Origin of the sequence: Mastigocoleus testarum BC008 (genome assembly GCF_001456025.1) — a bacterium.
Lineage (GTDB): Bacteria > Cyanobacteriota > Cyanobacteriia > Cyanobacteriales > Nostocaceae > Mastigocoleus > Mastigocoleus testarum.
The window spans coordinates 1-57,671 of the sequence record NZ_LMTZ01000157.1 but is presented as its reverse complement, the minus strand read 5'-3'; the positions used below and the strand labels follow the sequence as shown (position 1 = coordinate 57,671).

The following is a 57,671-nucleotide window of genomic DNA, read 5'->3' as shown; positions in this document are numbered from 1 at the left end:
GAGTTTTCAGATTTATCTAACTGTATTTTTTATTGCTTTCTAAGCCGAGCTTAAAATCTTATCATTGATTACCTGTAGGGGCACACCAATGTGCACCCTCACAAGTAGCATATGATTTATTAGTCGCCCACCTCACACCAGACAGGCGACGACATCAAACACAGGTAACACAGATAATGGGTATATTCTCTTATTTAAGTACTTATTTGTAATTTTGACGTCTTACATAAGTTATAGATATTTTAACTTTTGAAAACCTGAAGCAATTGTTACGGCAAATAAACTTCTAGAGTGCATTTCCCAATTACTTATTTACGCTATTAGCTGAATTTTATTCATCTGCAGAGTTCCTAATTCCTAATAACTAAACGTCTCCATGTCTCCATAAATTATAATTATGGGACTTACGTACTTGTTCCCTTAGCATAGCAAGTCTTGAAGGGATTGATCCCCAATGGTTTGGAACTGCTATTTCAGAGCCGGAAACGCTTTGCTAACCTATTATCACAATAACCCTGTTTGCGTTGTCCGTACGTAAGTCCTGAATGAATATGCTAGCCGCTAGTGCGCGGTCTGTTTGTCCTATGGACACGCGCTTAGCCTGCGGTATTGTTGGAGCCTCTAGCTGCGCTACCTAAGGATCTGCTAATTACTTGCACTAGCTCTATACGTGCAAGCCAAAATCCTTCCAGAAGTAATCCTCCCATAATTGTCTACCACCTCGGTCGGTTAGTTTTTCTGAGAATGAGTTAGGGAGTGCCATAATTCTTTAAGAATTCTCTTTAATTCCTTCTCTTTACGTGCTACCGCTGCTCCAGCTTCGCTCATTTTATTTTCAAACTCTGTTTGCTTTGTCTCCAGCAGAGTAGAACCTTTTTTTTCTGATTCTTCTTTGGTATTTTCATACCAGGTTTTAGCATTATCGAGATGTTGCTTAACCTCTTCGTAGGGTTCTCCGTAACGAGCGGCTAGATTGGCTTGTAAAACTGATAATTCAGCCTGCAATTGAGCGTAACGTTTTTTCATTAATGTAACTTCTTCGCTATTTTTGAGATTATTCACGACCGTTTTAACTGTGGAGCGAACATCAGAAGAAGTTTCTTGACTAGCAACTTCAATTTGGGTCAAAGCTCCATCCACATCTGATTGTAGTTGCTTCTCATCTTCGTCCAGTTTTGCTTGGAGTTTTTGGATTTCTGATTGAGTTTGTGCGATCGTTTGTCTGCGGGATTGACTAATCCCTTCAATTAGACCCTCAACAGAAGCTGTAACCTCTTCTTTTGTGGTTTGTCCTTTCTCTTTTAAATTTTCTAATAATGTGGTGAAGGTATCTCTGACAATAGAACTTAACTCTCCAGAACCTTCTTTGAACTCGCTCACAGCTTGGGAAATAGCAGAACTAAAAATTTCTTTGATTCTTTCCGAGCGAAATTTACCTTCTTCTTTGACTTTTTCTAAGTCTGTTTTTATTTTGTCTTTTACAGAATCAGACATATATTACTCCATATAATTACAATTGGTTTGAAAATATCTCTGTCCTTTTGCCTTTCGCTATATTTTCTATATTCCTACTCTATGCAATATGGAAAATTTTATTGTCGGTAAATTATCATGATAAGAATTTTTGATGCGAATGATATTACAATTATAGCTAAATAAAATTTATAAAAAATAGTAGTAATAGCAAGTAAGTAAAATGACAAGTAACTTTATTTGTCTGTTTCAAATAGAAAAAATTAAGATATAAATGCAAATACCCGGAAGATAAATCCCGGGTAGATTTACAGAGAATGATTCTGCACTGAGTTAATTTTCTCTAGTAAACCTATTATTTTCTGGTTTATTTGAATTAAATCTTATTTAACTAAATAATACCTACTCCTTTACCACGATTATCATCTTCCATTGTAAGTTTTCCATCTTCTTCGTTGCTGTTTATTTCAGCCAATTCCTTAGCTCTCTGAGCGGCTTGTGCTTCTTCCTTCGCTTTTAGATCTCCGCGTTCTTCGTAGTACATTTCTGGTTCAACAGCATAATTATTTGCTAAACCTTCATTATCTACAGTGAAACCACTTGTTGTGTCTAATTCTCCTTCTGTTTTTTCTGGTTGTTGCTTGAAAATTTCCCCTTCGCGCTCTATACGGGCAGCAGTTTCAGCAGGTATGATATTGGGGTCGTATCCATCTTTTTCTGTTCTTTGTTTATTATCAGCCATAAACATTTATCCTCAATCTGCTTTATATTTATTATCTGAGTAATGTAGTAAATAATTCTTCCATCTTGCGAATAAAATTAAGTAAAAATACTCTATCTAAAGAGCTAAATCTTATAACCAAAAATAAATCAAATATGAAAAAATACCCCCTGAGACTAAGCAAGTAATCATTAAATTTACATAGGGGTAAAATTCAATTAATTCTGAAGAGGGTATAGGAACTAATTTTACGTTAAAACTACCCTCTGTCATCTAAAATAGATGTTATGAAGTATCACAGATTAAAGCTTTGTTGGAGTGTCGGGAGCTATTTCGACTCCTGGTGTTTCTGTAATAACTTGTTCAAAAGAAATTAAGTCTGCAAAACTATTTACGTCTATACCCATCGCATTACAAGATGCTTTTAACTCACTCTCAAAACTATTAATATTATCGCCGTAACCACAACTTTCAGCGGCTACTTTTATACCTTGTTTCATGTTGGCACGGGCACAATCTATTAGTTCCGATCCTTGGAGTGGTGTAGATGAACTCATAAATATAATTCCAATTAAAGACAACGTGGATTAAATCAAAATATAGCAATTATACTCAAATTGCAATTTTATTTTATAAAAAGGGTCAACTTAGCGTGATATCAATCCCCAATAAAAACTTATAAATTTCTAAGATCGCAAATATAATAGTGTTCACAAAAATTATAAGCGAACACCATTATTTATCTTTATCTTAATTGATATTATCTTCTAATATTTATAGACCAGGGTTTTCTTGTTTTTTAACTTTTGGCACGATATCGGGACGCTCTTGATTTTCCCAACCAGGAGGTCTTTTGGAGTTGTACCAAGCAATCGAACCAATACTGACAGTGGCAATAAATCCGATAACAATGATACCTATCAAAGAAAAAGAATAAGTAGAATTAACCTCTGGATTAGAAGCAAATTCTGCCAAAGTATAATTGAATAGCGAATTCATAAAAATATTCCCCGTGCAAAAAGCCAATTATTTATTGATACTTGAATAAAACTCCTCACTAATCCTAAAATAAGTATGGATATAAATTTTTCCCATACTTATTTCAGATAACTAAAAATTAGTCAATAGCTTTTTTGACTGCATCCTTAGCATTTTCTACTCCGTGGCGAACTTCTGCTTCTGCTTGCTTCGCTTTACCTTCTGCCTGGTCTTCTGGATCTCCGGTAACATTGCCCATAGCTTCCTGAGCCTTACCTTCAATATTTTTAGCGGTTGCTTTAATTTTATCTTCTGTACTCATAATTAATTTATCTCCTTAGTTAATAATTAGCAAATCGACATTCAAAACTCTACATATACTTTGATTGATGAAGTAATAATTCATCATTAAAAAATAGTTTTTTATCGATTTGTTACTATAAATTTATCTTTTAATATTGAGTTCTGCTTCCACCAGAAGAATATACTCAATAAAAGTAGTGTTCTTCCATTTGTATACTTTCGTGATTTTGAAAACTACTCTCAAGGTAGAGTTCGTTTAATGTGACTGATTTTAAGTATAAATTTTTTTAGCAATCTGAAAACTTGTAAAGACCTAGCAATGCTAAGTCTTCCAAAAAATTGATATATTTATTTATGCATGAACTTCCTAGACCATAATGCACAGAAGTGATCTGTGTACTTTCCCAAGTCTCAGTGTTGCAGAAATGAGGAATAAATTAAAAAAAATTATAATCAGAGTACAGCCCCCTGAACCCTGGAATGCTGGAGGATTTTAAAATTTTTGTTTTCCTCTAATTCGGGTTATTCAGAGGGCGAAATCATCCCCTAATTAAGCGCCCAGCTTTCTCAAAATTTAGTATATACCACTAAGACCAGGGTTGACGGAAGTCAGGATATAAAGTCAAGCCACCATCAACAAATATGGTTTGTCCGGTGATATAAGCTGCTTCATCAGAAGCAAGAAAAGCTACTACTGCAGCCATTTCTTCCGGCGTACCAGCTCGACGCATAGGGATGTGAGTTTCGACTTCAGATTTTTCATTTGGGTTGCTAGCCCAGTCGTTAATTGGTGTAGCTGTTGCACCAGGTCCAATAGCGTTAACCCGAATTCCTCGGTCTGCATATTCTAAAGCGAGAGTACGGGTAAGATTTTCCATTCCACCTTTACTGACGGAATAACCAACGTACTCAGGTCTAGGAATGATTTCGTGAACGCTGGAATTATTGATGATAACTCCTGCTTTTTTACGTTCTAAAAAATGTTTTAGAGCCTCACGAGAACATAAATATGCACCGCGAAGATTAACTGCAACCATACGGTCAAACTTATCAATTTCTAATTCATGGGAAGCTGCAGCACTTTGAATACCGGCGTTATTGATAAGAATATCGATTCCGCCAAGCTTCTCAATTGTTGTGGCAAACATATCAATTACATCTTGTTCTTGGGAGACATCTCCTTGAACTAATAGATGTTTAACACCACAGCCTTGAATTTGAGTACAAGCTTGCTCCATTAGCATTTTTTCTTCGGTTTCTTCTGCCTTTTCAGAAGACTTATAAAAGTTAATTGCTACATTTGCACCTTCTTGAGCGAAACGAATTGCAATTGCTCTACCAATCCCTGTCGCTGCTCCAGTTACCAAAATATTCTTTGTTTTTAGACCTTTCATAATTTCTAATTTAGGAAGTTGGTTCAAATGTCAAGTTACTGTTATATCAAAAATTATTAAATTTTTTAGTTCAATTAGCTAAGCTCAAATGATATAAAAAACTTAAATTCGAAAAGTATGATAATTAAAAAATATTAAAATACTAGAAATTTAGAATTCCCCAGAATTTAATGAGATATATCTATTCCAAATAATTTATGAATATAAAATTTAATAACATTAACTCCTTAGAGAATTCTACAAATACAGTAATACATTATCGCACTGTTATAAATTCCCCGTATAAGTCCTAAGCTTACAGATTAAGCCTATAAATTAAATTTGGTATATAAATTTTACGAGCTGAGTCTAAATTTTCTATGAATAAATAAATTTCTCACAAATCAAACTTACACATTAAGCTCAAAAATTAACATATTATAAATTATCTACAGCTAACATAGTATTCCAAATATAACTTTAACCCCTCCAGCTATGTAGTCTTCATTAATTAATTTACTACAACTATTTCCATTTGCTACTAACTGTAGAGATAAAAGCATTTGTGATGCAAGCAACTATTATCATCCTCAAGGTAGACTACAACTCGTCAAAAAAGTTCTATCTATAGTCTAATTATCTTTTAAACTTTCGACAGGTACCTAATAATGGTTACTATTGATAGATTAAAAGAATAATATGAAACAGTACAATCCCTGTCCCCTGTTTCCAACTTTCTGTTCCCTACCTCGATAAATAATTTTGACTGACTGCGTCACGCTACGCGTCCATTTTTGATGCGGCTAACATAAATCAAACCGGACTCCTTCGCTTGACGGATCTGGAAACTTATTCGAGAGTGAAAACATCGTTGCGTATAGTTAGTTTAGTTAATTTCCCATACCAGTCAACCTACACATTAATTAATTTATGGCTTTAGTGGAAACAATCAAATCTAGCATTAAGGAATTGATTAGTAATGCAATATTGATTTTTCCTGCACTACTAACTGCCTTAATTATTATTTTACTGACTCGCTTTGTTGCTCAATTGGTTGCGGGAATAGCCACTAAGTTGGGCGAGAAAGCAATTCGTAGTAAATCTTTACAAATATTACTATCTAAAACAGTTTACGTCGCTACTTGGACTGTTGGCATTCTTCTAGCTGCAGTAATAGCATTCCCAGGTTTAAGGTTAGGAGATATTATTGCCACTTTGGGGCTTAGTTCCGTAGCAATTGGTTTTGCTTTTCAAGATATTTTCAAAAATTTTCTTGCTGGAATACTTTTACTATTACAAGAACCTTTTAGAATTGGCGATCAAATAATCATAGGGGATTATGAAGGCACAGTCGAACAGGTTGATATTCGCACAACTAAAATTCGTACATACACAGGAGAAAGGGTTTTATTACCAAACTCCAAAGTATTTACCAGTGCAGTTCAGGTGAGGACTGCATTTAATAGCAGACGGACAGATTTAGCAGTAGGTGTAGATTACAATACACCTTTATCCAAAGCATCTGAAATCTTGAAACGATCAGTCTCACAAGTAGATGGTGTTTTACAAGATCCTGCACCAGAAATAGATTTAATTGGCTTTGGTGATAGTTCTATTGATTTTGCGGTTCGTTACTGGACGCTTCCTCAACAAACAGAAGTACGTCGTGTAAAGACTCGGGCAATCATCAGTATTAAACGAGTATTTGATAATGCAGATATTAATATTCCTTACCCAATTCGTACATTATACTTTTACAATCAACAAAAATTTAACGATCATCTGATGCCATCGGAAGAAAATAGCGTTGTTCAGAATTCCAGTTTTGACGGTAGTCACAGATAGATTTAGCGAAGACCTGTCCCCAAGACTTTCACATATCTATACTGAGGATAAGGTTTCCCACGACTATAAGCCGTGGGATTTTTGAGATAATCATTGCTCTTTGGGGTCGTCCTCACCCAGAAATAGTGAAGAACGACAATTTATAACTCTTAACTCCTGACAACTAGCAAGCAAAGTTTTGGGAAATTAAGGTTTTGAACAATTAAGGTTTTGAACAATTAAGATTCCGAACAATTAAAATTCAGAATAATTAAGATTCAGAGACAGGTTCTGGTTCGATTTCGGGAAGTAGCTTCAAGAATCTATCGATATCTGCATAAACAGCCGAATAGCTATTTAAAGCTTCAAAGCGATCATTAGATTCAGCAGCTTTGTCAATTTTGACCAAATAACTCAGCATATCCTTGGAAATTTTACGAGCTTCCTTTTGTTCTTGAGGAAGCAAATTAGAAGCAGTATAGTTGATAGCCAGTCTTGCTTCTGTCATTGGACCATGAATAAAATTACCAACCCTTCTCCAATCTTGTTTCTCAATTAAATCTTCCAATTCTGAACCGCGATCGCGAACTGCAATAACCTCAGTAGAATATTCTTGGATTTTTTGCAGTTGATTGGGTGTGTATGTTGGTGGTGCTTTTGCGACTGTAGGACCACTACAGCCAAACAAAAATGTTGCCACAAATACTAAAATCAAAGAAAAAATACTACGTTGACGCCCCATAAGTAGATTCTATTGGTTGGATGAATAACATTCATATTCGATTTTCCGCGTAAATGAGCATTCTTGTCCAGAAGTCAGCACAAATCAGTAAGAAATAAGAAGTAAGAAATAATGTATCTGTAGTACCCAATATCCAGTTCCAAACACCCAATCCCCAACTTAATATATGTCAAAAAAGTATGATTTTGAATTGCGATCAACTGATAGACCTTGATAATCTGAAACAAATTACCACCAACTGAGCCTTCTGGCAATTTTAACTTAGTGTTTTAACTGAGTGACACCTAAGTAGCCCACGCAACTAAGGAGGAGCATTGTCCGTGAATGCAGCACTGATGGCAACAAACCTTGAAATTGCTAGTAAAATTGCGACAATAGTAAATTTATTCAAGTTCGAATTTCCCGATGCAAAATCGGATTTGAAACCTTGGACAAATGACCCAGAAACCATGGAATTAGTAGATCCGGACTCTATTGATATTGGTTTTCATTTCCCTGGTGTCAGTAAATCTTGGCAAAGTCGTAGTCTTTTAATCCAAATCAGATTTTATCAAGATCCAATGAATGATATGCGGCGTGCGATCGGTGTGGAAATTGCTGGTTTCAGTCATAATGGCGAACAATGGCGACTCTCAACTGTCGATAATTGGAATTGTGTTGGTATATCTCAACCATCTTCAGAAAAAAGTGAAAAACTAAAAAAGTTTTGCAGACAGATTTTAGAAGTTTTTAACAGTTGAAAATAAGGAGTAAAAAGTAAGGAGTAAGGGGTAATATTACGTCCGGCTAAACAGTTATCACATCTGTGGGGGCGAAGTGATGTTAGCGGATCCATAGGTAGCGCAGCTAGAGGCTATAACTACGTTACCTGCGGATCTTCTAGCTATAGCGGGGCGCGTGGGGCGTAAGCACAGACAATGAGCGTGTCTACAGCGCACAGTAATAAGTAATAAGTAATAAGTAATGAGTAATGAGTAATGAGTAATGAGTAATGAGTAATGAGTAAAAGGGTTATTAGGTAATAACTGCCGTCTTTTCAATAGGGTTATATAGTAAATAATTAAGCAGACTTGATATAAGAAGTAAATTATATTTTGTTACCTGTTGAGTTACAACTGACTAAGTTGGCTGAATTTTTACTCATGAATAATAATTAGCATTCAAGAACAAACTGAATCATTTGCGATTAGAGTAGTTAAAGCTTATGCTGAATTAAATAAAATATATTTCAATAACGAGAGTAAACTATTATCTAAACAATTTCTTAGAGCCGGAACAAGTATAGGTCCTATTATCTTCAATTAAATAAATATATTCAACAACAACAACTTAAGGAACAACAAGTATATTTACTTATTATTTATTACTCATTACTTACTACTTTTTACTTTAATATTATGTTGGAAATAGTAGCTCTTTATTCTTCATTACTAATTTCTCAGACCCAGAAACCACCTCAACAATTTATCAATTTGAAGAATCAATTAGAACAGTATGGGTTTGAAGTTAGAGTTGAGCTACCACCGAAGCGTGGTGCTTACGGTTTATTGAAGAACAAAAAAATATGGATTAATCCTGTAGTCTTTGATTTACAAATCGCCACTCCAACGATAGTTCATGAATCAGTTCATGCAGCGCAATTATGTGCGGGAAACGGTAAATTACGACTCTTGGGCTTGGAAATTCAACCCATCAAGACTGCTCGACGACTTTTTTTACGGTACACTGATAGCCGCATACGAAATTTAGAAAGAGAAGCTTATGCGGTACAAACTCAACCCAACAGTTTTGAAATCGCCACAAATCTTTTAAACAAACACTGTAAAAAATAACCTTTCTTTGGTAAGTAATCTTTAGAAAATTGCTATATAGCAATCTATTATAAAATTATATTTTGCGTTGTAGGGAATAGGAAATAAAAGTTTTCTTGTTCTTACATTTGTGGCGATAAGCCCGCAGGGTATTACCGGAGGTGTCGCCATATCCTAAAAGATAAACAACTGCGATAGATGTTTGCACGCTAATAATTAAATATTCTCAATTGTACAAACCTGTTCAGCATTACAAAATAATTGTTTCATGAAAATGAAGTATCTGAAATCTTGAGCAAATAAAATTTTTGGTATAAATACTTGAAATCTGGAACTGTTCGTACATAGTTTGTAGTCTGTAATGTACATAACTAAATCTGGTTTTTAGCATCATGTTAGGATTATGGGCTTCGTCACCACAACAGTTACTACTATTATTATCTTCAATGATATTTATTTACTTATCCAAGGTTTATTCAACATAAAAATCTGGATAAAAGGTATTTGCTGAAAGTCATTAAAAAATTCAAGCAAAACTCCTTACGAAGCGAGCGAAACTATATTCTTGAGCAATCTGAAGTAAATAATAATGCAGATTTTGGTAAGCCTGAAGTTTGGCGATGGTAACTTCCAAACGGGATTTAGTCAAAATATAAACATAATAGATATAGTAAATACTGAGGGTCAATCCACAAAAATAGAAATTCAACTTGGATCGGCTCCAGAGATTCCAGTTTTATATCAGAAATGGCAAAATAAATATACTAGTTTACTTAACCCTGTGAGAATGGGGTTCAAAAGAAAACAAACAACTAATTTTTCTTGGTCTGAGTCCTATGAAGAATGTGAGGAATCTGCGAAAAATTTACAGATTCAATTGAATGCTTGGCTTGAAAGTGTTAAATCAAAATTAGAATTAGAATTAGCGACTGTATCAGATAATAAGCCAGAAACTATAACAGAAATTATATTTATAATTGATACTCAACAGGTCAAATCTCAATCAGATAAAGATATTTTACATCGCTTACCTTGGCGGGAATGGAATTATTTCCCTGGTAATTCTAGTTTAGAAGTAGCATTATGTTTGCATGAGTCTCAAGTTAAAATACAACCAATTGAAAATCAAGTATTTAGACGAGTTAGAATTACCAGCATATTCGGTGATAATGCAAATATAGATATTGAAATAGATCGAGAGTTAATTGAAAAATTAAAGCAACGGGGAGCAGAACTCACTGTTCTTTCACAACCCAAACGTTCAGACTTTATCAAATTATGGAATGAGCCCTGTGATATCTTATTTTACAGCGGTCACAGTCAAACAGATCCTAATAGTCAGGTTGGTTCATTTCAAATCAATGAGTCAGATAGTTTAAACCCTGGGGAGATTAAAAATACTTTCCAAGAAGCAATCGCTAAAGGTTTAAAATTAGCAATCTTCAATTCTTGTGACGGTTTGGGTTTAGCTCAACAATTCGCAAATCTAGGTTTACTTTATATCATTGTTTGGCGAGAAGTGGTACCAGATAAAATCGCCCAAGATTTCCTCAAATATTTTCTCGATTCCTTTGTTCGAGGAAAATCTTTATTTGCTTCTGTGCGAGATGCAAGGGTGAAACTCCAAGAACTTAGCAATAAGGAAGATGTTGAACAGCAAATACCAGGAGTCAACTGGTTACCAATTATTTGTCAAAATACCCCAGAATGCGCTCCCAATTGGGAAGATTTAGGAGGATTAACAGGTAAACTTCCCGACTCTCCTTATAAGGGATTATCTGCATTTAAGGAAGAAGATGCACCGATATTTTTTGGTAGGGATAAATTTATTACAGATTTAGTCGATATTGCCAAAAATAAACCATTAGTCCCTGTAGTTGGCGCTTCTGGAAGTGGAAAATCTTCTTTAGTATTTGCTGGTTTAGTTCCTCAGTTAAGGGCGAATGGTAACGTGCAAATAGTATCTTTACGTCCGGGGAAAAATCCTTTTGATGCTTTGACGATTGCTTTAAATTCCCATCTTCAATCTTTAAATTTGTCAAATGGAGAATCAATAAAAGAAAATAACCAGCAATTGAAGGAATTAGAATTAGAAGTAGAATTGCTCAATAATGAGCAAGCTTTGTGTAAGTTAGTCGGAAATCTTGTCACTCCCAGTAAAGTTTCTCCAGAATTGGATAAAGATATTCGACAACCTAGAATTTCAAAATTCGATCTATCTAGCGATGAGTCTCAAATAAAAAATAATACTCAAATAAGAAATAATAATATTTGCGGGGTACCTAACGGAAAAAATCTCCACCAGAATTTTGTCTTAATTGTCGATCAGTTTGAAGAGCTTTACACTCTAGTTACAGAACAACAACGCCAACTTTTTTTAGATGCATTGCTGTATGCAGTAAAATTTGCTCCAAGTTTTACCCTCGTCCTAACACTCAGGGCTGACTTTATGGGAAAAGCCTTGGATTATCAACCAATGGGTGAAGCTTTACAGAAATATTCACCGGTCTTACTCACTTCAATGAATCCCGAGGAATTAGCTCAAACGATAGAAAAACCCGCCGAAAAAATGAAGGTGGAATTAGAAGAAGGTTTAACAGCAAAACTAATTGATGACCTAGGGAAGCAACCAGGACGTTTACCTTTATTAGAGTTTACCCTGACCCAACTGTGGCAAAAACCAAATAAATGGTATCTTACTCATCAAGCTTACAGAGAAATTGGTGGTTTAGAAAAAGCTTTAGCAAAATATGCAGATTCAGTGTTGGATCTGTTATCTGTTTCAGAAAAACAACAAGCCGAACGGATATTTATCCAGTTGGTGCGTCCTGGAGAAGCTACAGAAGATACTAAGCGTAAAGCTACCCGTGGGGAAATAGGGGAAGATAATTGGGATTTAGTAGAATTTTTGGCAAATAAGCGTTTAGTATTTACTGACTGGGATGAAACCACTCAACAGCAAACGGTGGAAATTATTCATGAAGCATTAATCCGGGAATGGGGAATCTTACAAAAGTGGATCGAAGTTAACCGTCGGTTTCGAATTTGGCAAGAAAGATTACAATTTATAGTAGTTAAATGGGAACAGGAAAAGCACGCTTGCGATTACTTATTAAGTGGTGGTGTTTTAGGTGAAGCAGTTATATGGTTTGCGGATGAAAGATATAGTAAGTATTTGAGCGATTCTCAGAGAGAATTTATTGAGGAAAGTTTACAAGCGCAAGATAGGGAAGAGCAGAAAAAATTTCGTCAACAACAGGAAAAAGTAAAGTTACAAAAACGTGCGATCATCTGGCTTTCTGGTGGTTTGCTCGCAGCTTCCTTAGCTACTGGATTCGCTGGTTGGAATTGGGGAAAAGCAGAAATAAGTGCGACACAAGAAAAGCTGAATCGTTCAGTTGCAATTTTCGAACACTCTTTCAATTTACAAAATTATGGAGATGCATTGCTAGAAGCGATGAAAGCAAAGCAATTGTTAGAACGTAATTGGTGGGGGAAATTCGTTAAAACCGACATCAAGCAGAAAGTGAATATGGCAATATATAAGCCAATTAATCATTATTGGATAGATGAAAAATACACTTTATCAGGGCATAAATCTAAAATTAACAGTGTGGTTTTTAGTGATGACAATAAAACGATTGCTTCTGCATCAAAAGATAGAAAAATAAAATTATGGTCTGCTGAAAATGGTAAATTACTCCGTACTTTATTAGGACATAACTCTGAAGTTAATAATGTCGTATTTAGTGGTAATGGAAACATTATTGCTTCTGCATCGAAAGATGGAACAGTAAAAATATGGTCTGTTGAAAATGGTAAATTAATTTATACTTTATCTGGACATAAATCTGAGGTTAATAATGCCGTATTTAGCAGTAATGAAAACATTATTGCTTCTGCATCGAAAGATGGAACAGTAAAAATATGGTCTGTTGAAAATGGTAAATTAATTTATACTTTATCTGGACATAAATCCGAGGTTAATAACGCGGTATTTAGCCAGGATGGGACAACTATTGCTTCTGTATCAAAAGATGGAACAGTAAAAATATGGAGTGCAATCAGCGGTCAATTAATCCAAACTTTATCGGGACATAAGTCTGAAGTTAATAACGCAGTATTTAGCCCAGATGGTAAAACTATTGTTTCTGTATCAGAAGATGGGACAGTAAAATTTTGGTCTGCTCAAGATGGTAAACTACTCCAGACTTTATCAAGACATCAATCTGGAGTTAATAACGTTAGATTCAGCCCAGACGGAAAAACTATTGCTTCCGCATCAAAGGATGGAACAGTAAAAATATGGTCTGCTTCGGATTATAATTTACTGCATTCTTTATCAGGACATGAAGACTCAGTCATTCGCGTAGAATTCAGTCCTAATGGAAAAACTATTGTTTCTGTATCAAAGGATGGGACAGTAAAACTTTGGTCTGTACTAGATGGTAAATCACTATACTCCTTTTCAGGACTTAACGTTGTATTTAGCAGCGATTCTAAAACTATTGCTTCCACCTCAAAGGATAGTAAAATCCAAACTTGGTATGTTGAAGATAGTAAATTATTCCAATCTTTAGAGGGACATAAAGATTGGGTAAGAAGTGCGATATTCAGTCCAGATGGAAAAACTATTGCTTCCGCATCAAAAGATGGAACAGTAAAAATATGGTCTGCATCAAATGGTAAATTACTCTACACTTTGTTAGGACATAAAGGTGAAGTATATAACGCAGTATTTAGCCCTAACGGTAAAATTGTTGCTTCCACATCACAAGATGGAACAGTAAAACTTTGGTCTACTGAAAATGGTAAATTACTCCATACTTTATCAGGACATAAAAAAGCAGTTTTGAGTGTGCAGTTTAGTCCAAATGGAAAAACTATTGCCTCTACTTCACGAGATCGAACAGTAAAATTATGGTCTGCGGATAGTGGTCAGTTACTCCAAACTTTATCAGGACATACATCTGATGTTAATAGCATAACATTTAGTCCAGATGGTAAGACTATTGCTTCTGCTTCTGATGATGAAACAATAAAATTATGGAATTGGGATTTAGATAATTTACTCACACAAGGTTGCAAGAAACTGGAATATTATTTCATTAACTATCCAGAAAAACTTGAACAACTTGAAATTTGTCAAAATCGGAGAATTTTAATCGCAGCTGCTTTTACCCTTGTAAAACAAGGTGAACAATTAGCTAAAGATGGAAATTATCAGAGTGCTGTAAATAAATTTCGTCAAGCAAAAACTTGGAATCCGAAATTAGATATCGATCCAAAGATAAAAGTAAGAGCAATAACTTTAATTACTCAAGGTAAAAAATTAGCTAAAGAAGGTGATATAAAAAATTCTATTGCAACATATAACAAAGCAATAAAAATTTACCCTAAGTTGCAAGTTTCAGCAGCAGATTGGAATACTTTATGTTGGTATGGTAGCTTGCATGGTTACCCCAAAGAGGTAATGTTTGCTTGCGAACAAGCAGTAAATTTGCTACCGGGAGATGAAGATATCATAGATAGCCGTGGACTTGCTAGAGCCCTAACAGGAGACTATAAAGGCGCAATTGAAGATTTTGAGATATTTGTGAAATCAGATGATACTGAGTCTAAATTGCAACAGCGTCAAGCTTGGATTGAGGATTTACGAAATGAGAAGAATCCTTTGACACCAAAAGTTATAGAAAACTTGCTAAATCCAGAACCAGAATATAAATAAAATATATCGATATAGTTAGATTTTTGTATATGTAAGTCAAAGAAAATTCTCGCCTAGTGTATAGGTAAATTTTTCCACAACTATAACTATTATCAGCATCAGAAAAGCTGTATATTTTTCACTTTAATGCTCAATTTTTATTCAAAACCTCAGTATTATGATGAGAAAACACAAAAACAAACTAGCCAAAATCGTAACAAGTGCAATCTTTCTTTTAACAATAAAAATAAATGGTTTACCAAGTTATGCATTGAATGAATATTCGGTCGCAGAGGGTCCAAAAGAATTAGAAACACAAACAAATGAAATTACAATCAAAAAGAGAAACAGAAACAATTTGAATAATAGAAGAAGAGGTCGGAAAATACGATCCAATAGGGCAAAAAAAACACGAACGACTAAAGTCTCAAATCCCCAGGAAAGGGCTGATGACTACGAAGTATCCTGTGGACGGTGGGTTTGGCATAGAATACAAAAAAAATGGGTTTATATAAAGGCTCCATGTCGATAAATTGATAGAGGAGCAAAACATTTTAAAAGCTTAATTCATAAAAAGTATAGCGATTAGTAGCAACAAAAATAAGTCTGATTATGTCAGGAATACCTATCAGTAAAAAGCATTAGTCAGTATTCTAATTTGTAAAGGGTGTATCTACATCTAACAGAAGATTCCTTATTTGGAATATAGTGCTACGTTTTTTATTTCTCTTTTCCTAGTCCCTCAATAAAACATTAAGAACCATTACCTTTGAGTGCCTGATAATTCTCATGCATGTAGATTAATTCTAAACTCCTAGAATGACCTACACCAAGTCATCGATCCATGAAAGTTCTCCATGGTACCTGGATTCCAAATGCCGAGTCCGATTTTGTCCAATCGGGTTCCTTCTGTCTGTGGGTAGAAGTCCCTCTACTTAAGGGACAAAGAAGCAAAGAGAAAATTCACCCCGGACATCTCAGAAGTGATGATTTAGTTACTTTCTTGACTCAAGAATTGGGTTTGAAAGAGAATGCTGTACAACTAAAAGAGCGCATATCTCCCAAATACTTTGCTCTCCCCACAGCAAATGATAAACCTCTCCCTTCACCGGAGCTAACTAAATATTTGGAAGTGGAAATTCCGGACGAATATGAGGATTTTCAATATTGGAAAGTTGATTGTTATCAAACGGTAGTTTCTAGCAAAACAGATTATTCCCGCGTTCCAACTGCTGTTAATGCGATTAAATTTCTTAACGATATTCACTTTTTAGCACTATACAATTTGGGTGAATTTCAACTGGGTTCGGATTTATTGTTTTGGTATCACTACACCCAAGCTTTTAAACCGATAATTTTCAAAGACCAGTATATTCCAGCACTCAAATATCGGCAGTTAGAAACTAAAAAAACCAAGACAAAAGGCACACAAAAGTCTAAAAATAGCAATAAAAACCACAAAAATGTGAATTTTGAAATCTACCCGACTTGGGGAATTATTTCCGAACAATACGAAGAAAATATCAAAAAATATATTGAATATATACCACCAATTTGTCTTGCTGGTTCATCTATTCTCAGCGATACGGTAGAATTTTTTGACCCAGAAACCTTATTGCGTCACTTTTCGGAATATTTACTTTGCAATTTGGTGACTCACACCCAATCAACAGCAGCTTTTGATAAAAAGATTGCAGATTCCCTAGTTCATCATTGCTTTCATTCCCGCAAACATACTCCTCTGAAAACAAATGCTGCTTTGGAAGAATACAAACAATGGTTGGAATGGAAAAATAAAATTACCCGTACCCAAACTGATTCTTCCTTCCATCTATGTTTTCAACTGGATTCTGCCACTCCTGATAATATAGATAATTGGCAAATGCATTTTCTAGTAGCCAGTAAACAAGATCCTTCCCTAAAACTGGCATTAGCTGACTACTGGACTATGGGTAACAAAACTAGAACAGGGGTACATAAGGATTTTGGTAAGGACTTTGAAACCAATTTATTGCTAAATTTAGGTTATGCAGCCCGGATGTATCCCAACTTGTGGAAAGGTTTAGAAACCGATCGCCCCACGGGATTAAAATTAACTTTAGATCAAGCCTTTGATTTTCTCAAGGAAAGTGCTTGGGTATTAGAAGATTCCGGTTTCAAGGTAATTGTACCCGCATGGTATACCCCCGCAGGTCGCCGTCGTGCCAAAATTCGCCTCAAAGCTTCTTCCCGTAAGGATTCTCCAAGCAAGAGTAAGACAAAAAGTTATTTCGATCTAGATTCCCTAGTGCAGTATCAGTATGAATTAGCCATTGGAGAACAAGTTGTCACTCCCGAAGAATGGGAGCAATTGGTGAATGCAAAGTCTCCCCTAGTAAATTTTCGCGGTCAATGGATGGAACTCGATCGCGATAAAATGCAACAATTACTAGAATTTTGGCAATCTCACGGTGACGAACAACCACAGATGACATTGCTGGAATTCTTACAAAAGAGTGCAGAAGTTGGGGATGAATGGGAAATTGAACATGATGAAGCTTTGTCAACCATGATGGCAAAGTTGCAAGATAAAAGTCAATTGGAACCAATTACAGAATTAGTAAATCTGCAAGGAACTTTACGGGAATATCAAAAACGGGGTGTATCTTGGCTCGATTACTTGGAAAGATTGGGATTAAATGGCTGTTTAGCTGATGATATGGGTTTAGGAAAGTCCGTACAGGTGATTGCGCGACTAATACAGGAACGAGAGAAAAATAATAAGAAAAAACCTTTATTACCGACCCTTTTAATTGCACCTACTTCCGTTGTGGGAAACTGGCAAAAAGAAATAGCAAAATTTGCACCCCACCTGAAAACGATGGTACATCACGGTGGCGACCGCCTACAAGCAACCCCAGAATTTAAAGCTGCTTGTCAGGAATATGATGTGGTTATTAGTTCCTTCACCCTAGCCCGTAAGGACGAAAAGCTATTTAATAATGTTGAATGGCAACGTATAGTTTTAGATGAAGCTCAAAATATCAAGAATCCCAAAGCTGCACAAACAAAGGCGATTCTTAAACTCAAGGCAAAACATAAATTGGCTTTAACTGGAACTCCTGTAGAAAACCGCTTGTTGGATTTATGGTCAATTTTTAACTTTCTCAATCCCGGTTATTTGGGTAAACAAACCCAATTTCGTAAATCCTTTGAAGTACCGATTCAAAAAAATAACGACAAAATCAAATCAACTACCCTAAAAAAGTTGGTTGAACCCTTGATTCTCCGACGGGTAAAAACTGATAAATCTATTATTAGCGATTTACCCGATAAAGTTGAGCAAAAACTATATACAAATCTGACCAAGGAGCAAGCATCACTATATGAAGTAGTCGTCAAAGACGTGGAGAAAAAACTCCAAGAAGCAGAAGGAATTGAGCGTAAAGGCTTGATGCTTTCCACCCTAATGAAATTAAAGCAGATTTGTAATCATCCCGCCCAATTTCTCCAAGATAATAGCGAATTTTCCCCTGAGCGATCGCACAAACTAAGTCGTCTCGCAGAAATGGTAGAAGAAGCCATTTTAGAAGGGGAAAGTTTACTTATCTTCAGCCAATTCACCGAAGTATGTCAAAGTGTTGAGAAATATCTCAAACATAATTTACATTGCAATACCTACTATTTGCACGGTGGAACTAACCGCAAACGTCGAGAAAATATGATTGCGGAATTTCAAGATCCAGAAACGGAAGCATCAGTCTTTATTCTTTCCCTTAAAGCCGGTGGTGTTGGTATTACCCTCACAAAAGCTAACCATGTATTCCATTTTGACCGTTGGTGGAATCCCGCAGTGGAAAATCAAGCTACAGACAGAGCTTTTCGGATTGGTCAAAAAAAGAATGTATTCGTGCATAAATTTGTTTCGATTGGAACTTTAGAAGAAAGAATTGACCAAATGATTGAAGATAAGAAAAAGCTTTCTTCTGCTGTGGTTGGTAGTGATGAATCTTGGTTAACAGAGCTAGACAATGATGCGTTTAAACAACTAATCGCATTGAATAAGAGTGCAGTATTGGAGTAGAAATTATAATATTGGGGTAGAACTATGGCGAAATTTAGTCGAACTTGGTGGGGCGATCGCTTTATTCAAGCATTAGAAGAATTTACCGATGAAAATAGATTAAAACGGGGACGTTCCTATGCTCGTGGTGGTAAAGTTTTAAATTTTGAAATCGACAAAAACGAAATAGTTGCTCAAGTCCAAGGTTCAATAAATCCTTATTTTGGCGTTTATACAGTTCCACTTTACTGTATTGAAATAAAACTTACACCAATTCCAAAAACTAAATGGAAAGAAGCAATTAGCAAACTATCATCCAAAGCTAGCATTGTTTCTCGGTTACTATTAAATGAAGTTCCTGAAAATATTGAAGACACATTTTCAGAATTAGGATTAAATTTACTACCCCATAGCAAGAAAGATTTTAAAACCAGTTGTTCCTGTCCGGATTATGCTAATCCATGTAAACATATTGCAGGGGTATATTACTTAGTTGCATCCCAACTAGATCGAGATCCATTTTTATTATTTGAACTGCGCGGATTATCTAAAACAGAACTACAAGACAAATTAGCAGCATCACCATTAGGTAAAGCCCTATCTTCTCAATTTAATGCAGAAGAAATTCCTATTGAAACTAGCACATCTCTATATCCCAAGCTAGAAAAGAAAATAATTACCCAAAAACCAACCTCCAAAGAATTTTGGTTAGGGAAAAAACGACTACCCCAAACTATTGAAGTTACAAATCAAAGTGGAGTATCAGCAATCTTAGTGAAAAAACAAGGAGATTACCCACCTTTTTGGAACAAAGATAATTCTTTTATTGAAGCTATGGAAGAATTATATGACAGAGTGAAGGGAAAAAATCAAAATTCAATCTGAATTAGGAAAAGTAGAATAAGAAATCAAAAACTTAAATTCGAACAAACTTATCCAAGCGTAAATATTGAATTTCAATATTAAACATCGTTAGAAGTTTTGACCTCAATCGGAACCTGAATGATAAATTTAGTCCCTTTGTTAACAGTAGACTTACAGTCGATTTTCCCACCATGTTTTTCAACAACAATATGATAGCTAATAGGCATACCCATTCCAGTTCCTTGACCAACAGGCTTAGTTGTAAAAAAAGGTGTGAATATTTTTCTGCGAGTCTTTTCAGACATCCCCAAACCATTATCTTCAATGGTAATTTGTATTGACTCAGCAAAATCAATTACTGACGTATTAATTTTTATTTCTCCAGTAATATCTTCCATTTCCGGATTATCTTGTCTTAACTTAATCGCTTCTTCAATGGCATCAATAGCATTACTCAGGATATTCATGAAAGCCTGATTTAGTGGTCCAGCATAACATTTTACTAATGGTAAATCGCCATATTCTTTAATTATTTGAATTTCAGGACGTTCGTGTTTTGTCTTGATGCGATGTTGTAAAATCAATAATGTGCTGTCAATACCTTCATGAATATCCACTGCCTTAAAATCAGCTTCATCAGTACGTGAAAAATTACGCAGCGAAAGTACAATTTTTCTGATCCGATCAGTACCCATCTGCATCGAATTTAAGACCTTGGGTAAATCCTCCTCAATAAAATCTAACTCAAGAGCCTCAACCTCATCCTCAATCTCAGATCCTGGCTCGGGGTAATGCTTTTGATATAACTTGATGAAACTTAACAAATTATGTGTATATTCCTCCACATGCTGAAGATTACCATGGATGAAGTTAACTGGGTTATTGATTTCATGAGCAATACCAGCGACTAAATGTCCCAAGCTGGACATTTTTTCGTTTTGGATCATTTGTAATTGAGTCTGCTGGAGTTCCTCCAAGGTATTTCCTAAAACTTTTGCTTTATATCGTAGAGCCATTTCCGAATCTTTTAATTTAGCATTGCTCTGTTCTTGCTCGAGTTTAGCCGCTCGCAACTCTCTTTCAATATTCCTTCGGTAATTAATGTATTGATTTACCAACATCAAAACCATTAACCAAGCTAAAATTAAGATTCCCAGACTAATAAAACTGAAAAAACTATACCTAGATAAGCCCAAACTATAGGAATTCAAACTTGACTGAATTCTTTCTTCCAATGCATCAGTTGTTTGCTTCATTCCTTCTGCATAAATCTGTTTCTGAGTTTGGTAAGTTGGGCTGAACAGTAATGATAATGCTTCCTCTGACTTACCTTTGCGAATCAGATCGAAGGCTTGATTTTCTATTTCTACCAATTTAGTATTAGCAGCATTTGTCTGAAATGCATGACTATCATATGTTTCGGGTGCCAGACTAATTGCTTTCTTAATGCTAGCATCTAATTTGGGTTCAAACTGCCGATACCGATCTTCCCATTTCAAATCACCTGTAGTTGCAGCCATACGCGCGGACATAGTTAGTACTTCATCAAGATGAATTACTTCACCACTCAAACGTTGTAACTCAAACTCCGTAGTTATTACATAATTAAAATTCTGTTTAATTTCCCAAATATTCCAGCTTCCCAGAGCAACGAATACCAAGCTTAAGATTACAGCCATGGTCAGAACACGCATAAGGAATTTATTGGTGTAATGCTTTAATCTATTAATTAAAAAATTCATAGGAACTGTTTGCTGACTGAGAATAAATTAGCTTAATGCTAAGCTAGTTTCATACAGAATTATATGCAGTCATACACCACTATTTTAAGGGGAGACATAGCCAGAAACAGAATAATTTTTACACCACTTTCTTACTTTTTAGCTCTACCTCACTTACTTGCAATCCGCTATTAAGGATGGAATATGAGAATTTCTATCAAATTATTAACATTGTGATATTTAATCTGACTTTATGGCAGGTATTAAATAAATTTTTTACTAATCAAGTATTAGATTATTAAGTATCTTTTATACCCTGCTAGCTAAATTCGTTAACTGTTTAAAGTTTACTAACTTCAACGCTTGATTGACTTCATCAATCGCAATCCAATTTTTCTCTGCTAATTTTTCCATAATTTTAGTGGTTTCTTCCAAGCTAATTTCTGTAGCATCTGCTAAATCTTGGAAAGGAATATTAAAAATTTCCTTGTCATTCTCTTGACCGTAATTTTCACCCAGAGTTATTAAAGTATGGGCTAATTTAACAGCTGGTGGCGCAAGGCGCATCTCCAAACGGAGATTTGTTTGTCGTAACCGACGCACCATTAACTGTAACATTCGGTGGTGTAACTGGGAATCTTTAAATAAGATTTGGATAAAGCGATCTCGAGATATACTAAACAGCTTAACTCTAGAAAGAGCAATAACATCGGTCGAACGGGGAGATTCGTCCAATATTGCCATTTCTCCAAAAAAGTCGCCTTTCCCTAAAATAGCTACAGCACGGGAATTTTCGTTTGCAGTACGACGGACTTTCACCCAGCCATCGACAATAAAATAAACTGCGTTACCCCAGGAGTCTTCCATCAAGACGGCTCTACCTGCAGGATATTCGTGCTCTGTCGCTACATTCAACAACCACTCCAGGGTTTGTGGATTGGCTGTACTCATTAAGGGGAATATTTCGCTAAAAAATATTGCTTGCATGGAATGTCTGCAACTAACTAACTAACTAAGTATGCAATTTAAAATTATTTTTATAACTAAAAAACTTATGTAATAGTTCCAGTTAATAGAAAAAATTTTACAAAATCCAAGTCCTGAAATAGAATTTTTGATCATCCGGTTCCACGTACATAAATCCTGAAACCATCATCCTAAAACGGTCGTATGAATTTAATTTTTACTTACTTGATACCAGTAACCTTAATATTACCTAGATTTACCTTTATGTGTTAATAAAAGAACTAGACTTGTGATTCATATATCTTAACGATAATGCTTTAGTTACAGTTAAAAAGTAATTAGATTATTTTCATATCGTCTACTTATAGAAGTATATAAAGTACAGACTTAGATAATCAAACTTATTTCAGCCGGAACTTAAAAAAATTATATTCTAGGATTACATTACAACATAATAAATAACTAAACGAAATCAGCGTTTATACTGACATCAGTTCAATTTGCTATCTACTTAAGTTTTACTGATGATTTAAATTTATTTGTCCTGGGAAACTTACAAATAGTAATTTTAATAGGTCATAGACTTAATCTGTCTATCCAAATTTTTTAATAACCTGTTGAGTGACTTGAGAGATTCGATTCTTTCTGGATCTTTACTAGAACTACGTAATAATTTTGTTTGAAGTTCATGTAGTTTATAACTAAGTTTTTGAGAAATACTTAATACATCTTCGCTTAGACGCGATACCTGTTGATTTTGATAAAACTTTAATGCAGCTCCACGTAATACCTGCAATGTCGCCTCTTCTCCGTACATTCCCGGCATTATTTGCAAACGCAGTAGCACTCGTTGTTTTTGGTAGATATATTCTTTTTCTACTTGTCGAGCTTCTACTATTGTGGCAATTGATAGATCGGTAAATCGCTTTAACTCATTCAATACTCCCTGAAAAATAGATAATTGCAACTCTTCCAGGATGGATTGGATCGCACCATTTTCGCTCCAAAGTATTCGACCGTGGTAAGGTCTTCTTTCCAAATACAATCGACCGATCCCACGAGTTACAACTCTTGCTAACAATTCTTCCAAGATTTTTCTCGGTGGGAGAACTAAAATTTGGTCTGCAGAAACTAATGAGTCTCTTTGAGGTAACTTTAAAACTGGTAAGTAATTTACAGGTTTAGATTCTATAGATAATTGGTTTAAGCGACCCAGTTGTATATTTTCTCGACCTGGAAATGAATTTTGGGAAGAACCAATGTTATCAACAGATAATTTATCGGGTGGAGTTGAGGAAATTTCAGCTTCAAAGCTACCTGTGTTAGTACTTTCTACTTTATCATTCACAGCTTTGCTCAAGTCTAACACTTTTCCTGAATCTGCTTCTGTGGATGTATTTTTATGATTCAGGTAAGCTGAAAGCATCTCCTTGTGGGTTTCAGGTCTAATTATCTCAGTTGCGATCGCACAATTTATGCAAACTAATATGCTATTGACATAATCTAGTGCTTCCCGATCTTCTGGATTAACGATACCCAGTAGCAAATTATCGTTATCTAATTTTAAAGGTAATATTTGGTGATATAAACAAGCTTCAAAGGAAATCACTCTATCAATCAGCGAAAATAGTCGCTTTTGATTTTCCTTATCTAACGACTCAGCTATATTCTTAGATGAGCTTTGCTGGTTAGCTTCTGACGTATTTTTCGATACTTCCCTTGAAGACGACATAAGTTCGACTGCTTATTATTTGGACTTATACTGAATTGTGTTTCCATCTTAATCACAGTACAGAACCATACGCCTTAATTAAAACAATAGTTAAATAAATTACTTTTATACTTAGTGATATTCAGCGAAAAGTAAAAATAGGTGGATGAGGGAAAAGTCCCAAATCCAAGGATACTGCACTTTTGGTGCATAATTATTGTTGTGTCCTCAAGGTTTGAGCTGCTAGATAAATTTTAGTCCATTCACCCATTACTTGATGTGTTCTCATTTTTAACTGTTGAGCAATCGCATCCAATGCTACCCCATCTTTAAGCAGTGCAAGAATTTTTGATTGTTTCTGAGTTAGTTTGTCTTGCAATTTTTCCCATTTGTGAGGTGTCAAACCTAAATTATGCTCTTCGATGGATACACCCAACCAGTTATCTACCAATTCCGGTTTATTTTTCAGAGCAAAGACTCTTACTGCATGATAGCTAATCTTTTCTCGTAGGCGGTACACTTCTTTAATAGGCTTGTTTAGACTTTTAGCAATTTCATCTTGTGACTTACCTTGTAAATATAACTTCAACCAAGTAACTGCATTCTCTCCAAGATTTTCATTTTCTCGCAAATACTCTTCAAATTTTTCTTTGACTTCATAACGCAACAATTGTTGCTCTTCTCGATTTTGTTCTTCCTGGTATTCAGCAACCGCTTGTGAATCTAATAAATTAACTCGATTTTCGTTATCATCCGTAAGCATTTCATCAGATACCATGCGAATCATATCATTGCTTGGAACCTGAGTTAAACCACCACGTTGGGAACGACGCAGGTAATTTACAAAACGGTAAGCTAACAAAGGTTGATTTCGTACCGGGCGCAAGCAATATTCTTCTATACTGGCAAACAAAAGGGCATCATTTAGACGAGGATTGTTTGTTATCGTGGAGATAAAAGCCATTTGCTGGCGCATATAGTTATCATTTTGGAGTAATTCTTGAATTACTTCTTGTAACACATCTAAGACTTTGCGCTGGCGATCGCGCGATAGTGCGATCCAAGTCTGAATCTTACTCCTCAATGTTGCCAGACTTCCCAACCTAACGATGAGATTACGATACGCACGTTCTCTTCCTATTCCTAAATAGCGTTGTTGTAGAATTCGGTATTTGTACTCCATCGCTTGCTTAGCGATTTGTAATTCCCTTCCGTGTAAATCGTTCAAACGTTGAGTATTATTACCTATAAGCCAGCAGATAATATGTTCTCTATTTTCTAAGCTCTGTTTGGGACATTCTGCAGCCAACCTTGTTCTCCAAGTTTTTGCAAACTCTTGCTCGATTTTCATTTCAAGATTGCGCTCCTTCAAACCCTGCCTTAAAGTATTCATAACAACCCCCACTTAACATTTCTGATAATATAATTAGTATTCGGTTCAGATCGCTTATTATTTCGGTTGACATTTAATTGGTCTCACTTTAATTACGTTTCAATTCCCTGGACTTATGCATTTTGCCATATGTCTTAACCATAAATTCTGATTCTAATCGTGGAAATCACCCTTGACTGTATGCTTTCATAATTTTTCTACCTTTTAACTTTTGTAAATGGCAATATTGGGTCTCTGTTTAAAATATCTTCTCAGATCCTGTAAGGTATAGGTCAAATCATGAAGGATTTGAGGGAATTTCGTGCAACATACTCAAGTAAGTGAAGAAATGATTTCCACTTATGCGACATTATGACGATACAGCAAGTAGATTTTTTGACCGGCATGTCTACTGAAATACATTTAATCCTGACATATTCTTACTTCAAAATGTTCTCTCCTTTAAATACTGAGTACAAAATGCTACTTAATTACAGGTAAGTAAATAAATACATCAGGGGGTAAATAAATTTTGGTTGTTAAGTTTTTAATTATTGAAGTTGATTATTTTATTAAATTTATTTTTGGATATATTAAATTTTACGTTTAATTATCTGCGTATATGAAATTATGTCCTAGAGAATTAACTCTTGGCAACTGTTTATTTATAACAATTTTTATTGTTTAATAAAGCTTCAAATTTACTAAGCTATTTTAGCCAATATAATTTCGACTAATATACAGACTAATTTATAATTTCCTATTAATTTTCTATTAATTTTCTATTGATTTAGTTTTTGTAAAAATAAGCAGACGAAATACAAAAAATGCTGTTAATAATATTAAAACTAGGTTTATATTTCTAGGGGCAATGAAAATAGGGAAATGATAGTATTTGCAGTGTTATATGTGCTATGAAATATAATTAATACCACTATCGATTATATATTTTCATCTTTTACTATTTTTTGTATTTACTATCGTAAATTTTGTCCTTAGCTGTATATTACTAAGGACAGAAAATTCAGAACAAATACTAATTAATTAAAGATAATTAACGACCATTCGATCTACGAACTATCGGATTTTCCACTGCCAAACGATACTCTTCAACAGCTTCAGTATAAGCAATTGGTAAAACAGCTTCAACATTTTCATGAGGACGGGGAATAATCACCCAAGATTCTAATGTTCCACCATGGCATTTTTCAGAGGCTTCTATTCCAGCATCCATTGCAGCTTTTACTTCTTGTACGTCACCACGAATGTTTATTGTAAAGCGGGCACTACCAACCCTAATATAACCGACAAGAGTTACTCGACCAGCTTTTACCATTGCATCAGCTGCAGCTAATACAGCAGGAAAGCCTTTTGTTTCTAACGATCCAACTGCCTGTAGTGGCATTGGTTATCTCCTAATATTAATGGACAAATGGGGGATAGAAGTTTATTTTACGAATCTTTCTATACAATTTGCATAATAGTTTTTTAATCGTTGCGTTCGAATTACTTATACGAAATACAAGAAAAAATATTTTAAAGGAAAGGAAGTTCTGTGCATTCACTAAAAATTGAAGTTACATTTCTATTAAATCATCAATAATATTTTATTTGAAGTTAGATCTTTTTCAAAGCAGCAAGTAGAATCCTAAATGTTATTGACTGGCTAATTTAAAATAAACGGAATGGTTCTGATTCTGGAGTATGGTGAATTGGCAGAATACTTTCTACATTTTCTGGAGGATTAGGAACAATATAATAGGTTATTACTTTACCTCCATATGCATTATTACCTGCTTCAATTCCAGCTTCAACAGATCTTTCTACCTCAGCGACTTGTCCTCTCACAGCAACAAAAAAACGAGCACTTTCTGATTTGTCAGATTGAACAATAGTGACCTCAGCAGCTTTTACCATTGCATCTGCTGCTGCAAGTACTGCCGGAAAACCTTGAGTTTCAACAACCCCAACTGCCATTGGCATGGCTTTAATCTCCAGATGTACGTATAAGTATCCTTTATTATACGTTTTTTTGATCCTTAAATAAACATTACATAAGTTTGGGCATAACTTCCCAAAAAAATAGAATTTTTCTACCTAGAGCAAGGGGAGCTCATCCACCTTTTCAACTTCTTGAAGGTGAATTTTGTCAATATCAGAACAAGAAAATGATATGGGGAAAGAGTAGTATTATTTTCTGTAAGATGCTTGCAGTCTGATTCTTAATTGTACTTGAGAACTAAAGTTACTTATAGGGAATACCATACAGCTAATAAGATATTTCCTCGAGGGTACATCATAAGTAATTAAGTGGACACTGTATAAATAATTCATTGAATTTGATCCAAAATAATTAGATCGGTTGAAAAGTCCTATGATTTGTCTACCGATCTATTTACCTTTGGATGCAATATTATTCCCATTAAAATAACTGTCATTGGGAACGAAGGTTTCACTCGTAATGATTATGTAGTTATTTGTCAGATATCATATAATCTATGTAACGATTTCATGCTTATCAGAACAAGTTGTGAGTAGTATAAATTGATATATTTTTTATTTTCTTCAGAGCTTTCATTGCATCTGCTTTCACAGTTTTGCGGTTAATTTGGCAACTTGTGTTGAAATATTTCTGAGCCCCGAAGAAAGAAAACTTATATTCTTCATTACCCCTAAGAAAATCATATATTTGAAAATTATTATCTATAGCTTTTTTAATGCTATAAGCCATCATGACTCTACCAGGCGATAACTTAGAATACTCAGAGTTATATCCAGTCATATAACCATAGGCTCTTTTTTTGTGAAGATCGACAAACATACCTGTTGCTGCAATAGGTTTCTTTCGATCCCAAAGCACGCTCAACCATAAATTATTATTTTCAGCACAACGTTGAAATATATCGCGATACATATTCAATAAACTCTTCGGTTGAGAGCCTCTTTGCATCTGCATCAATTTTAACAATGCATCTAGTTGAGCCTTAAAATTATCACTGCAGGTTTCTTCTAAGTGAATATCACTTTGTTTTTCTACTCGTCTGAGTGCATGACGTACATTTTTGCGAGCTTTAGGACCCAAAAAATTTTTGAGATACTCTTCCCAACTACCAGGTAAAAGAATATAAGAATATGAATGTTGTTCAATTGGCTCAATACTGAACTTATCTTTTCGAAAGTATTTAAGGAAAGTACTCAGTTGAGAACCCGATATGTTTCGTATTTGAAAGCGATCCCATTCCAAATTTTCTTGAATGTAAGTTGCAAAATTTTGAATTGCTTGTTCTTCAAATTCCGGCAAACAAACAAATCCTCTATGATCTGCAAGGGGATCTCCAGCGGTATGAAGCGCTCGATATAGTTTTACTCCATTCCATTCCCAAGAATGTATAACTATTGGGAAGAAAGCAATATAGGCAGAATCTTCATCAGATCGGAGAGCTAGAATTAACCATTCGTCCGAGTTCACTTCTAACCAACCACGTAACCATGACCAAGATAAGAATACCTGTGCATGTTTATCGGAATAATAGACTTGGTTCCAAGCAGTTTTTAGTTGCTCAAATTCATCGATATTATCAACAACGCTAGTAAACATATTTTATTTAAAAACAAAAACCCATGAGAGAATATTAAGTCTCTGCTAGCACCAAGTTCAATAAAATGCATTAAAGTTTCAGTAAATTTTATTTAAATTTAGCCAATGGCTAGCGTTAAGTTAATTTAAAACAATGAAGAAGCGTAGTATTCTCACTCAAGGCTGGAAGCCTCCGGCTTTAGTCGGGGGTTGTTGACTTGTTATTCTGATTTGGCTATTAAATCCATAACAATATCATTGAAAGCCATTAAACTAAATTTACTATCTTTGATATGTTTGCACTGCAAATGTGCAATCTATGCATATTAATCTTCATATCTTCCTTAACATTTAAGCAGCATTTAAATATTATTTTTTTGTTAAAAAACTAACCTAATATCCAAATAACTCAAGTAAATACCCAAATATTTTAAATAATTCAGGACTTACGCAGCGAAAGTGGATCCGTAGGTAGCGCAGCTATAGTTATAGCATGTCCGCAGCTGTCGCTGACCCGCAGCGTAGTCATACGTAATGACGTAGTTGCATTCATTTCGCGTAACCTCTGACAATTAAATATATCTTTTAAATATATCTTTACTTTGTCAATCAAAAAGCTGTAACTTAACTACTGGTTGGAATAAATCATAATCAATCAAATCAAGTATAAGTTATAAAAATAGATCGCTATTAATCTGGTACTTCCTGATAGTTGAGTGTGAGTTTTTTTATGTCTCGTTCCCGAGTTTTAGTAATTGTGCTATTGATGGTTTTCCTTGTTACGATTGCAGCTTGCGATCGCAAAGCATGGAAGACAGGAAATCAAACATCTGGGTTGGTTTTGGTTTCTCCCAACGATCCAGCCACATTCAACTATGCGATGAACAACTCTCCCTATAGCGTTTTTCCTTTCATTTTTCAGGGATTGGTCAAACAAAACGGCATAACTACTGAATTGGAACCCGCACTAGCTGAATCTTGGTCAGTTTCGGACGATGGACAACGAATTACCTTTACTCTCAGGGATGAACTTAAATGGTCGGATGGTAAACCCTTGACTGTAGATGATGTCATATTTACTTATAATGATATTTATTTCAATCAAAAGATTCCCACTGTATTTAAAGATTTTGTGCAAATTGGCAAACAGAATTTATTTCCCTTGTTGCGCAAGATAGATCGGCGAAGGGTAGAATTTACTTTACCTGAGCCTTTTACGCCTTTCCTAAGATATTCTGCCAGTTTGGCGATTTTACCAGCTCATGCCCTACGGGGTTCCGTGTTATCTAACGATGCTAATGGTAATCCTAAATTTCTCTCGACCTGGGGAACGAATACAGCACCGGAAAAAATTATTACTAATGGTCCTTACCAAATAGAAAGTTATAGCCCTTCCGAGCGAGTTATTTTTCGACGTAATCCTTATTACTGGCGTAAAGATGCTCGAGGTCAGCAAATGCCTTATATTGAACGTATTGTCTGGCAAATTATCCCATCAAGTGACACCCATTTGCTGAGATTCCGTTCTGGGGATTTGGATACTTTAAATGTGAATCCGGAAAATTTTGCTTTGCTTAAGCAAGAAGAAAAGCGGGGTAAGTTTACTATTCACAATGGTGGACTGACAACAGGTATTAATTTTATTACTTTTAATCTTAATCAAGCTAGTGATTTTCAAGGTAAACCTTTTGTCGATCCAGTCAAGTCCCATTGGTTTAATAATTTAGCATTTAGGCAGGCGATCGCCCATGCTATTGATCGTGAAAGAATTAGACTTAATATCTATCAGGGATTAGGTGAGTTACAGCATTCACCCATGGCTGTACAAAGTCCTTATTACCTATCTCCTGAAGAAGGATTAAAGGTGTATAGTTACGACCCCAAAAGAGCAAAGGAATTACTAATTCAAGCGGGGTTTAAGTATAATTTTCAACAGCAACTGTTTGATAAAGATAACAATCGAGTAAAATTTAAGATTTTAGTTAAATCAGAAGATCGGTCTCGGATAGATGCTGCGGTACAAATTCAAGAGGATCTCAAACAGATTGGTATCGAAACAAGTTTACAGAGCTTGAATTTTATTACTGTATTACAAAAGCTACTTTCAAAACGGGATTGGGAGTGTTATGTTGGTGCTTTTTCATCAGCAGTGGTTGAACCTAACCTTGTTGCTTTATTTTGGAATAGCAATGGCTCTTTTCACATATTTAATCAAGGTTCTCAATCCAAAAAACGTCCTATTTTAGGATGGAGGACTACTAGTTGGGAACAAAAAATTGACAGGCTTTTCTTCGAGGGTTCGCGAACAGCAGACGAAAGCAAACGTAAAGAGATTTATGGCGAATTTCAGAAAATAGTTGCCGAACAATTACCAGTATTTTTCCTAGTAAATCCCATGTCATTTCAAGCAGTGCGCGATCGTGTGGAGAATGTAAAATTTTCAACTATTGGGGGAATATTATGGAATATTGATGAATTACGCTTGAGTAAAAACAATTAATCTGTATTTGATTGACTCGAAGATTTTCTCCTTCATCCAATAATATTACTTGATTGTACTCTTTTAAACGTACAAAGTTTCTAAATTTTAAGCGCTAATCAGAACCAAGAAAATGCCAATATTAGTAAATAGTATGTTGGTAAATAAAAAATCAACAAGGTGAAGTTAATAAAGTGAAGCTGACAACACTAAAGGGAAACCCACCAAGCATTCTAGGATTAGGAGCATCTTTGAAAACTGATGCAAAAATAGTAAATACAGCATTCAACTCAGGAATTAATTATTTTTTCTTCTACAACTTTAATTATCAGAGTTTTTTGGACGGATTAAAACCAATCCTTGCAACACAAAGGGAAAAAGTATTAGTTACAAGTGGGAGCACACAGCGAGATATTAGTACTTTGCGTCAATACCTCGAACAAATACGTCAGCGTCTTAATATTGATGTAGTAGATGTGTTTTTTACCGAATATGTATCTCCTCAAGATGATATGGAACGGGTACAAACAATACTTGATGAATTCAGGTCCTGGAAAGAAAAAGGGCTAATACGTTATGTCGGAGCTACTACCCACAATCGCCTGATCGCTTTAGAACTAATACAAAGTAAAGCCTGTGATGTGTTAATGCACCGCTATAATATGGCACACCGCAAAGCAGAAGAGAATGTTTTACCTGCTGCTTTCCAAGCAGAGATTCCTGTGGTTGCGTTTACCTGTACCCGTTGGGGATCCTTGTTAAAGGGACACCCTGAGTGGAACAGTCAAGCACCTACAGCGGCTGATTGTTACCGTTATGCTCTACATAACCAAGCTGTAAGTCTAGCTCTCACTGCTCCAAAATCCCGACAGGAATTAGCAGAAAATCTCTCTGTTTTAGGTGCACCTCATGTTTCTCCCGATGAAATTTATCAATGGTGTAAATATGGAGATTTGATTTATGGAACAGGAGAAGATTCCTTTGAGACTCAATGGCTCTAATACATTTAAAATGTTAATTACTCCCTTTCGAACCTAAGATTACCTATAAAAACTTCTCCTTTTCTTCCCACACTCCCCACACTTTCTCCTCTCACTCAATTAGGTATTTTCCACCGGGATAGAAGTAACCCTCCTCAGTTAAGGAGGGTTTGGAAGAAACAAAAATCTTGAAGTTTTATTGGTTGTTAGATTATTTGTTATGAAACGATTTTTTGTTAGAGTAAATTACTCAAAAATTTTCGTAATTCTATAACCTTTAGTGTATAAAGGAACTGGAGCATGAGAATTCTTGATGGCACTTGCTTGCGCCATTGTCTCATCAAATACAATCAGATGCTCTTTACCGACTTTGAGCCATTCTTCATAAGGAACACTCATATCTTCTTCTAAACCACCAAATTGTTGGGGAATCATAGCTCTATAGTCTTCATTAAATTTTCTCCGGAACCGAAAATCTACTGATATTCTCAGCCCTTCTCTTTTTCTTCTCACGGTTTGATGCAAACCACGAGCATCATTAAAATACATAGTTCCATGCTGTAATTTTGCTTCTTTGTAAGAAACAACCATAGGAATATCTTTTCCTTCATCGAAACTGGACATTACTCGCATCGCTTGTAATTCCATCTCACGGGGCATTTCACCAGCTTCAATTGTAATATGTTCTATGTCGCCAAACAGTGGTAATACAATTACAGTTGCATCTGCAGGAACACCAGCCCAAACGTCACTATGACGTTTAGAACTTGTAAAAGGTAAGGCAGCATTTTTAGATTTAGTTTTACCATATACCATCCGTAGATTGACAGGTAAATCTACAGCATCAATTAAATCATTAGCTCCTAGTTGATAAAAGGCATCAGCTACAGTTTTTTGAAATAAATTGAATGCTAGAACTTGCTCCTGTTTTGGCATTAATAGCCCAGTACCAGTATAGTTTGGTAAATCTTCTCTCGCTTCAAGCAATCGTTGCAGCATCTCTGCTTCCGAAAGAATAATCGGACTATTTAAACAAGTGGAAATATAGGTAGCAGCAGCTATTCGAATTTGCTCAAACAGCTCGGGTTTTAAAGTGTGTTCAAATAGCAGCCTATATTGTTTCTTTGTGGCAATTCTTTGCGCTAATTCTTCAAAAAGCCTATCACCAAGATAGGAAAATTCTACAGATTTCTCTTTCTCGTGACTAGTTTGGGGAAATATACTTTTTTTGGAAATAGATTGAGTATTTGAGTTATCTCCATCAATACTACCAGAAAGTTGCTCTAATAAATCTTTCACTTAGATATCTCCTAAAGATCATTTGTTAAAGTGAATGTTGTTAATTATCTGGTAGAGCAAACCTGAGCATATTTTAGATACACTTGCTTGACAAATAGTAAAATGCTATAGATTCATAACTCATTTATTTTATTTATGATTTGAGTATCAATCTAATAAAAATCTTCAGTTTCATCTTTTTTCTGATAATACTAATAAGCTAAAACACTTTTTATTATTTGGCATCCTGAAATACACTAGTCAATGATTTATTATTTAAAACATGATGTTCAAGTAATAATACTTAAATATTAGTTTTAGATTAATAATTAATAAGCATAATGATTTTAATATATTTTTTTGAAATGTGTTTATAAATAAAAAAGTAAAATGAATATAGCTTATTTCAGAGCAATTAGTTTATTTTATTCTCAATAATAATTTGAATAGTTATAACGCAGTATTTAACATAAGCAGATTACGGGAAATTTTGCATCATCTTAATAAGACAATTATCATTTTTCATAAATTCAATTACTTCATAATTAATTTATAAATATCTTTATCAAATTTTAAATGTAGTATAATTAACCTTATACACATTAATATTTAAATAAGAAATACCGACCTATATATTTTCAATAAAAACTTCCTTTTATTATAAAGATATAGCAAATTTATTTATCTAATATTTGTCAGTATATTTAACATTTACAAACCCAGATTTTGACTGATATAACGGAAAAAAAATGTACAAATAATATTTTTCTGGTTATTTATCAACAAGTAGAGAGATTTTTTCTAGGATGCATAACTTTTTTTGTCGAAGTTCGACACTGGCTTTATTTAGAACTATTAATTAAGGAGCATGGATGAAGTAAAGTAAAAAAATTAAGGTGTAGTTAGTGTGTGATAGTTAAAAGCATAACGCATCCTTATAAATATCATTAGAATTAAAGATGATTCAATTTTTGTTCCTTAGATTATTTATACTTCCATACTAATTGTTAAGCAGATAGTTTTTTTAAAGCTTATTCATCAGGTGTTTATGCATAATTTAAATAACTTGGAATCCACCAAAAAATTATACGATTTAACTGCATCTAGTTGGGTTAGAGAGAAGCCTAGTTCCTTGTCTGACTTTACAGCACGTCCTTTTATTCTGGACATGTGTGAACCTCTCAAGGGACGAAAAGTACTCGATTTAGGATGCGGGGAAGGTTATTGTACGCGTGAATTAAGTAAACGTGGTGCTGCGCAAGTCTATGGTATTGACATTTCTGAGAATATGATTCGTGCTGCAAAACAGCAAGAAGAAAAGAAACCTTTAAATATTTCTTATGAAAACGCTTGTGCAACAAATCTCAAACAGTTTGGCGATAATAGTTTTGACCTTGTTGTAGCTGTTTTTTTATTCAATTATTTGAATAACACTCAGATGAAACAGTGTATGTCTGAGGTCGCACGTATTCTTCGTCCTGCTGGTCAGTTTATATTTAGCATTCCTCATCCTTGTTTCCCATATATGAGAGATGCAGAATATCCTTTCTACTTCGAAGTTAACGATAAAGGTTATTTTAGCCAAAGAGATCGACAATTTACCGGAAAAATTTGGAAAATAGATGGTGTTTCTCTGGACGTACAACTAATACATAAAACTTTTGAAGATTATTTTGACGCTTTAAGAGATACTGGGTTCGAGAAAATGCCCATTCTTAAAGAGTTACGGGTGACTCCAGAAATGATTGCTCTCGATCCATCTTTTTTTAGCCCCATTGCTGATTTTCCGCTACACGCTGTTATAAAAATATCCAAATGAATTCAAAATTTATTATCCAAAGTTCTTTTCGAGAAATTGCTAAAAGTCATCCTATATGGGAACACAGTTTCTTACATAAGTGCAGATATCAAGAACTGACTCTTGAAGAAGTCAAATTACTAGCAGTTCAAATGTACAAATTCTGCAAAGAGTTCAATCGAATATTAGCTAGCATCTTATCTTGTTGTGAAGATGAGAATGCACAAATGGTTATTCTCGAAAATCTATATGACGAAATGGGACAGGGAAAAGCTGAAAAATGTCATCCAGAACTGTTTCGTAAATTTACTCGCGCACTTGGTATAGATGATAGAACTTTAGCATCTTTCTCAAAAACTCCAGAAACCAATAATTTAATTAATACTTACATGGGTATTGCGCCAGAATATGGTTACTTAGCGGCTTTGGGAGCTATCTGTTACGCTTCAGAAGGCATTGTAAATACCCTATACACCCAACTTTATAAAGGTATTGTAGGTAGTGGAAGTTTCACGAAAGAGTCTTTGATGTTTTTCGAAGTCCATATAGATTTAGATACCGATCACGCCAAAAAACTTGCAGAATTAATAGAGCCGAAAATTACCTGTCATCAGCAAGAGATAAAAGTCAGACAAGCTATTCTAAAAGCAATGGATGCTCGCGTTATATTCTTTGATGGAATTGAGCGCCAAATTTTTAATGGTAATTTTGCTGTAAATCCGCTTCTCTTTAAGTCTTAAAGAATTAGAGAGTAAAAATACTGAGGCAAAAAACTAATTTTTGAGATATTAAAAATAATAAATACTTCACATTGCAAATGTAGAAAATACTAAGCGATGTTTTAGTTCTCAGTATTCTCAAAATTAGTTTTGAATTGAAAATAATTAGGATATTTCAGGAGATACATCTATGTACGGGTTAGTCAATAAAGCAATTAAAGACATGGTCTGCACTCGTTTTGGTGAAGATATATGGCAACAAATCAGACATAAAGCAGAAATAGAACTAGATGTCTTCACCAGCATGGAAAGCTATCCCGATGATTTAACTCACAAACTAGTCAAAGCTGCAAGTATTGTTTTAGATTTGTCACCTTCAGATATTATGCAAGCCTTTGGAGAGTATTGGATACAATACACAGCACAAGAAGGTTACGGTGAAATGATTGATATGAGTGGTGAAGATTTACCTGAATTCTTAGAAAACTTAGATAATCTGCACGCTCGTGTTGGGGTTAGTTTTCCCAAACTTAACCCTCCTTCATTTGAATGTACGGATATGGAAGAAGAATCCCTTACCTTGCATTACCGCTCTACTAGAGAAGGTCTCTCACCAATGGTATTTGGTTTAGTGAAAGGTTTAGGAGAACGCTTTGATACAGAAGTAGAAATTACCCAAACCCAATCAAGAGATTCAGGTGCGGATCACGATGAATTCTTACTACGATATAAATCGGAATAAAATTTTACCGATTGACTATTTTAAAGATAACTATCCCATAACTAGATTACGAAAATTAAATATAAAATTTCATCTTAATCAGTTGTACTTTCATCAACTTGAATAAAAAATACGGGCTTAATAGATAATTAAATTAGAACAGAAATTAATTATGAATTATGAGCAATTAAGTCTTTCACCAGAGTTGTTTACAAAGGCTTTTCCTTTTCATATAATATTAAATCGTAATATAGAAATTATACAAGTTGGTCAAGTTTTACAGCGTATTGCTCCAGAACCATTAGTTAATAGTAAATTTGATAAACACTTCCAAATAAATCGTCCATCAATTAATCTTGATTTCGATATTATTAAAAAAAAGATTCGTTCCCTATTCATTTTGCAGTTTATCCATAAAGACATGCAATTGAAAGGTCAATTTATGTATCAGGAAGAAGGAGAAATTCTTTTCTTCTTGGGTTCCCCATGGGTGACTGATGTAGCTAGTCTTTCTCCCTTAGGTATAAAAATGAAAGATTTTGCTATTCACGATCCAATTGCTGATTTTTTATTTTTGCTACAAGCCAAAAATACTGCTTTGAATGATGCAGATAAATTAACTTCAGAGTTAAAGCAAACATTAAAAATTAAAGAAGATTTAACTCAAGTTGCGCTACGACAAAGAAGTAAATTAGAAAAATCTCTACAATATCTCCAGAAAACCCAAACTCAATTAATACATGCAGAAAAAATGTCCAGTCTGGGGTTATTGGTTGCTGGAGTCGCTCATGAAATAAATAATCCTATAACTTTTATTTCAAGTAATTTAAATCATGTTGCAGAGTATATGCATGACTTGATAGAACTTATAAAGTTATATCAAAAATGTTATGAAGATCCAAGCCCATTGATCAAATTTTATGTAGATAAAATAGATTTAGATTTTTTACTTTCAGATATCCCAAAAATGATTAGCTCATTAAAAAATGGTGCTGGACGTATTAGTCAGATTGTTTTATCTCTACGTAATTTTTCCCGATTGGATGAATCAGAACTGAAATCTGTAGATATTCATGAAGGTATTGATAGTACTCTATTAATTTTAGGAAGTAAACTAAAGGAAAACTCTAAATACGGCATCACAGAAATAATCAAAAATTACGGAGAAATCCCCTTATTAGAGTGTTACCCCGGACAATTAAATCAGGTGTTCATGAATATTATTAGTAATGCGATTGATGCTGTATATGCTAATAAGTCAGAGTGCACTGCTGGAGATTCGCAAGAGTGTCACCGTAAAATAATCATCTCAACAGAAAGTTTAGACAATAATTATGTTTTAGTTCGGATAGCAGATAATGGACCGGGGATACCTGAATCTGTAAAAAATCGGGTTTTTGACCCATTTTTCACCACAAAACCAGTTGGACAAGGAACGGGACTTGGTTTATCCATTAGTCATCAAATTATTGTTGAAAAACATCACGGAAATATTAGTTGTACATCAGAGATTGATGAAGGTACAGAATTTATTATTGAAATCCCAATTTCTTTAGATAAGAAAGAAACTGATGATTTTCCCAAAAATCCTAAATTTACTTATCAAAAGGAGCATTCAAGTTTTTCTCTAGCTAGCCATGTGAACGATTAAAATTAGTCCCAGTCCTAATCATTTATTCACATATTTTTTACACTGTTTTTTCTAAATAAGCTATCAACTCTTTTCCTGCTGAATTTATATGTCGCTTCAATAATTTTACAGCAGTAGAAGTATTTTTATTTCGACAAGCATCTAAAAGTAAGTAGTGCTCTTTTTGTGAACGTTCTAAGTAGTTCATCCTTGTCATTTGCAAACGTACATATCTTTCTGTACTAATATGTAAATTATTAATCATATTTAATAATCTACTTCGTTTTCCTGGAGCGTATAAAGTAGAGTGAAATTCCCAATTTAATTTTCCTAGCATTGCAATATTAGTTTCTCTTACCGTTGCATCCAAAATTGATTGAGCTTTTTCTATATCGACCTCTTCTAAGTTAGGTATTGCAAATTTAATCGCCATACTTTCCAAGACAATACGAATTTCGCAAATTTCTTGAGCTTCACTTGGAGATAAACCAGAAACTACAGCACCTCTGTTGTTATAAAACTTCACTAAACCTTCTGCTTCTAATTGACGTAGTGCTTCTCTAACAGGAATGCGACTAACTCCAAATTGTTTTGCTATTTCATCTTGCCTTAGGGATTGTTCTTCTGCAAATATGCCTTGAATAATCGCTTCTCGTAATGCATCAGCAATCAGATCGGGGGTACTGCGTTGCTTTTGTAGTAAATTTGCTGCAAGTTCGCCTAAATTCATTTCAAGATTTTGTATACTATTTTTCGTATATTGTATACAATATACAATAATTGATTGGCAATTGCTTGTTTATTTTGGGTGTTGAATTTTTGTTTGGAAAGATCTAAAAATTATGAACGCTAAACCAGAACAAGACCGAGTAATTATTTTTGATACCACTTTGCGGGATGGCGAACAATCTCCCGGTGCAACTCTCAATCCAGAAGAAAAACTAATTATTGCTCGTCAACTCGGAGTATTAGGTGTAGATGTAATTGAAGCTGGATTTGCTGTTTCTAGTCGTGGTGACTTCGAGGCGGTACAAAAGATTGCTCGAGAAGTGGGTGTTCTTAACGGTCCGATAATTTGTAGCTTAGCAAGGGCGGTTCGTAAAGATATTGAAGCCGCAGCAGAAGCACTAAAACCAGCAGCACGGGGTAGGATTCATACTTTTATTTCTACTTCTGATATTCATCTCACATATCAGTTGAAAAAAACTCGCAGTGAGGTTCTAGCGATCGCTGAAGAAATGGTTGCTTGTGCAAAATCTTTTATGGAAGATGTGGAGTTTTCCCCAATGGATGCGACTCGTTCCGAGCCAGAATTCCTCTACCAAGTTTTGGAACGCGCGATCGCAGCAGGTGCAACCACCATTAATATTCCCGATACCGTAGGTTACTTAACGCCAAAAGAGATCGAAAAATTGCTCCAAGGTATCAAGCAAAATGTTCCTAATATCAACCGAGCAATTCTCTCTATTCACACCCAAAACGACCTTGGTTTAGCTACAGCAAATGCTCTAACTGCGATTGAGAATGGAGTTCGTCAAGTAGAATGTACCATTAACGGGATCGGGGAACGTGCTGGTAACACCGCACTTGAAGAAATCGTTATGGCTTTAGATGTGCGTAAATTTTACTTTAATACTTATTTTAGGCGATCGTCTGACTCACAAGTACCCCTAACAAATATTAAGACTACCGAAATCTACAAAACTTCCCGTTTAGTTTCCAACTGCACTGGAATGCTAGTACAACCCAATAAAGCAATAGTCGGTGCAAACGCTTTTGCTCATGAGTCTGGGATTCATCAAGATGGAGTTATCAAACACCGTCAAACCTATGAAATCATGGAAGCTGCATCAGTTGGTTTGACAGAAAATAGTATTGTTTTAGGCAAACATTCTGGACGCAATGCTTTTCGAACTCGTCTTCGGGAACTGGGATTTGAATTGAATGAAGCTGATTTAAATAAAGCTTTTATTCGCTTTAAAGAAGTTGCTGACAAGAAAAAAGAAGTTTCTGATTGGGACATTGAAGTTATTGTCCGTGATGAAACTCAGATTGCTGTAGAAAAAGGTTTTCAAATCGAACACGTTCAAGTATCTTGTGGCAGTTGTGCTTGCCCTACTGCTACCGTGACTATTGTTACACCAGAAGGTAAGATCCTAACTGATGCTGTTGTTGGTGCTGGACCAGTCGATGCAGTTTACAAAGCAATTAATCACTTAATTCAAATTCCTAATCAACTTATTGAATTTGCCGTACAATCTGTCACAGAGGGAATTGATGCTTTAGGTACAGTTACTGTGCGACTGCGTTACCAAGAGCGAATATTTTCCGGACAAGCATCAGATACTGATATAGTAGTCGCAGCAGCATGTGCTCATATTCAAGCAATTAATCGGCTCTACGGTTATTTACAAAGGCTAGGAGTTAAAGTAGGAGTAGAAAAAGATTTAACAGTATCCAAGTATTAATCTATGAAATTCTGGTAGGAATAATAGAAGAACTAGATACCTGTGCAGAATCGATTTACTTTATAGAGACGTAGTATATTACGTCTCTAAATTTTCTGTATATCGAGTCTCTAATCTCTGCGAATGTTTGCTCTTTATATCCTTCTTTTGTAGGTATTGGATAGGGAAAACTTTTCTTAGAAATGTGATGTAAGATTTTTTCGGGGAATTGTGGCAACCACCACATATTTTTACTTTGGCTTCAAAATCAATACAATTGATAGCTTCCTCCGAACAAGCTTTGATCGGATTTACCGTACATTTTAATCGGTAGTCATTGGTAAAAAAAACGCAACGGTTACAGGGTATTCGATGTAGTTTTTGGAGATGTTTGCGTCCTTTTTCCCAGGAGAACCACACACTTGCGATTGAAAGAATTACTATAGACCAGGCAAAACAAGCACAAATAATTCTAGCTAGCAGCATTAATAATCCTCAAACTCAAATAATTTCAAACTCAAATAATTTCAAACTAAAAAAATGCCTGTAGATACACTTGCTCCATTTGGTGAACTACAGACATAAGAAGCTAAAGGACGAGATGTAAAAGTTTTGGTTATGTCTGTTGGAGTAATCGTTGTACCTAAAAGTTGGTAATTGATGAGTAATAGGTAATTCGAAATCTTATGCTAAAAGATTATTGAGAATTTACTAAAGGGTGCATCGTGGAAAAACCAACAAGCTCAATTCAATTCCAGTTACTAATTACCAACAACCTAAATACTTACCAAACGAACAAACCTGACATTAAAATATCAAACCCAGTCAAAGATTAATTACTGGTTTGACGGAAACGCCAATAATGCCAAACAAAACCTGCAAATGCAATTAAACCTAACAACAATTGGATACTAACCAGTCCTACTCGGTTATAACCGTAAAATTCTGAAGGGAAAACCATGGTATTATTACCAACAAAAGCGCTGGAAATCAAAGCCATCAGAGCTAAACCAAGTAAGCTGTAGGACAAAATCTCATACCCATTATCAATGGGCATCAGTTTTTTGACCCAACCAAAAGGCTGTACCAGAATATGCCAAGTACCACCAAAAATTAGGATTAAACCAATCCAAATGTGACCGCCGATGACATCTTCTAAATTGTCAACACTTGCCATTCCCAAAGCCGTCCAAGCACCATCTTTCAATCCAAATAAATAACCGAAGATAATTTTTGGATCCAGAGTAGGATTATCAATTAAACGCACTTCTGCAATATTCGCATCATAAATTCCCCCAAAGAACATTGCCTTTGCAACTAAGAGCAATGCTCCAAACCCTAAAATGATTAAGTGATGACCCAAGATAAAGCCTAACTTCTTCGGGTCGTACCATTCATAGTGAAATTTTGCTACTTGTCCACCTGCTTCAGATAAAACAGCCGGACCACGGAATACGTGAAATAGCCCTCCAGCCCCTAAAACTGCAGATGCAACTAAATGCAACATGCCAATTACAAAATAGGGATACGTGTCTATAATTTCACCACCGCTACCAACACCCCAACCTAAAGTTGCTAAATGGGGTAATAAAGTCATTCCCTGTTCCGACAATGGTAGCCCAGGGGCAAAACGTAAGACCTCAAGTATAGTAGTTGTTCCGGCCCAAAATACAATTAACCCTGCATGAGCAATGTGAGCACCTAATAGTTGACCGGATAAATCTACTAAACGAGCATTACCAATTAACCAGGGTGAATTTGTGCCTTCAGCAAAGGTTTTTTCTGTTGAAACTGCCATAGCTTTGTAAAACGCTCATATGTTGCAATAGAGGCGTTGCATTGCAACACCTCTGTATTTGACGATTAAGATTCGCTACCTACAGTATTTAATGCCTGCTCGACTTGCTTGAAGTCAACTCCAATTGCTCTAAGCGCGTGCCATAAATGTCCTTGGAGGAAGAAGAATGCCAAGAAGAAATGGGCATTTGCTAACCATGCTCTGGCAGTATGAGCGCCATTTGGCAGCTGCACAGTGTCAGCAAAATAGGGGCAAACACCAAACTTAAGCTCTAGAACTGGACCGTAAAACTCTACAGGATAAGCAAGGGTATTGACTGCACAAAAATAAGCTGCAACAAATCCTGCTAGAGCAATTCCTCCTAAAGAGTAAGAAAGAATAGCTTCACCAGAGAAAATTAACAGCTTTTTAGCCCAAGGTAATGGTTCTGTAACAATATGCCAAGCTCCACCTCCAATTAACAACAAACCAACAAATATATGTCCCCCGACTAAGTCTTCGAGGTTGTTTACGGAGGCAAAATGAGTTTGGTAGCCATAAATTACAAATGGATTGAGGGTAGGGCTACTAACAACACGAACCGTTTGGGAAGCTGCATCATACAATCCGCCAAAGAACATTGCTTTTGCAGCTAATAGTAACGCTCCAGCGCCTAAGAACAGCAGATGATGTCCTAAGATGAAGCCCAACTTCTTCGGATCGTTCCATTCAAAGTGAAATTTTGCAGCTCTTCCAGAAGCATCTTTCAAATTCTTTGGTCCTTTGAAAGTATGGAATAATCCGCCTGCACCTAGAACTGCTGAAGATATTAAATGTACGGCTCCAATGACAAAATAGGGATAAGTATCAACTATTTTTCCTCCATCTGCTACACCAAAACCGAGTGTAGCCAAATGAGGAAGTAAAATTAATCCCTGTTCACCCATGGCAATTTCTGGGTTATACCGTGATATTTCAAATAATGTAAACGCTCCAGCCCAAAGCACAATTAGAGCAGCTTGTGCAACATGAGCGCCGATAAACAACCCGGAAAGATTGGCAAAACGGGCATTTCCAGCCCACCAATCATATTTGACTTGAGGTTTGTCGTAAGTTTGCATGGTCTAGCTCTTTAATAAAATCTATTGCCAATAATAATCAACTGATTGATATCAACTAATGGTAATTTTCTGCAGTTGAGGACCCTAAATCACAAGCTATAACAGCATTACAATCTTGCAGGTCAACAAGTTAGCTACCAAAAAAAACCTTATTCACCAGCCATGTAGATTAATGTGATATCTCATAAAAAACCTTGAGAGATTCTACATTGAAAATTTCATGATGTTGTAGCACGATGCTACGCTATTGAAGTTGATAAGCAATAGTTTTTGATTTCAATTTCAGTTTATTGAGAATTATTTTAATTAGCAACAGTATTTACAAAACTTAATAAATAAAGTGTGAGTTTGCTTGTGTTTATAGTAAAGAAATAAATGGTACCATGATTTCACAACAAAAAGACGCTATACGACTCTCTTGAGGAAAGCTATTATATCGCGTCTCTACACACATATATACGGCAATAAATACTGTTATCAGCGAACCTTTATTGAACCTTTAACAACCTATTTTTTGCTTTTTTTTCTTGATTTTTGATTTCTGGATTCTTGGCTTTGGCGAATTAGCTGCTTGAAGTCTGCATGTTGTCTAATCTTGACAAAATCCGAGTCAGTTTTTGCTAATTCCTGCCATTTATTAGGATTTAACTCAATCGCAGATTTGAGATTATTTACTGCTAGTTGGGAATTAATTAATTCAATTGCCTGATCGTAACTGGCAATCGCTTCTTAGTAAAGTCCTAGTTGTAAATAGATTGATGCGGTTAATGAAGAGTTCCTGTCTAATTTACTACAAACGAGGTAAGTGGATAGCTGCAGTACAATTTACTCCTGCACTGCTCAAGAGAGCATCTCAACACAGTACATATAGTTCCATTGATATTGACACGAACCCAAATTCTATCGGTTGGGCATATGTTGATTTTAATAGGAACCTCAAGACACATGGTTAGATTTCATTGCAAATGGGACTACCACGAGGCAAACAAGATGGTCAAATCATTGATGCATATTTGCAGTTGGCAACATTAGCTAACACCTACTCTTGTCCTATTATTTAGGAAAAATTAGATTTTACCAAAAAGAAAGAAACACTAAGAGAAGCTGGTAAAAAATATGCTCGGATGTTTTTATTCTGGGGATATTCAAGGTTTTATGAATTATTTGGAAATCAAATTCATAAATGTTGACAAAAGCTACGTTAATAATTTGGTGGACTTCTAACAAATCAAAATTTTCGAATACTCCATATTCAACTATTGGTAGTACGCAATCGTATTAAGTATCCATAACATCTTCAATTAGAAGTAAAAGATGATGATAAATGAATTAGAAATATTTTATGGAGTGGTCAATAATTTTGTTAAATTGAACACAAAAAAAAATTTTTGTTGCTACTATATTTCAATAGCCTCTAAAAACCTTAAGTAAATATGTTGCAACTGTCATGGTGAAAACATCTACGATTTCTGCAAATGTTTTGGTTCCATCTAGCAGATTCGAAGAGGAACATATTTCGCTATCGGAGAATGACTTAGATAAACTCAAGCACCTGATTAAAGTGCGTTGGGAATATATCTACAGAGATGTTTTGAATAGAACACAAACTTAAGGTGTCCTATCCAAAATATTTGTAATTTGTCAATCAACGATATAGGCTAAAAAAACCCGGCTTTCAAATCAACCGGGCTCTTGGAAGAAGTTAGAGTTTTTACAGACTTATTCTACGGAGAATTTATAAGTGTTAATACTTACTTAATCTCTTAGGATGATAATTAAACAGCTTTCAAGCTGACAAATATTACTTATCAACTCTCAAATGCTTGTGTTTTTCAAATACGTGTGTTTGAGAGTCTCTTCTATTGAACCCAATTTATGGAAATTTCTCACCATTTCGTGGGCTGGGGTTTCCCGCTTGTCTAATAAATGTTTGAGAGGTGTGAGCAGTTCTCTATCGGGATCTTTCGCTAATGATATTTCTACTGCTTGTAGAATTTTTCCGGCGTGGATAAAAATACTTTCATTACTGAATCCTTCTCGAGCTGAGAGTTGATGTAGTGCTGGGTCGGGAATCATTGCTCTTCCGGGTAGTGACTCATCTAAAACCATACCTTTTAACAAAGCCAGTAAGGCTGCATAAATTGAAAAATCATCACAGCTATCGAAAGCTTTAAACTCTATTCGACCTACTTCCGCTGGAATCCGGGCAATTTTTGTTAATGAAGGTATGCTTTTTATTAATTCAGAACGTTTCTTTACAAACACCATAGTTGCTGGTCTTTGTCCAGTTCTCACAAATGTTCTGACTGATAAACCTTCCCACAGTTTTCCTTGGTAAAAAGGTGAAGTGTAACTAAATGGCACAATGTAAGGGCTGTAATAAGTTAGTTTTGAACCTATATCAATTACCCGCTCCACCGGTAAATCTGCGACCGAAATGTTTAGATCTGGACCATAGGTAAGCATGGGAATGTTTGCAGTTTGTTTTTCTGGAGATACCTTTCGCCGTTGAATTTCATACTCATTCAATGGTGGATTGGGTTGAAATACATCATAGTAGGGATTGAAACTGACTAAAACTGGTAAATAGCCAAATTTTAAAGATACTTCCCGGAGAAAAGAAAAACTGTCGAAAAGTTCAGTAATTGTATCTTGAATAGTTGAATTTATAGTTGTTCTAATTTCAATACCTTTTGGTACGCATTCTACGACTTGTTCCGAGTCTAAAAATCTTTCAAATCCTTCAATATACCAGCGTTTTTTCTTAATACCAGCATCTCCGACTCGCAACTCTGGATAGTCGTCAGGGTAGAAGGGTAATTTATCAATTATCTGACAAAAATCTTTAAATTTGGTACGGGAAAAATCAGCAAAATTTCCGGCATTGTCAAGAAAAGCAACTTCATGCTCGATGCCAAAATAAAACATAATCTATTCCTTTGTGAATCTATTTTTTTGTGTGCTTAATTTCTAAGATCTAATTTCTGAGTTAATAACTGTGATCTCAGCTATCGGGTGCAGCATTATCGTTATTTGGATTTTGAGGATGCTTTTACAAACAAGCACAGTAAGCACTAACTACTTGCTGTGACACAGTTTTATTACCTCTGGAAGCAGTTCCCTTATGATTTTTGTTCGTCCTTTGCTTCCACCAAGCAGAAATTATCTGAGACTGTTTTGCAGTAGCCAATTTATCAATATTGCAACTTATTTTCTTCAATACCTGAGCTGATTTGGATTGAAAAATAATTAAATTGGCTGGTTTAATTTCCTTAATGCTTACATCTGGGAAGACTTGCACTATTTTGTGAATCTTCCTCAGATCGTTTTTAATTTTGCTCATTCACCTTTTAACTGCAACAGTTCAACAATATATGGGATGATTTTAATAAAAAATATTATCAAGAATCATACTAAAAGAATTTTACAGCAAGAGTCACTGGCAAAGATAAAAAAAATTCCTTAAAAATGAAAAATTTTTCAGAAGGATATTTAGCTAGTTCTAGAAAAACTCTTGTATATTCGATCACAATATTTTACTCTAATATAGAATTGAAAAATACATTAACTAAGATTGCAATCTGCTCTTGGAGAATATTTGAATATTAATCAGTAAAATAGCCATAAATAACCGCGACTTAGACCCAGGGCACAGGCTACTATGGACTTGGGATAGATAGAGAGAGCTAGAGGCCTGAGTTTATGACAAGTGCTGTTCAATCTCCCTATAGCAGCGAACAAATCGCCGTTTGGTTACGTGGGCTTTTGACTATTGCTTGGGCAGATGGTAATTTTGATGCCCAAGAAAAACAGTTAATTAGCGCCATAACTCAAGAAGAATTAGCTCCTGGAATTAATATAGATTCTCTGGAGATAATCAAACCTTCCGAGTTAGCTGCTGTATTGGGTAAAGGCACCAAAGCCGCAGAGAATTTCTTGCGGACTGCCGTAATGGTAGCAATTGCTGATGGAGTTTATTCTCCGAGTGAAGATGAGCTACTACACCAATTGTGTGAGGCGCTTGGAGAACCACAAAATCTACTTGAATCTCTTCGCCACACCTTAGAACCTTCCGATGAGGATCAAACCTCTAGTTTTCAGGAAGTGGCGATCGCATCTCCAAAGCAACTTAATGCCCTCAAACCTCTGCGTACTTGGCTTGATGGGCTGGAAATTCAAGATCCCGCGCTTGCCCATTTTTTGTGTAAGATGATTCCTTCTCAATGTCCTTTCGAACGGGATGTCAAACTATTTGGGCGTAAAATCGTTCACATTCCACCTTTATGCAAACTCAATCCACTCTACGAACAAATGGTAGGTTTGCGATTTCGTGCTTTGTCTTATTTAGCAGATGAGTGTAATGAGGATATTTCGGATTATATTTAGTTATTAGTTGTTGTTGGTCATTAGTTAGTACTTGCTGGTCACCGGTTAGAGAACCAATGACTAATGACTAATGACTGATGACTGATAACAAGCAACTAATGACTAGCTATGCAATTTATTGACCAAGCAGAAATTGAAGTGCAAGCCGGGAAAGGTGGTGACGGTATTGTTGCTTTTCGACGAGAAAAGTTCGTACCTGCTGGTGGACCTTCTGGGGGTAATGGAGGAAAAGGTGGTTCGGTTGTTTTTGTCGCCGATTCCAACTTACAAACCTTACTAGACTTTAAATATAATCATCGCTTTCGAGCAGAAAATGGTGGTCGTGGGGGACCAAAAAATCGTACTGGAGCTTCCGGTAAGGATTTGATCGTTGAAGTTCCCTGTGGAACTAATGTTTATGATGCTCAAACAGGAGAACTAATTGGAGATTTAGTTCAAAATGGACAAAGTCTGGTTGTAGCTCAAGGCGGTAAAGGGGGACTGGGAAATAAACATTTCTTGAGTAACAGTAACCGCGCGCCAGAATATTCTCTCCCGGGACTTGAGGGAGAAAATAGATTGTTACGCTTGGAATTAAAACTTTTGGCGGAAGTGGGAATTATTGGTCTGCCAAATGCCGGAAAATCTACTTTAATTTCTGCTTTATCAGCAGCACGTCCAAAAATTGCTGATTACCCATTTACCACCCTGATTCCAAATTTAGGTGTGGTACGCAAACAAACTGGTGATGGTACGGTATTTGCTGATATTCCTGGATTGATTGAAGGTGCTTCCCAGGGAGCGGGATTGGGGCATGATTTTTTACGTCATATCGAGCGCACTCGGGTCTTATTACATTTAATTGATGGGACTAGCGCTGATGTATGTCAAGATTATCAAACCATCATGCAGGAGTTAGAAGTATATGGGCGCGGTTTAGCCGAACGTCCCCAAGTTGTAGCATTGAATAAAATTGATGCAGTAGATCGGGAATCTCAAGAACTAGAAGCGTTAAAGGTTGAATTAAATCATCTTTCCTATGCACCAGTATTTTTAGTCTCTGCTGTGACCGGTGAAGGAGTTGAAGCAATGTTGCAGCAAATTTGGGAAATTTTAGAGCAATTGAATGTCAGTGAGGTTAATGAAAGCGTTGTAATTTAAAGTTGTTATTTAGAGTTGTAATCTAAAGTTGCCATTTGAATTTTCAAGGGAACCACTTCCAAAGGTTTGTCCAAAATTTATCCCCAAAAATAGCTGACAGCAAACCAGATGCTAAAGCAAACATGATAATAACAGCTAACAAACCAGTAGTTGTTGTCGGGTAAGCTATTGCTCCACCGGCGATCGCTAATGCGATTCCAAAAATTGCACCACAACCAAAACGAGCTACAAATTTGCTGTAGTCTCGTTTTGGATTTGATTGACGATCTCGGTTCATTCTATTCTCTGGGAAAAATAATTTTATTTTTTATCTACTTCTATAGTTCCCAGAAGTATATCCGTAGCCCAAATTGTCACGTTTTTGGAGAAATAAATTTTTTACCCCTTGAGTGTAAGACCGCAATAAATTTTTGTATTCTGGACGAACGCAGTTTTCTAGTGTACTTATTAGAAGTTCGCACCACTTACATGTAAATTCCCAGGGAATATTCAAGTTTTCAACCAAAACCATACACATGGGGAGCATTTCTGTCTCTACGGGAGCAAGATTTTTCTCCAGCATACAAAGCCATATATAAGCTTGGAACATATTTAGATCCCGTTCGCAAGAGAGTCTAATATCAGGTTGATGCAAGTCTCCACTATGGCTCTGATAGTTTGGTAGTGATTCTAGTAGTTGACAATAAACTGACTCAGAGATAAGCGATGTGACAGGAAACATTTGTTTCATTATATTTATTTCTGGAGAGTTAAGTCTATACTTGGCTGCAGCAAGACAAACGCGATGCCAGGGGATCGTGACATATTCTTCAACAAAGGTCAGATAGGGTTCGAGTAATAATTTTTCCGCTGGATTGAGATGATTGAGAATTAACCTGTTAGTAAAATGCAATTGGGTGCTCATAAAACTCAAGCAATGGGAGTTCTTACATACAAAATGCTGCTCTTTAAAGATTTTTAAAACAGGTTCTAATTCAGATACTAAAAAATCGATTTCGGGAATATTCAAATTGGGTGAAGCTTCTCTCATTTCGGAATTAAGGCTTAAAAAAGTATCTTGAAAAGATTGTTGTTGATAAATTTTCAGCAACTTATCATAAAGCCGAAAACCAAATTCTGCGATCCGTCTTGCCTCATTTATGTCTAAAACACTTGGGATATAGCCATAGAGTTTTTTGGTTTGAATCCATATCATTGGACTGTTGATATTCAAAATTTGATTTTTCAAGTTTGTGGCGGTGGATATTCGACCCTCCGGTAATGCAGCTCTGAGCACCAAACTGTAAGTAGAAAAGTCTTCAGAATATAAACAGGATAAATCCTTTGTGTAGCGCTGTTGCCAAAGTTTAAGTAAGTGTTCAACAGGCAGAGTTTTGAAATCCCCAACAGACTTTAGCATCAATATTTCCTCGATCTAAATGATGAAGCTATAAACTCGAATAATTTCGAATCGGAATTTTAACCAAGTAAACGGTCATACTCCTGTTTCACAACGCAATAACACTCACATGCTGCAGCTTCTAAGTCTTTTACATTGATAATGTTGATATTTCCTCGGTTGTAACGGATTAAACCTGCTTTTTGTAAAGTACCTGCTGCAACTGTGACGCTGGAGCGACGTATCCCCAACATCTGGGAGATAAACTCCTGGGTAAGGGGAAAATTATCCTTACCAATACAGTCACAAACTGATAACAGCCAGCGGCACAGGCGTTCTTCTATGGTATGTTGGCGATTACAAGCTGCATTTTGAGATACCTGGGTAATTAAAGCTTGGGTGTAGAGAAGTAAGCGTTTCTGTAGTGCTTCGCTTCTCAGAAACTTTTGTTTGAATATGTTGGCATTTAATTTCCAACCATTACCTTCAAGTTGAACAACTGCACAATTATTTGAATAATTTCCTCCCCAAAAAATAGGCATACCTATCATTCCTTCATTTCCAACCAAAGCAATCTCTGTGGTTGAACCATCTTCCATAATCGAAATCAAAGAAATCATACCGTGAATCGGAAAATACACATCTTTGATTGGTTCACCGGGTGGGTGGAGAACTTTTCCAATAGTGAAAGATACCTCATCTAAGTGAGGTATGAGATATTTATAATCTTCTGAAGGTAGAGCAGCTAGAAGCAAATTATTTGACGTGGGCGAATTTTTGGACATCATCAAAATCAAATTTTGTTTGAGTCATAAAAGGAAACACCTGGCAACACAAGCCCTGCAAAAAAAGACTTATCACTTGATATCCAAAGGCTATTTTCCTCAACACAAGCTGTATGAGCAGCCGTTAGCCATCAACTACTGCATATTTTCTGTGTAATCAACAGAATATCTAATTTTAGGAAATTATCAGTACGGTACCGTACATATGGATCGCAAATTTTTTGGATATTGGTTTAATATTATTGGTTATTTTCCAACAAACGAGTAAACTCCTGCTTGATCGAGGAATAACATTCGCAGGCTGTTTCTTCTAATTTCTTACGTTCTATAATCTTGATATGACCTCGGTTATAAGAGATTATTTTTAGTTTTTGCAGAACCAATGCAGCTTCTGTAACGCTAGCACGACGTACCCCTAGCATCTGGGAAATAAACTTTTGTGTAAGTGGCAATTCATCCTTGGTGATACAATCATTAACTGTCAAAAGCCACCGAGCAAATCGCTGCTCTACAGTATGATGGGACTTACAAGCCGCAATTAGGGAAATTTGACTCAATCGCGCCTGGGTATAAAGAAGTAACAGCTTTTGCAGTTTTCCCCCTCTGAAAAATTCTCTTTTGAGTAATTCAGCACTCAGCTTTTTCGCTGTACCTTGAACTTGGACAATTACCTGACTAATGCTATAACCGCCTCCTAAAATTACAGGAAGACCGATCATTCCCTCATTTCCTACCAAGCCAACTTCCGTTGTCGAACCATCTGTCATTACAGATACTAGAGAAAGCATTGCTTCATTAGGAAAATAGACTTCTGTAATTGATTTCCCTGGCTCATAAAGAACTTTTCCTAGCGGAAAGGAAATATCTTCCAAATGGGGAAGAATTCGCTGGTATTCCTCTAAAGGCAAGGCTGAGAGAAGTTGATTTGTTGGTACACTAAGATTCTCAGACATATTTTTCAGAGTTCGGGATTGAAAGATCTCCTTAAAATTCAATCTTAGTTCGCAGAAAATAAATCATGGCAAAAGGGTATGTATCTGGAAACACTTGCTCATGTAAAAATGTACTTGATTAAAAAAAAATATTATCATCTGCATCATAAAGCCTTATGAATATTTTTTCTTGAGATAATTTGAACATTCACTAAAAAAGTCTAACTTTTCAACGGTGCAAGTAACATAATTAAATTCAAAGATTAATTAACAGTTGTCAATAGTTGCAATTCGTTTTTCTTAAGTAAGCTTTTTTTGATTAAAGTGTATTGAAAACGATAGATATTTTTGCCTGAGCAGATTTAACCTTCGTGGTGAGTATTATTCTAGAACTTACTTTTTCTCAAATGATATATTGATGTCTTTTAAATATAAGCGAAAGAAAACTACAAGTTTGTTGATACTGGGACTAATTTGGTTAGCCGGTTTTTTTTGCGATCGCATTTGGTTTAGTTTAGATCGATCTATTCCAGCTTGGGATCAAGCGGATTATTTAACTGGTAGTTTAAATTATTGGCAAGCGTTACAGGATCCCCAATGGTTAAATGGGGAATGGTGGCAAAGTTTTTGGTTACTGTCTTCTAAAATTCCACCTTTAACTTATGTTGCAACAGCTATTGTCCAAAATATTTTTGGAACTGGGTTTGACCAAGCAACGTTAATAAATTTATTCTTTAATGCTATTTTATTGGGTTCAGTTTACGGCTTAGGTACGATCCTTTTTGCAGAGTCAGTTGGCTTATGGGCTGCAGTTTTGTGTCAAATAATGCCTGCACTTTATCGCTATCGTCTTGAATTTTTGCTTGACTTTCCCCTGACAGCTGTTGTTAGTCTTTGTTTTTTTTGTTTGACTGCTTGGCATTTGGCTACGGATAATCATTTAGGATTTGGTAATGATTCAGGCTCTAGCAATTCACAATCTGACAATTCACGATCTGATAACTTACAATCTTACAACTTACAATCTTATAAATCACAACCTGAAACTTTAAAATCTAAGAACCCAAAATCTAAGAATTCAAAATCTGGAAATTCAAAATCTAAGAATTTAAAATCTAAAAATACAAAACATCCCACCTCAAAACCTAGAACCCCAAAATCCATTATCCACAGTTCTTTATTCTGGCTGGTTAGTTTTGGTTTATCCTTTGGTCTAGCGTTGATGGTGAAGCAGACAACGTTGATATTTATGTTTACACCTTTATTTTGTCTGGGTGTGGGTAGTTTGATTCGTCATCGTTGGGGAAAATTATTACAACTAATTATTAGTTTGGGCTTATCGGCTTTGGTGTTTGCACCTTGGTATCGGACAAATTGGTTGTTAATCCTAACCTCTGGAAAACGAGCAACTGTAGACTCGGCAATTGCGGAAGGAGATGCACCTTTAAATACATTGGGGGCTTGGATTTTCTACTTACAGCAATTACCCTATCAGGTGTCTTTACCATTATTATTGATACCAACAGTTGTATTGTTGCTCTACTGGACAATTGTAGTAAAAATAAAAAATAAAAATTTAAAACTCACAAAACTTAGTTCCGATAATTCAGAACCCAAAAATTTAGATATTGAAGATTTAAATTCCAATAGGTTTAATCCCCAACTTCATCTGCCAGAATTTAAGTGGTTGGGAATATTTTTACTGGGTGCTTATTTTTTTTCATCCCTTAATCCCAACAAAGATGACCGTTACGTATTACCCTACTTACCAGTTTTATCAATCTTGTTAGCGTATGGTTTAACCCGCATTCGTAGTGTATGGGGAAAACCTATCCGTTGGGGTACTTTGGGTTTAGCAACAATATTAATGTTATTTAACCTTTTTCCCATTGGGGGAATCCCGGGAAATTTTCTCACCCAAAACCTCTCAGCAAAAGTTCAACATTATCCTTATACTGGAAAAGAATTTCCCCATCCCGAAGTCATCGAGCAAATTGTTCAAACCGAACCATATCTGCGTTCCACCTTGGGAGTATTACCTTCGACGTCAGTTGTCAATCAGCATAGTCTTAATTACTATGGTGCACTAAAGAATTTCCAAGTTTACGGACGACAGGTAGGAACCCGGGAAAGTTTTGTGGAACAAGATGCACGTTCTCTTTCCTGGTTTTTAACGAAAACTGGTAACCAAGGTTCGGTTCCCAAAGCTCAAACTGCGATCGTACAAATTGTAGAGACTGGTGGTGATTTTGAATTAAATAAAACCTGGGAATTACCGGATAACAGCACTATCAAACTTTTTTATCAAAAAACACCCTCAGTGGAAGTTGGAGTTGTTGATGATGCTCCACCTTCAAGCCAAGTTACTCTCACACAAGTAAAAGTTCCTGCTTCAACACCACCAGGATTACCTGTACCTATAACTTATGAGTGGCGGGGTAGTTGGTCGGCGCTTAAAAACGGTTTAGTATTATTGAATTGGGAAAATATAACTTCAAATCTCACTCCAAAGAATTCAACACCTGAAGATTTGAACTCCAAAGATTCAACGTCCAAAGATTCAACATCCATAAATAAAAATGCAACTAATAAAAATCCTCTCAACCAAAGTACTTTATGGTTGCACGATCGTGGTATTGGTATGGGTAGACTAAAATCTAATGATGTTGGGCGATCACAATCAAAATTATTTCAAGTTACTGAGAGATTGGCAATGTTACCGCCAAAAAATACGGTACCAGGAAATTACACCCTCAAAGCAAATTATTTGAACCGGATTTCTGGTGAAACCTATGAAATTCCAGTTCCAAAAGTGACTTTAGAAATTAATCCTGAAGCAATTGCAACTCCTGCTCCCGAACTTGATTTACTAACCCAATTACGAGAATTGGGGGCTACAATGCCCGAAGGTGTTGAAGCTTTAGAAAAAGTATTTGATGAAGTTGGACGCATTAACCAATACGATCCAATTCAGGATTATTTACTGCAAGCACGACAAATTTTAACTTATCGCTTAGAAAATACCACTCAAACTAAAACATCACAATATCGAGATTGGGCATATACTTTAGCTTTGACTAATGTATTGCAAAGACGGGTTGATGATGCGATCGCCTCATTAGAAAAAGTAATTCAATTAGATCCGGAAAACCCTTATGCTTACGCTTATTTAGCATTCGTCCAACTGTATGATTGGCGAGGTGCTGCTGCAGAAAAAAGTTTAGAACCGGCTTTAGTAAAAAATCCTGAGATTATGGAGATTAAAGCACTTTCTGGGGTGGCAGCACTGATGCAGGGTAATGTAATTAAAGCATGGCAGATACTTTCAAAATTGTACTTATGATAGGACTCGGAGCCAGCCCTGACCCCTCCTGGGAGCACTCTAACCCAGCCCTGACCCCTTCTAGGAGAACTCTAACCCACCCCTAACCCCTCCTGGGAGGGGAATTTGAAAGCCCATTCTGAGAGGAGTTAGGGCTGGGTCTAAACTCTTTTGAGGTTATGCTAAATTATTTGAGTGATTCCTAATCCAATCTTCAATCACTTCTAGCACCCCCTCCACTCCACTACGAACTTCTTCTTCCCGAAAGCGCAAAAATCTAACTCCCAAAAATTCTAAACGAGCTTGTCTTCTGCGATCGCGTGCTTGTGCTTCAGGGCTATCATGGGAAGAACCATCAATCTCAATTGCTAACATCAATTTTTTACAATAAAAATCAACGATGAATCGATCTATCGGACGTTGGCGATCAAAGTCGCAGTTACACATTTGTTTCCCTTTTAGGTGTTTCCAAAGGATGATTTCACCGGGAGTCATATTTTTTCGCAGTTGTTTTGCTCTTTCTTTTAATATTGGGTCGTAAGGAATAATTTTAACTTTCATGGTGTTTTGTAATAATGCGGATTTACCCACCCCTAGCCCCTCCTAGGAGGGGAATTTGACCAGGAGGAGACTTTGAGACTCCCAGGAGGGGAATTTGAGGAGGAGTTACAATACTTTTACCTGTCCATCATCATCGAGGTAAACTGCGCTATCGCCTTTGTGACGCCATTCGGGATGTAGTTCTACTTGCAGTGTTGCGAAATTTGGTTTAGCTATGTTTGCTTTCAAGGCTAATCCTGTTTCATCCCAGAATACTAGGGAGACATTTGGTTCGGTTCCATCTCCCTGTTCTATTTGTAATGTCTGTCCGGGTTGCAGAGAAATTGGCTTATTTCCGTGGGTTTTTTCTAGTTGAATTGACCTGAGAGTTTTATTTACTACTACTAATCTGACTCTTTGTCCTGGTGTAAATTGAATTGGACGGGGACCACATTTGGAAGCACAAGTACCAGCAAAAACTGGCTGGGAGTTCTTTACTATCCCAACAAATAAGGTAGTTGCAATTAAAGTTGCAGATACTAACTTGTACATGATTATAAGTAAATTGAAGTAAAAAAAGTTTTGTTTAATACTCCAGCTTAACTTAGGTATTGGGGATTGGCGATTGATACAGTAACTACCTTACCCACTTGTTTCAATTGTCGTAAGACCTTTGCCGAACGATTGGCGATCCCTCTAGATCGAGTCAAGATTCTTTGGGAAGGACTAAATAATAATGCCAATAAAAATCATCCGCAAATTACCAGTACAATTGATGTGCCTGGCGGTACATTTCGGTAGCAAGTAACGTATAATACATTACGCCACCAATAATACCTACTAGCGAACCTAGAATCATCATATGGTGCAATTCTTTAACTAGTAAATAAGCAGTAATTCCTGGTCCGATAAGCAAGGAAATAACTAAAACTACTCCCACTGCTTTCATACTGGCAATAATAGTTAAGGTTATACCAATTCTCTATGAAGATGCATATAATAATGCTTCATAAAATAGAGCTTCAAGGATAAAATCATAGCTTGTCAAAGAAG

The 57,671-nt window shown here is 35.7% G+C and carries 48 protein-coding genes; 19 read left to right on the top strand and 29 right to left on the bottom strand.

From position 1 onward, the window contains the following. Positions 1 to 729: 729 nt before the first annotated feature. The 6 genes from BC008_RS42385 to BC008_RS42360 all read right to left on the bottom strand — a co-directional run bounded on the left by BC008_RS42385 (position 730) and on the right by BC008_RS42360 (position 4,869). A complete protein-coding gene (locus BC008_RS42385) occupies positions 730 to 1,494 on the bottom strand; it encodes a GumC domain-containing protein (protein ID WP_027846946.1) in 765 nt (254 codons plus the stop codon). Positions 1,495 to 1,864: 370 nt separating this feature from the next. Then, positions 1,865 to 2,215, bottom strand: a complete 351-nt coding sequence (locus BC008_RS42380; protein WP_235596020.1) for a hypothetical protein — start codon at positions 2,213 to 2,215, stop codon at positions 1,865 to 1,867. Positions 2,216 to 2,496: 281 nt separating this feature from the next. After that, positions 2,497 to 2,751, bottom strand: coding sequence for a hypothetical protein (locus tag BC008_RS42375; protein ID WP_027846244.1), 255 nt, complete (start codon positions 2,749 to 2,751; stop codon positions 2,497 to 2,499). A 217-nt stretch (positions 2,752 to 2,968) separates the two neighbouring features. Continuing rightward, positions 2,969 to 3,193, bottom strand: coding sequence for a photosystem II assembly protein Psb35 (gene psb35 / locus BC008_RS42370; RefSeq protein ID WP_058184725.1), 225 nt, complete (start codon positions 3,191 to 3,193; stop codon positions 2,969 to 2,971). Positions 3,194 to 3,311: 118 nt separating this feature from the next. Then, entirely contained in the window at positions 3,312 to 3,494 is a 183-nt protein-coding gene (locus tag BC008_RS42365) for a CsbD family protein (RefSeq protein WP_027846245.1), read from the bottom strand. 568 nt (positions 3,495 to 4,062) lie between these two features. After that, entirely contained in the window at positions 4,063 to 4,869 is an 807-nt protein-coding gene (locus tag BC008_RS42360; protein ID WP_027846246.1) for a glucose 1-dehydrogenase, read from the bottom strand. Between the two features lie 909 nt (positions 4,870 to 5,778). Here BC008_RS42360 and BC008_RS42355 point away from each other — a divergent pair. Next, complete coding sequence (locus BC008_RS42355; RefSeq protein ID WP_036268240.1) at positions 5,779 to 6,693, top strand: mechanosensitive ion channel family protein; 915 nt, start codon at positions 5,779 to 5,781, stop codon at positions 6,691 to 6,693. A 250-nt stretch (positions 6,694 to 6,943) separates the two neighbouring features. Here BC008_RS42355 and psbQ read toward each other — a convergent pair whose 3' ends face one another. After that, complete coding sequence (gene psbQ / locus BC008_RS42350) at positions 6,944 to 7,414, bottom strand: photosystem II protein PsbQ (RefSeq protein ID WP_027846247.1); 471 nt, start codon at positions 7,412 to 7,414, stop codon at positions 6,944 to 6,946. 320 nt (positions 7,415 to 7,734) lie between these two features. Here psbQ and BC008_RS42345 point away from each other — a divergent pair, with 320 nt between their 5' ends. The 5 genes from BC008_RS42345 (at position 7,735) to BC008_RS42320 (ending at position 19,859) form a co-directional block, all read left to right on the top strand. Beyond that, positions 7,735 to 8,154, top strand: coding sequence for a hypothetical protein (locus BC008_RS42345; RefSeq protein ID WP_027846248.1), 420 nt, complete (start codon positions 7,735 to 7,737; stop codon positions 8,152 to 8,154). Between the two features lie 657 nt (positions 8,155 to 8,811). After that, positions 8,812 to 9,246, top strand: coding sequence for a hypothetical protein (locus tag BC008_RS42340; RefSeq protein WP_058184723.1), 435 nt, complete (start codon positions 8,812 to 8,814; stop codon positions 9,244 to 9,246). Positions 9,247 to 9,814: 568 nt separating this feature from the next. Next, on the top strand, positions 9,815 to 14,953 hold the full coding sequence (locus BC008_RS42335; protein ID WP_058184721.1) for an nSTAND1 domain-containing NTPase: 5,139 nt from the start codon (positions 9,815 to 9,817) through the stop codon (positions 14,951 to 14,953). An 823-nt stretch (positions 14,954 to 15,776) separates the two neighbouring features. Continuing rightward, the gene (locus BC008_RS42325; RefSeq protein ID WP_027841499.1) at positions 15,777 to 18,995 is read left to right on the top strand and encodes a DEAD/DEAH box helicase; all 3,219 of its coding nucleotides are present in this window, start codon (positions 15,777 to 15,779) and stop codon (positions 18,993 to 18,995) included. 24 nt (positions 18,996 to 19,019) lie between these two features. After that, positions 19,020 to 19,859, top strand: a complete 840-nt coding sequence (locus BC008_RS42320) for an SWIM zinc finger family protein (protein ID WP_027841498.1) — start codon at positions 19,020 to 19,022, stop codon at positions 19,857 to 19,859. A 77-nt stretch (positions 19,860 to 19,936) separates the two neighbouring features. Here BC008_RS42320 and BC008_RS42315 read toward each other — a convergent pair whose 3' ends face one another. The 7 genes from BC008_RS42315 to BC008_RS42285 all read right to left on the bottom strand — a co-directional run bounded on the left by BC008_RS42315 (position 19,937) and on the right by BC008_RS42285 (position 29,206). Beyond that, positions 19,937 to 21,517 (bottom strand): sensor histidine kinase, encoded by a 1,581-nt coding sequence (locus tag BC008_RS42315; RefSeq protein WP_058184719.1) that lies wholly within the window; start codon positions 21,515 to 21,517, stop codon positions 19,937 to 19,939. 351 nt (positions 21,518 to 21,868) lie between these two features. After that, on the bottom strand, positions 21,869 to 22,546 hold the full coding sequence (locus tag BC008_RS42310) for a Crp/Fnr family transcriptional regulator (protein ID WP_027841497.1): 678 nt from the start codon (positions 22,544 to 22,546) through the stop codon (positions 21,869 to 21,871). Positions 22,547 to 23,093: 547 nt separating this feature from the next. Continuing rightward, on the bottom strand, positions 23,094 to 24,257 hold the full coding sequence (locus BC008_RS42305; RefSeq protein WP_027841496.1) for a GspE/PulE/PilB domain-containing protein: 1,164 nt from the start codon (positions 24,255 to 24,257) through the stop codon (positions 23,094 to 23,096). Between the two features lie 193 nt (positions 24,258 to 24,450). Further along, on the bottom strand, positions 24,451 to 25,641 hold the full coding sequence (locus BC008_RS42300; protein WP_036264792.1) for a HetZ-related protein 2: 1,191 nt from the start codon (positions 25,639 to 25,641) through the stop codon (positions 24,451 to 24,453). A 1,021-nt stretch (positions 25,642 to 26,662) separates the two neighbouring features. Beyond that, on the bottom strand, positions 26,663 to 27,013 hold the full coding sequence (locus tag BC008_RS42295) for a carbon dioxide-concentrating mechanism protein CcmK (RefSeq protein ID WP_027841494.1): 351 nt from the start codon (positions 27,011 to 27,013) through the stop codon (positions 26,663 to 26,665). Positions 27,014 to 27,279: 266 nt separating this feature from the next. Beyond that, the gene (locus tag BC008_RS42290; protein ID WP_027841493.1) at positions 27,280 to 27,591 is read right to left on the bottom strand and encodes a BMC domain-containing protein; all 312 of its coding nucleotides are present in this window, start codon (positions 27,589 to 27,591) and stop codon (positions 27,280 to 27,282) included. A gap of 535 nt (positions 27,592 to 28,126) precedes the next feature. Continuing rightward, entirely contained in the window at positions 28,127 to 29,206 is a 1,080-nt protein-coding gene (locus BC008_RS42285; protein ID WP_027841492.1) for a GNAT family N-acetyltransferase, read from the bottom strand. A 709-nt stretch (positions 29,207 to 29,915) separates the two neighbouring features. Between BC008_RS42285 and BC008_RS42280 the strand changes: the two genes are divergently transcribed. Both BC008_RS42280 and BC008_RS42275 read left to right on the top strand, forming a co-directional pair. Next, a complete protein-coding gene (locus tag BC008_RS42280; protein ID WP_027841491.1) occupies positions 29,916 to 31,685 on the top strand; it encodes an ABC transporter substrate-binding protein in 1,770 nt (589 codons plus the stop codon). A gap of 173 nt (positions 31,686 to 31,858) precedes the next feature. Then, positions 31,859 to 32,665 carry an aldo/keto reductase gene (locus BC008_RS42275; protein ID WP_027841490.1) on the top strand — a complete coding sequence of 269 codons (807 nt, stop codon included), beginning with the start codon at positions 31,859 to 31,861 and terminating at the stop codon, positions 32,663 to 32,665. Positions 32,666 to 32,890: 225 nt separating this feature from the next. Here the strand turns inward: BC008_RS42275 and BC008_RS42270 are convergent, their stop codons facing one another. Then, positions 32,891 to 33,943, bottom strand: coding sequence for a hypothetical protein (locus tag BC008_RS42270; RefSeq protein WP_235596019.1), 1,053 nt, complete (start codon positions 33,941 to 33,943; stop codon positions 32,891 to 32,893). Positions 33,944 to 34,970: 1,027 nt separating this feature from the next. On the opposite strand from BC008_RS42270, the gene BC008_RS42265 reads away from it, so the two are divergent. The 4 genes from BC008_RS42265 (at position 34,971) to BC008_RS42250 (ending at position 38,811) form a co-directional block, all read left to right on the top strand. Further along, complete coding sequence (locus tag BC008_RS42265; RefSeq protein ID WP_027841488.1) at positions 34,971 to 35,741, top strand: class I SAM-dependent methyltransferase; 771 nt, start codon at positions 34,971 to 34,973, stop codon at positions 35,739 to 35,741. Next, entirely contained in the window at positions 35,738 to 36,460 is a 723-nt protein-coding gene (locus BC008_RS42260; RefSeq protein ID WP_036264791.1) for a TenA family transcriptional regulator, read from the top strand. The genes BC008_RS42265 and BC008_RS42260 overlap by 4 nt, the downstream gene beginning before the upstream one ends. Before the next feature lie 169 nt (positions 36,461 to 36,629). Beyond that, complete coding sequence (locus tag BC008_RS42255; RefSeq protein WP_027841486.1) at positions 36,630 to 37,181, top strand: heme NO-binding domain-containing protein; 552 nt, start codon at positions 36,630 to 36,632, stop codon at positions 37,179 to 37,181. Positions 37,182 to 37,332: 151 nt separating this feature from the next. Continuing rightward, positions 37,333 to 38,811 carry an ATP-binding protein gene (locus tag BC008_RS42250; RefSeq protein ID WP_063800866.1) on the top strand — a complete coding sequence of 493 codons (1,479 nt, stop codon included), beginning with the start codon at positions 37,333 to 37,335 and terminating at the stop codon, positions 38,809 to 38,811. Between the two features lie 37 nt (positions 38,812 to 38,848). Here the strand turns inward: BC008_RS42250 and BC008_RS42245 are convergent, their stop codons facing one another. Further along, entirely contained in the window at positions 38,849 to 39,520 is a 672-nt protein-coding gene (locus BC008_RS42245; protein WP_027841485.1) for a GntR family transcriptional regulator, read from the bottom strand. A 112-nt stretch (positions 39,521 to 39,632) separates the two neighbouring features. Here BC008_RS42245 and BC008_RS42240 point away from each other — a divergent pair, with 112 nt between their 5' ends. Next, positions 39,633 to 41,258 carry a 2-isopropylmalate synthase gene (locus tag BC008_RS42240; protein WP_058184717.1) on the top strand — a complete coding sequence of 542 codons (1,626 nt, stop codon included), beginning with the start codon at positions 39,633 to 39,635 and terminating at the stop codon, positions 41,256 to 41,258. Positions 41,259 to 41,336: 78 nt separating this feature from the next. On the opposite strand, the gene BC008_RS52555 is transcribed toward BC008_RS42240, so the two are convergent. From BC008_RS52555 to BC008_RS52875, 4 genes are all read right to left on the bottom strand, one after another. Beyond that, positions 41,337 to 41,723: a hypothetical protein gene (locus BC008_RS52555; RefSeq protein WP_321170111.1), complete on the bottom strand. Its 387-nt coding sequence runs from the start codon at positions 41,721 to 41,723 to the stop codon at positions 41,337 to 41,339. A gap of 346 nt (positions 41,724 to 42,069) precedes the next feature. Further along, a complete protein-coding gene (locus BC008_RS42230; RefSeq protein ID WP_027841484.1) occupies positions 42,070 to 43,035 on the bottom strand; it encodes a chlorophyll a/b light-harvesting protein pcb in 966 nt (321 codons plus the stop codon). 65 nt (positions 43,036 to 43,100) lie between these two features. After that, positions 43,101 to 44,135 carry a chlorophyll a/b binding light-harvesting protein gene (locus tag BC008_RS42225; protein ID WP_027841483.1) on the bottom strand — a complete coding sequence of 345 codons (1,035 nt, stop codon included), beginning with the start codon at positions 44,133 to 44,135 and terminating at the stop codon, positions 43,101 to 43,103. A 507-nt stretch (positions 44,136 to 44,642) separates the two neighbouring features. After that, positions 44,643 to 44,828 (bottom strand): TPR end-of-group domain-containing protein, encoded by a 186-nt coding sequence (locus BC008_RS52875; RefSeq protein ID WP_407657105.1) that lies wholly within the window; start codon positions 44,826 to 44,828, stop codon positions 44,643 to 44,645. A gap of 8 nt (positions 44,829 to 44,836) precedes the next feature. On the opposite strand from BC008_RS52875, the gene BC008_RS51935 reads away from it, so the two are divergent. Both BC008_RS51935 and BC008_RS50110 read left to right on the top strand, forming a co-directional pair. Continuing rightward, entirely contained in the window at positions 44,837 to 45,088 is a 252-nt protein-coding gene (locus BC008_RS51935) for a hypothetical protein (RefSeq protein ID WP_235596018.1), read from the top strand. A 494-nt stretch (positions 45,089 to 45,582) separates the two neighbouring features. Next, a complete protein-coding gene (locus BC008_RS50110) occupies positions 45,583 to 45,747 on the top strand; it encodes a hypothetical protein (RefSeq protein ID WP_161938224.1) in 165 nt (54 codons plus the stop codon). A gap of 203 nt (positions 45,748 to 45,950) precedes the next feature. Here BC008_RS50110 and BC008_RS42220 read toward each other — a convergent pair whose 3' ends face one another. Both BC008_RS42220 and BC008_RS42215 read right to left on the bottom strand, forming a co-directional pair. Then, positions 45,951 to 47,063 (bottom strand): glutamate--cysteine ligase, encoded by a 1,113-nt coding sequence (locus BC008_RS42220; RefSeq protein ID WP_201026232.1) that lies wholly within the window; start codon positions 47,061 to 47,063, stop codon positions 45,951 to 45,953. A gap of 124 nt (positions 47,064 to 47,187) precedes the next feature. Further along, a complete protein-coding gene (locus BC008_RS42215) occupies positions 47,188 to 47,478 on the bottom strand; it encodes a hypothetical protein (RefSeq protein ID WP_027841481.1) in 291 nt (96 codons plus the stop codon). A gap of 359 nt (positions 47,479 to 47,837) precedes the next feature. Between BC008_RS42215 and BC008_RS42210 the strand changes: the two genes are divergently transcribed. Both BC008_RS42210 and obgE read left to right on the top strand, forming a co-directional pair. Then, on the top strand, positions 47,838 to 48,521 hold the full coding sequence (locus tag BC008_RS42210; protein ID WP_027841480.1) for a Mo-dependent nitrogenase C-terminal domain-containing protein: 684 nt from the start codon (positions 47,838 to 47,840) through the stop codon (positions 48,519 to 48,521). A gap of 108 nt (positions 48,522 to 48,629) precedes the next feature. Next, positions 48,630 to 49,661 (top strand): GTPase ObgE, encoded by a 1,032-nt coding sequence (obgE, locus tag BC008_RS42205; protein WP_027841479.1) that lies wholly within the window; start codon positions 48,630 to 48,632, stop codon positions 49,659 to 49,661. A gap of 43 nt (positions 49,662 to 49,704) precedes the next feature. Here obgE and BC008_RS42200 read toward each other — a convergent pair whose 3' ends face one another. From BC008_RS42200 to BC008_RS42185, 4 genes are all read right to left on the bottom strand, one after another. Next, entirely contained in the window at positions 49,705 to 49,938 is a 234-nt protein-coding gene (locus BC008_RS42200) for a hypothetical protein (protein WP_027841478.1), read from the bottom strand. 30 nt (positions 49,939 to 49,968) lie between these two features. Further along, the gene (locus BC008_RS42195) at positions 49,969 to 51,060 is read right to left on the bottom strand and encodes a hypothetical protein (protein ID WP_036264790.1); all 1,092 of its coding nucleotides are present in this window, start codon (positions 51,058 to 51,060) and stop codon (positions 49,969 to 49,971) included. Positions 51,061 to 51,119: 59 nt separating this feature from the next. Beyond that, a complete protein-coding gene (locus BC008_RS42190) occupies positions 51,120 to 51,824 on the bottom strand; it encodes a Crp/Fnr family transcriptional regulator (RefSeq protein WP_027841476.1) in 705 nt (234 codons plus the stop codon). Positions 51,825 to 52,063: 239 nt separating this feature from the next. Continuing rightward, a complete protein-coding gene (locus BC008_RS42185; RefSeq protein WP_027841475.1) occupies positions 52,064 to 52,777 on the bottom strand; it encodes a Crp/Fnr family transcriptional regulator in 714 nt (237 codons plus the stop codon). A gap of 397 nt (positions 52,778 to 53,174) precedes the next feature. Here BC008_RS42185 and BC008_RS42180 point away from each other — a divergent pair, with 397 nt between their 5' ends. Continuing rightward, positions 53,175 to 56,099 (top strand): glycosyltransferase family 39 protein, encoded by a 2,925-nt coding sequence (locus tag BC008_RS42180; protein WP_027841474.1) that lies wholly within the window; start codon positions 53,175 to 53,177, stop codon positions 56,097 to 56,099. 156 nt (positions 56,100 to 56,255) lie between these two features. On the opposite strand, the gene BC008_RS42175 is transcribed toward BC008_RS42180, so the two are convergent. Both BC008_RS42175 and BC008_RS42170 read right to left on the bottom strand, forming a co-directional pair. Further along, positions 56,256 to 56,639 carry an endonuclease domain-containing protein gene (locus BC008_RS42175; RefSeq protein WP_027841473.1) on the bottom strand — a complete coding sequence of 128 codons (384 nt, stop codon included), beginning with the start codon at positions 56,637 to 56,639 and terminating at the stop codon, positions 56,256 to 56,258. A gap of 105 nt (positions 56,640 to 56,744) precedes the next feature. Further along, positions 56,745 to 57,170: a cupredoxin domain-containing protein gene (locus BC008_RS42170; RefSeq protein WP_027841472.1), complete on the bottom strand. Its 426-nt coding sequence runs from the start codon at positions 57,168 to 57,170 to the stop codon at positions 56,745 to 56,747. A gap of 66 nt (positions 57,171 to 57,236) precedes the next feature. Between BC008_RS42170 and BC008_RS49050 the strand changes: the two genes are divergently transcribed. Next, complete coding sequence (locus BC008_RS49050; protein WP_153009754.1) at positions 57,237 to 57,419, top strand: hypothetical protein; 183 nt, start codon at positions 57,237 to 57,239, stop codon at positions 57,417 to 57,419. Here the strand turns inward: BC008_RS49050 and BC008_RS49045 are convergent. After that, the gene (locus tag BC008_RS49045; RefSeq protein ID WP_058184715.1) at positions 57,379 to 57,567 is read right to left on the bottom strand and encodes a metal ABC transporter permease; all 189 of its coding nucleotides are present in this window, start codon (positions 57,565 to 57,567) and stop codon (positions 57,379 to 57,381) included. The genes BC008_RS49050 and BC008_RS49045 overlap by 41 nt on opposite strands. Between the last annotated feature and the right edge of the window lie 104 nt (positions 57,568 to 57,671).

What these genes read in the sequence shown, in the direction of transcription:
- BC008_RS42325 (WP_027841499.1), top strand. Translation starts at nt 15,777, where the DNA reads ATGAAAGTTCTCCATGGTACCTGGATTCCAAATGCCGAGTCCGATTTT.
- BC008_RS42230 (WP_027841484.1), bottom strand. Translation starts at nt 43,035, where the DNA reads ATGGCAGTTTCAACAGAAAAAACCTTTGCTGAAGGCACAAATTCACCC.
- BC008_RS42265 (WP_027841488.1), top strand. Translation starts at nt 34,971, where the DNA reads ATGCATAATTTAAATAACTTGGAATCCACCAAAAAATTATACGATTTA.
- BC008_RS42375 (WP_027846244.1), bottom strand. Translation starts at nt 2,751, where the DNA reads ATGAGTTCATCTACACCACTCCAAGGATCGGAACTAATAGATTGTGCC.
- BC008_RS50110 (WP_161938224.1), top strand. Translation starts at nt 45,583, where the DNA reads ATGGTGAAAACATCTACGATTTCTGCAAATGTTTTGGTTCCATCTAGC.
- BC008_RS42255 (WP_027841486.1), top strand. Translation starts at nt 36,630, where the DNA reads ATGTACGGGTTAGTCAATAAAGCAATTAAAGACATGGTCTGCACTCGT.
- BC008_RS42245 (WP_027841485.1), bottom strand. Translation starts at nt 39,520, where the DNA reads ATGAATTTAGGCGAACTTGCAGCAAATTTACTACAAAAGCAACGCAGT.
- BC008_RS52555 (WP_321170111.1), bottom strand. Translation starts at nt 41,723, where the DNA reads ATGCTGCTAGCTAGAATTATTTGTGCTTGTTTTGCCTGGTCTATAGTA.
- BC008_RS42315 (WP_058184719.1), bottom strand. Translation starts at nt 21,517, where the DNA reads ATGGCTGTAATCTTAAGCTTGGTATTCGTTGCTCTGGGAAGCTGGAAT.
- BC008_RS42185 (WP_027841475.1), bottom strand. Translation starts at nt 52,777, where the DNA reads ATGTCTGAGAATCTTAGTGTACCAACAAATCAACTTCTCTCAGCCTTG.
- BC008_RS42290 (WP_027841493.1), bottom strand. Translation starts at nt 27,591, where the DNA reads ATGCCAATGGCAGTTGGGGTTGTTGAAACTCAAGGTTTTCCGGCAGTA.
- BC008_RS42355 (WP_036268240.1), top strand. Translation starts at nt 5,779, where the DNA reads ATGGCTTTAGTGGAAACAATCAAATCTAGCATTAAGGAATTGATTAGT.
- BC008_RS42200 (WP_027841478.1), bottom strand. Translation starts at nt 49,938, where the DNA reads ATGAACCGAGATCGTCAATCAAATCCAAAACGAGACTACAGCAAATTT.
- BC008_RS42260 (WP_036264791.1), top strand. Translation starts at nt 35,738, where the DNA reads ATGAATTCAAAATTTATTATCCAAAGTTCTTTTCGAGAAATTGCTAAA.
- BC008_RS42310 (WP_027841497.1), bottom strand. Translation starts at nt 22,546, where the DNA reads ATGCAAGCAATATTTTTTAGCGAAATATTCCCCTTAATGAGTACAGCC.
- BC008_RS42335 (WP_058184721.1), top strand. Translation starts at nt 9,815, where the DNA reads ATGCAGATTTTGGTAAGCCTGAAGTTTGGCGATGGTAACTTCCAAACG.
- BC008_RS42215 (WP_027841481.1), bottom strand. Translation starts at nt 47,478, where the DNA reads ATGAGCAAAATTAAAAACGATCTGAGGAAGATTCACAAAATAGTGCAA.
- obgE (WP_027841479.1), top strand. Translation starts at nt 48,630, where the DNA reads ATGCAATTTATTGACCAAGCAGAAATTGAAGTGCAAGCCGGGAAAGGT.
- BC008_RS42320 (WP_027841498.1), top strand. Translation starts at nt 19,020, where the DNA reads ATGGCGAAATTTAGTCGAACTTGGTGGGGCGATCGCTTTATTCAAGCA.
- BC008_RS42225 (WP_027841483.1), bottom strand. Translation starts at nt 44,135, where the DNA reads ATGCAAACTTACGACAAACCTCAAGTCAAATATGATTGGTGGGCTGGA.
- psb35 (WP_058184725.1), bottom strand. Translation starts at nt 3,193, where the DNA reads ATGAATTCGCTATTCAATTATACTTTGGCAGAATTTGCTTCTAATCCA.
- BC008_RS42195 (WP_036264790.1), bottom strand. Translation starts at nt 51,060, where the DNA reads ATGCTAAAGTCTGTTGGGGATTTCAAAACTCTGCCTGTTGAACACTTA.
- BC008_RS42385 (WP_027846946.1), bottom strand. Translation starts at nt 1,494, where the DNA reads ATGTCTGATTCTGTAAAAGACAAAATAAAAACAGACTTAGAAAAAGTC.
- BC008_RS42250 (WP_063800866.1), top strand. Translation starts at nt 37,333, where the DNA reads ATGAATTATGAGCAATTAAGTCTTTCACCAGAGTTGTTTACAAAGGCT.
- BC008_RS42305 (WP_027841496.1), bottom strand. Translation starts at nt 24,257, where the DNA reads ATGTCGTCTTCAAGGGAAGTATCGAAAAATACGTCAGAAGCTAACCAG.
- BC008_RS42340 (WP_058184723.1), top strand. Translation starts at nt 8,812, where the DNA reads ATGTTGGAAATAGTAGCTCTTTATTCTTCATTACTAATTTCTCAGACC.
- BC008_RS42285 (WP_027841492.1), bottom strand. Translation starts at nt 29,206, where the DNA reads ATGTTTACTAGCGTTGTTGATAATATCGATGAATTTGAGCAACTAAAA.
- BC008_RS42190 (WP_027841476.1), bottom strand. Translation starts at nt 51,824, where the DNA reads ATGTCCAAAAATTCGCCCACGTCAAATAATTTGCTTCTAGCTGCTCTA.
- BC008_RS42380 (WP_235596020.1), bottom strand. Translation starts at nt 2,215, where the DNA reads ATGGCTGATAATAAACAAAGAACAGAAAAAGATGGATACGACCCCAAT.
- BC008_RS42280 (WP_027841491.1), top strand. Translation starts at nt 29,916, where the DNA reads ATGTCTCGTTCCCGAGTTTTAGTAATTGTGCTATTGATGGTTTTCCTT.
- BC008_RS42365 (WP_027846245.1), bottom strand. Translation starts at nt 3,494, where the DNA reads ATGAGTACAGAAGATAAAATTAAAGCAACCGCTAAAAATATTGAAGGT.
- BC008_RS42220 (WP_201026232.1), bottom strand. Translation starts at nt 47,063, where the DNA reads ATGTTTTATTTTGGCATCGAGCATGAAGTTGCTTTTCTTGACAATGCC.
- BC008_RS42360 (WP_027846246.1), bottom strand. Translation starts at nt 4,869, where the DNA reads ATGAAAGGTCTAAAAACAAAGAATATTTTGGTAACTGGAGCAGCGACA.
- BC008_RS42240 (WP_058184717.1), top strand. Translation starts at nt 39,633, where the DNA reads ATGAACGCTAAACCAGAACAAGACCGAGTAATTATTTTTGATACCACT.
- psbQ (WP_027846247.1), bottom strand. Translation starts at nt 7,414, where the DNA reads ATGGGGCGTCAACGTAGTATTTTTTCTTTGATTTTAGTATTTGTGGCA.
- BC008_RS42175 (WP_027841473.1), bottom strand. Translation starts at nt 56,639, where the DNA reads ATGAAAGTTAAAATTATTCCTTACGACCCAATATTAAAAGAAAGAGCA.
- BC008_RS42170 (WP_027841472.1), bottom strand. Translation starts at nt 57,170, where the DNA reads ATGTACAAGTTAGTATCTGCAACTTTAATTGCAACTACCTTATTTGTT.
- BC008_RS42180 (WP_027841474.1), top strand. Translation starts at nt 53,175, where the DNA reads ATGTCTTTTAAATATAAGCGAAAGAAAACTACAAGTTTGTTGATACTG.
- BC008_RS49045 (WP_058184715.1), bottom strand. Translation starts at nt 57,567, where the DNA reads ATGAAAGCAGTGGGAGTAGTTTTAGTTATTTCCTTGCTTATCGGACCA.
- BC008_RS42210 (WP_027841480.1), top strand. Translation starts at nt 47,838, where the DNA reads ATGACAAGTGCTGTTCAATCTCCCTATAGCAGCGAACAAATCGCCGTT.
- BC008_RS42295 (WP_027841494.1), bottom strand. Translation starts at nt 27,013, where the DNA reads ATGCCACTACAGGCAGTTGGATCGTTAGAAACAAAAGGCTTTCCTGCT.